Genomic DNA, 56900 nt, shown 5'->3' with positions numbered 1-56900 from the left:
CTCCAGGCCGGCCTCGCGGAAGAAGCCGAACGGCAGCAGGGACAGCGACCAGGGCGCCAGCACCAGCAGGGGCGTGCCCAGCTGGGCCAGGAAGCGCAGCCCGTAGGCGGCGATGTCGCCGCGGTGCACGGCGAGCAGCCCGACACCGAGGATCAGCGCCACGGGCCATACGATCGGCGTGAACGCGGTGGTGACCGTCAGCAGCAGGGCGTAGGCCCAGGTGGCGCGCCAACTGCCGCGCGCACCGGAGGTGTTCGCGAGGCCGCTCGCCGCGACGGCCGCGCGCGCGAGCAGCGGCAGCAGCACGGCGAGGACGGCGGTGCCGAGCCGGCCACCGGCGAGGGCGCCGGTGGCGGCGGGCAGGAAGGCGTACGCGACGGCGGCCCAGGCGCGCAGCAGCCGGGACTCGACGAGCGGGCGGGAGGCGAAGTACGCGGTGAGTCCGGCCAGCGGCACCGAGCAGACCAGCAGCACCGTGACCGCGAGGCCCGTGGAGCCGAAGAGCGTGGAGGCCAGCATCGCGACCAGCGCGAGGTACGGCGGCGCGGAGCCGTCACCGCCGGCGCCCACCGGGTGCCAGGAGTCGAGGTAGCGCGACCACAGCTCGCCGGAGTCGGCGGGGGCGGGAAGCAGGGCGCCGCCCGCGAGGGAGCCGCCGCCGAAAAGTTCGCGGCAGGCGGCCAGCGAGACGAGCAGCAGGACCAGGAAGAGCATCGGTGCGGGGTTGCGGGCGATGCGCTTGAGGCGGGCGAACTGCTCGATCTCCAGGAAGTCCGCGTCGTCGCCGCCGGGCCCGGAGTCGACCGCGCCGCCGTGCCGTCCGGCACCGGAGGTGACCTCCGGGTCGGAGCTGCCGAGGACGCTGCTCGCCACCTGTTCGACGGTGGCCCGCACCGTCGCGCCGGGCGGCGGGAAGAGGGGGCGCAGCTCGCCCTTGTCGACCATCGGCCGGCCGCGTCCACGGCGGCCCGCGATGATCCGCTCGGGCCGCAGGAGTACGCCCATCAGGCCGCGGATCTCGTCGACCGCCTGCCCGGGCACCTTGCCGACGAGGTAGGCGACGGTGCGCAGCAGGGTGCCGAGGACCAGGCGGAGCAGCACCCAGGGCAGCGTGGCCGAGCGGGCGTTGACGAGGAGGGTGTAGACGGCGCCGGCCTTGTCGACCTTGTGCGGGGAGGCGGTGGTGCGGCCCGCGCAGTCGACGGCGCGGCGCTCCCGGGAGGCCGCCTCGGCGTGGCGTACGACCGCCTCGGGGGCGATGAGGACGCGGTGCCCGGCGGCCTGGGCGCGCCAGCACAGGTCGACGTCGTCACGCATCAGCGGCAGCCGGCGGTCGAATCCGCCGAGCTCGTCGAAGACATCACGCCGGATCAGCATCCCGGCGGTGGACACCGACAGCACGGTCCGTACGTGGTCGTGCTGGCCCTGGTCCTGCTCGCGGCGGTCCAGGCCGGTCCAGCGGCGGCCGGAGTTGGCGATGCTGACGCCGACTTCGAGGAGCTGCCTGCGGTCGTACCAGCCGCGCAGCTTCGGGCCCACGACGGCCACGTCGTCGCGGCCGAGTTCGAGTTCGTTCTCCACCACCCGCAGCAGCTCGGCCAGCGCGTCGGGTTCGGGTGCGCAGTCGTCGTGCAGCAGCCACAGCCACTGCACGGGCTCGCCGTGCGGCAGCTCGGGCATGTCGTAGGCGTCGTCGCGCCAGGTGCGCGTGACGGGGTCCCAGCCGCTCGGCCGCTTCAGGTACGGCAGCTCCTCCGGGGTGAGGAACGGCGCCGTGCGGTTGACCTCCTCGACGGCCTGGCCGAAGCCGGTGCGCCGGGCGAGGTGCAGGACGCGGTCGGGGCCGAGCGCGTCGGTGACCTGCTGCGCGGAGTCGTCGGCGCTGCCGGTGTCGGCGCCCATGGCGAACTGAACCGGCCGCTCCTGGCCGAGCAGCCCGGCGAGCGCGTCGGGCAGCCAGCGGGCGCCGTCGTGGGAGACGAGGACCGCGGTCACCACATGACGCGGGAACTCTGGTGTGGCAGCGGCATCGTGATGGGCTGCCGTGTGGCTGTGCACGGACATCGAGGTACGGGCCCCGGTTCGGTGGACTGCGGTGGACACCTGTGCCGTATGGGGGCGGCGGGGTGTCTCGGACGAGCGCCCACACTATCGGCTGCCCATGACGACGGCCCGCCGCCTGTGGACAACCCACCCGCGACGGGCCGTTCGCCCCGTATGTACGAGGACGACGCATGCCGTTGGGTCAGACCGCCGCCTTCTTCAGGCGGCGGCGCTCACGTTCGGACAGACCGCCCCAGATGCCGAATCTCTCGTCGTTGGCCAGGGCGTACTCAAGGCATTCGGAGCGGACCTCGCAGGCGAGACAGACCTTCTTGGCCTCGCGGGTCGAGCCGCCCTTCTCGGGGAAGAAGGACTCGGGGTCGGTCTGGGCGCACAGCGCGCGCTCCTGCCAGCCGAGTTCCTCGTCCGCGTCGTCGACCAGCAGTTGCTGCACCAGCTCGGTCATGTGCGCCCCTCGTCTGTCTTTCGCGTCCCCGTGATGTAGCCGTTACCGATTTCCGGCTGAACGACACGAGTGAAATTACAAGTGTGCTGCTCCGGGCGAGTCAAGCCGAGATCTGCTATTGAGCCCCTTATTCACTCTGCGGAACCAAGGCCGTGCGGAAAGTGTTCAAATCGCCATAAACCTTGACACGCTGTTGGGGCCCGGGAGGCCATCGGCCCCACGCAAGCCCTGTACGGAGAAGGACGCCCAGTGGCTCAATCTCGTTCCGACGCGCGCATCGAAGCGAACCGGATCACATTCGGATCACGAGATCACCACGAGGCTTACGCGCCGGTTGTGCGCCATGTGTCCCGGTCAACGCATGAGCAAACCTTTCAGCTGAGTGATGAACCGGAACAGGTGAAAACATGTCCCACATATCGGGCGTCGAGTTGACAGTGAAGGTGTGAGCCGCTCTCCTAGTGGGCATGCTCGCGAACTTGGCGCCCACCTCGACCCGCTCCGCCGGGTCCCTCGGTGCTGCCCACGCTCGCCGTAGCTGTTGTTGCTGTTCCAGCTGTTGAGCCCAACGCGCTCCGGCTGCCCCTGAGTCCACCGCGACTCGGCTGCTGTTCCCCACGCCCGCACCCGGGCGCCCCTCACGCCCGTGACCCGGGCGGACGGTCGTGACATCCAGCCCCACCTCTTCCCGCCGAGGAACCACCGCATCCCATGAACAGCGACAGCGACCTCCAGATCGCCGGCGACATCCTCGAAGTCCCGCACCTGCTCCAGGCCCCGCGCGAGCACCCGGCCACCGTCGCCGAATTCGTCGGCCTGGCCCGCTCCATCGCCGCCGACCGCGCCCAGTGGGAGCACCTCGTCCGGTACGACGCCACCAGCCGCTGGTACCACCGGCTGCGCACCGGCCCGGGTTACGAGGTCTGGCTGCTGTCCTGGGTGCCGGGCCAGGGCAGCGGACTGCACGACCACGGCTCCTCCTCCGGCGTCCTCACCGTCCTGGAGGGCACCCTCACCGAGCGGACGGAGCGGGGCACGCGCGTGTGGGAGCCGAGTGGGCAGCTGGTGTTCGCGCCGGGCTATGTGCACGAGGTGCTGAACGACACCCTCGAACCGGCGGTCAGCCTGCACGTCTACTACCCGGGCCTCACGGAGATGCCGATGCACACCCCGCAGTGCACGGCCCTCGCGGAGCTCCCGTAACCGCGTGCCACGTTGTCGTACCCGCCTGCAACACTTGCTCCATGCGGATTGTGGTTCTGGCAGGCGGCATCGGCGGTGCCCGGTTCCTGCGCGGTCTCAAGCGGGCCGTGCCGGACGCGGACATCACCGTCATCGGCAACACCGGTGACGACATCCACCTCTTCGGGCTGAAGGTCTGCCCGGACCTCGACACGGTGATGTACACGCTCGGCGGCGGCATAAACGAGGAGCAGGGCTGGGGGCGGGCCGACGAGACCTTCCATCTGAAGGAGGAGCTCGCGGCGTACGGCGTGGGGCCGGAGTGGTTCGGCCTCGGTGACCGGGACTTCGCCACGCACATCGTGCGGACGCAGATGCTCGGCGCCGGATACCCGCTCAGCGCGGTGACAGAGGCCCTCTGCGACCGCTGGCAGCCCGGCGTACGGCTCATCCCGATGACGGACGACCGCGTCGAGACGCACGTGGCCGTGACCCTGCCCCCCAGCGGCTCCGGCGCGGGCGAAGGCGAGCGCAAGGCGATCCACTTCCAGGAGTACTGGGTCCGGCTGCGGGCCTCGGTCCCCGCCCACGCGGTCGTGCCGGTCGGCGCCGAGCAGTCCAAGCCGGCGCCGGGCGTGCTGGAGGCGATCGCCCAGGCGGACGTCATCCTCTTCCCGCCGTCCAACCCGGTCGTCTCGGTCGGCACGATCCTGGCCGTGCCGGGTATCCGCGAGGCGATCGCCGACGCCGGGGTGCCGGTGGTCGGCCTCTCCCCCATCGTCGGGGACGCGCCGGTGCGCGGGATGGCCGACAAGGTGCTCGCCGCGGTCGGCGTGGAGGCCACGGCGGCGGCGGTCGCCGAGCACTACGGCTCCGGGCTGCTCGACGGATGGCTCGTGGACACCGTGGACGCGGGCGTGGTGGAGCGGGTCGAGACGGCGGGCATCCGCTGCCGGGCCGTACCGCTGATGATGACCGAAGAGGAGGCGGCCGCGCAGATGGCGCGTGACGCCCTGGCGCTGGCGGAGGAGGTGCGGGCGTCATGACCGGTTACCGGGTCTGGGCGGTGCCCGGCCTGCCGGAGGTGGCGCCGGGCGACGACCTCGCCAAGCTGATCGCCGCCGCCGAACCGGGTCTGGCCGACGGGGACGTGCTCCTCGTCACGTCGAAGATCGTCTCCAAGGCGGAGGGCCGGTTCGTCCAGGCGGACGACCGGGAGGCCGCGATCGACGCGGAGACGGTGCGGGTGGTGGCCCGGCGCGGGCCGCTGCGCATCGTCGAGAACCGGCAGGGCCTGATCATGGCGGCCGCCGGTGTGGACGCGTCGAACACGCCCGGCGGGACGGTGCTGCTGCTCCCGGAGGACCCGGACGCCTCGGCGCGGGCGATCCGCGAGGGCCTCCGCGACGCGCTCGGCGTCGACGTCGGAGTGGTCGTCACCGACACCTTCGGGCGGCCCTGGCGCGCGGGGCTCACGGACGTGGCGATCGGCGCCGCCGGTGTGCGGGTGCTCGACGACCTGCGCGGCGGCGTGGACGCGCACGGCAACCCGCTCAGCGCCACCGTCGTCGCCACCGCGGACGAGCTCGCCGCCGCGGGCGACCTGGTCAAGGGCAAGGTGGCCGGGCTGCCGGTCGCCGTCGTGCGCGGCCTGGCGCACACGGTGGCCGGGGGCGACGGGGAAGGGGCGCGGGCACTGGTACGGAGCGCACGTGACGACATGTTCCGGCTGGGCACGTCGGAGGCGGTGCGCGAGGCGGTGACCCAGCGGCGTACGGTCCGGTCCTTCACGGACGAGCCCGTTGACCCCGGCGCGGTACGCCGCGCGGTCGCCGCGGCCGTGACGGCACCGGCGCCGCACCACACGACGCCGTGGCGTTTCGTCCTGCTGGAGTCGCCCGGGTCGCGGGCCGAACTGCTGGACGCGATGCGGGACGCCTGGATCGCGGACCTGCGGCGGGACGGCAAGACCGAGGAGTCCATCGCCAAGCGCGTCAAGCGCGGGGACGTCCTGCGCCACGCGCCGTACCTCGTGGTCCCCTGTCTGGTCATGGACGGCTCGCACACCTACGGGGACGTGCGGCGTGACGGGGCCGAGCGGGAGATGTTCGTGGTCGCCGCCGGGGCGGGCGTGCAGAACTTCCTGGTGGCGCTGGCCGGGGAGCGGCTGGGTTCGGCCTGGGTGTCGTCGACGATGTTCTGCCGGGACGTGGTCCGGGAGGTGCTGGGGCTGCCCGGCGACTGGGACCCGATGGGGGCGGTGGCGGTCGGTCATCCGGCGGAGGAACCCCGGCCGCGTCCGGACCGGGACGCGGGCACGTTCATCGAGGTGCGGTGACCATGCCCCTCGGACGCCTACCCTCATAGGGCACCTTGTCCTCTCTCCCCTGGGGGATCACCTTCGTGGCCGGCCGTTTCGCTCCGCGCCCCACGCGTACGACAGTGCGCGGCGGGGAGGTCGCCGTGCCCGCGGGCGTGCCACGGCAGGCGGCGCGGGCGGCGGCACGGGTGCGGACCTGGGCGCCCGACGGCCCGCTGGAGCTTGGGCTGGCCCTGGGACCACTGCGGCGGGGCCCCGGCGACCCGACGTTCCGCACGACGCCCGACGGATCGGTGTGGCGGGCCTGCCTCACCCCGGCCGGGCCGGGGACCCTGCGCGTGTCGGCGCACGACGGTCAGGTGCGCGGCGAGGCGTGGGGTCCCGGTGCGGACTGGCTCCTCGACCAGCTCCCCGACCTCCTCGGCGCCTCGGACGACCCGTCCCGCTTCGCCCCACGGCACCGGATCGTCGCCACCGCCCGCCATCGGCGGCCCGGGCTGCGGCTGGGACGGAGCGGCCTCGTACTGGAGTCCTTGATTCCGTCGATCCTTGAGCAGAAGGTCACGACCGACGAGGCGTACCGGGCGTGGCGGTTGCTCGTCCGTAAGTTCGGCGAGCCGGCGCCGGGGCCGGCGCCCGGGGGCATGCATGTGATGCCGGGGCCGCGGACCTGGGCGCTGATCCCCTCCTGGGAGTGGCACCGGGCCGGCGTCGACGACAAGCGGGCGTCCACGATCCTGCGGTCGGTACGGGTCGCTGCGCGGCTTGAGCAGGCGATGGGCATGGAACCCGCGGCCGCGCGGGCCCGCCTGGAGGTCGTGCCCGGGGTGGGGCCATGGACGTCGGCGGAGACCGTCCAACGCAGCCATGGCGCACCGGACGAGGTGACCGTCGGGGATCTGCATCTGCCGGGGATCGTCGGCTGGGCGCTGGCCGGGGACCGGGACGCGGACGACTCCGTGATGCTGTCCCTGCTGGAGCCCTACGCCGGACAACGGCATCGCGCGGCCCGACTCATCCTCCTCAGCGGCAGGGTCCCCCCGAGACGAGCCCCCCGAATGCCTCGCGGCGACATCGGCCGCCTGTAGCCTCGCCGGCACGGCCCTGCGGGTGCTGAGGCCGGGGCGATGCGCAACCCGGCGCGACGGGGGTGCCGCCCGCGCCCACCCGTGCCGCCCCAGGCGGCACGCATGCCCGCGGCGTGCGCGGCCCGAATGCCCGCGGCGTGCGCGGACCGGCTGCCCGCGGCGTGCGCGGACCGGCTGCCCGCAGCCAGGCGGATGGCGCAGCCGGACACACGAAGCCGCACCCGCCTCCGGCGAGAAGACCAGCGCACCGGGGGGACCCGCCCACGGCGGCAAGCCCGGACCACGAGGGGCACCCGCCCACGGCGACAAATCCAACACACCAGGGCAGCACCCGCCCCCGGCGACAAGCCCGCCCCACGAGAGCCGCACCCGCCCCCGGCGAGAAAGGACCCTGCCCACAGAGCCACACCCGCCCCCGGCGAGAAGGGGCCGTGTCCACGGAGCCGCAGTCGCGAACGGCGGGAAGGGGGCGTGTCGGGGGGTGTCCGCCCGCAGCGGTTGGCGTCGACACGGGTGCGTCGGTAAGGGACCGATTCCGCGCCGTTCGAGGACGGACCCCCCGGCACGGCCCCGACCCACCCCCCGGACAGGAGGCGCCGCAGCGACCCGGCACGCTCTCAGCCTGACTACTGGTCCGACGAGAACCGCACCGCACCCCCCGGAATCCGCACGTCGCACCACACCCGCGCGCCCTCGCGCAGTTCGTTGTCGGGCCCCACCACCGCGCCGTCGCCGATGACCGTGCCGGTGAGGACGGAGCGTCGGCCGACGCGGGCGTGGTTGCCGATGAGGGAGTCGGTGATGACGGCACCCGGCTCGATCACGGCGCCAGGCAGGATCGTGCTGCCGAAGACGCGCGCGCCCTCCGCGACGAACGCCCCCTCACCCACCACCGTGCCGCCGGCCAGCTTCGCGTCCGGCGCCACCCTCGCCGTGGGCAGGACGAGACGGTCACCGCAGCGCCCGGGCACCGCCGGGGAGGGCGCCCGGCCCAGCACCAGGTCCGCCGAGCCCCGCACGAACGCCGCCGGCGTCCCCAGGTCGAGCCAGTACGTGGAGTCGACCATCCCCTGCAGGTGCGCGCCCGCCGACAACAGCCCGGGGAACGTCTCCCGTTCCACCGACACCGGCCGGCCCGCCGGGATCGTGTCGATGACCGACCGGCGGAAGACATAGGCTCCCGCGTTGATCTGGTCGGTGACGATCTCCTCCGGCGTCTGCGGCTTCTCCAGGAACGCCGTCACCCGCCCCGTCTCGTCCGTCGGCACCAGCCCGTACGCCCGCGGGTCCGTCACCTGCGTCAGGTGCAGGGACACATCCGCGCCGGTCGTCTCGTGCGTGCGCACCAGCGCCCTGATGTTCAGTCCGGTCAGGATGTCGCCGTTGAAGACGAGGACCGGATCGTCAGGGCCGGAGTGCAGCCGCGACGCCACGTTCCGGATCGCGCCACCCGTACCGAGCGGCTCGTCCTCCGTGACGTACTCGAGGTGCAGCCCCAGCGACGAGCCGTCCCCGAAGTGCGGTTCGAAGACCTCCGCCAGATAGGACGTGGCGAGCACGATGTGCTCCACGCCCGCCGCCCTCGCCCGCGCCAGCTGATGCGTGAGGAACGGCACCCCCGCCGCCCTGACCATGGGCTTGGGCGTGTGCACCGTGAGCGGGCGCAACCGGGTGCCCTTGCCGCCGACCAGGAGGATCGCTTCTGTCACCTGTCGTCTCTGCTTCCTGCCGGGACCGGCCGAACTGTCTTTCGGCCGGCCAGTGTATGCAGACCGATGTCCGGTGCCTTCGACGGCCGTACGCCCTCACCGAAAGCCCCCCTCTGAACACGTCCGCCCCGTATCTCCACCTAGTGGATCCGCCGAGCCCGCGACACGCCTCCCGGCCCTCACGGCCGCCCCTGGAGACGTGACGCCTGCTCACGGATGGATCCGAGCTTGCCGTACAGAACCCGTCCTGGGCAGTCCGTCGCGAAACCGTCCCGGTGCCCCGAGACGACATTCAGTCGTACGTTCGTACCTTTTTTGTAGAGGTTGCCACCCCCGGACTTCAGGTATGTCTTGCCTCCCGGATTGCTTCCGAAGAGCCCCAGCTTCCAGGCCGCCAACTGCCCCACGGCCTTCACCGTCGTCGCGGACGGTGAAGCGGTGTTGAACGTGCCGATAACGGCGATGCCCGTGCTGTCGTTGTTGAACCCGAGGGTGTGAGCCCCCATGACCGCCTTCGCCACGCCCCCGGCGCGTCCCTCGTAGAGGTTTCCGCACTTGTCGACGAGGAAGTTGTAGCCGATGTCCCGCCAGCCCATGCTCAGGACGTGGTAGCGGTAGATACCGCGAATGACGGACGGGGCCTGTGCGCAGGTGTAGTTGTTCCCGGTGGCGGTGTGGTGCACGAAGGCCGCCTTGACCGTCTTGGTGTAGAGGAACCCCTTCTCACGCACCTTCTCGTCCGCGCCCCAGCCGTGCCGGGTGGTGATGCGCGGACGCGGGCCGATGTACGGCTGGGCCAGCTGCTCCTGCGTCATCTCGCCGGCGCGCAGCACGAACAGCTCGTCCTCGGTGTCCGCCCGGCCCAGCGCGGGGATCTCGGTGGCGCCGAGCGGGGCGAGCAGGGCGTTGGGCTCCGCGGAGGCGGCGGTCTCCGCGCTGAGGGGACCGGTGAGCGGGGGGTCGTCGTCGGCACCGGCGCGCCGGGCGGTGCCGGCTGTGGCGCCTGCGGTGACGTCCGCGGTCTCCGCCCGTCCGGGGTCGACGAGTTCGAGGCGGAGGCCGGCGGGAAGCGGGGCGGCCGTCCGCCCGGCCGGGCTCTCGGGTCGGACCCGCACCTCCACGCCGTCGGAGTCCCCGACCCACAGCGGTGCGGTGGCGCCGCGGAGGCGGCCGGAGGTGGCCTCGGGGCTGCCCGGGTCGGGGGCGTGCTCGGCGGTGTGGGTCTCGACGTCCTGCCAGCCGGACCAGGCGCCGGTCCCGGCAGCCCGGGTACGGACCTGGACGCGGCCGTGCAGCGCGGTGTCCGGGTCGTCCCAGACGACACCGACGAGAGAGAACCGCCGTACGTCCTGGCGGGGCAAACCTTGTGCGGCGGGCGCGCCGGGGGCACGCTCACCGGCCAGGGGGACGAGGGGAATGGACTGGGTGCTGCCCGGCACTGCGGGCTGCACGGACCGGCCGGCGGCTTTGCCGGCCTCGGTGCCCGGTGCTGCCAAGGCGTTCGCGGGCAGGGTCAGGGGTAGGGAGAGGGCGGCGGCACACGTCACGCCGATGGAGGAAGCAAGGAGTCCACGCATGCTCCTGATCCTGGACATAGCCCTACAAATCTGTCCATCGGGGAATTGACACGCCGTCGGAACGGATTCGTCCGAACCGGTGGCCCCGCCACTCGATGCACGCCCGGCCGCGCGCGTACGCTTGCGCGGGTGAACGCCACCGATCGCACCCCTGCCGACCTGCTGCGTTCCGCGCTCGCCGCGGACCCCGCGCGCCCCCTGGTCACCTTCTACGACGACGCCACCGGAGAACGGGTCGAATTGTCCGTGGCCACCTTCGCCAATTGGGTGGCCAAGACGGCGAACCTCATCCAGGACGGACTGTCGGCCGAGCCCGGCGACCGGATCGCGCTGCTGCTGCCCGCGCACTGGCAGACGGCCGTATGGCTGCTGGCGTGTTCGTCGGTGGGCGCGCTCGCGGACATGGACGGCGATCCGTCGCGGGCGGACTTCGTGGTGGCCGGCCCGGGCCGGTTCGAGGACGGCCTCGCCTGCCGCGGCGAGCGGTACGCGCTGTCGCTGGCACCGCTGGGCCGGCGCTTCCCGTCGCCGCCGGAGGGATACGCCGACTACGCCGTGGACGTACCCACTCACGGCGACCGGTTCGCGCCGTACGCGCCGGTCGACCCGGAGGCGCCCGCGCTGATCGTGGCCGGGGCGGAGTACACCGGGGCCGAGGTCGTGGAGCGGGCGGCGGCCGACGCCCCCGGGCTGGATCTGACGGGTCCCGGATCACGGATCCTGTCCGCACTGCCGTACGACACCTGGGAGGGCCTGAGCGCCGGCCTGTACGCCCCGCTCTCGATCGGCGGGTCCGTGGTGCTGTGCCGGAACCTGGACCAGCTGGACGACGAGCCCCTGGCCAAGCGCATCGAGGCCGAACGCGTCACGGCGACCGCCCGCTAGAGCCTGTCCGCACCCGTTGCGGCACCTGGGGAGGGGCCCGTCCAACGCCCCCTCACGGGCGTCCCCTTGAGGAGCCCGGCGTCACCCGATCGGCCCACCACCACCCGCGCCCCCACCCCGTCCGGGTCATGGTCGTAGGAGCAGTAAGGGCGGCACGACACGCTCGGACCGTTCGTACACGCTCGTACTCCATGAGGGGTGGATTCCGTCGTGAGGGACACCGCAGGCATGCCATCCGGGGGCCCGGACGACAAGACGCCGGCGGTGGCTCTGGGGCCGGGCGCCGGGGCGTCGGCCTCCGGCGACGGGCTCATACGCCGGCGCCGGCGGCGCTGGACCTGCGGGGGGACGGTGGGGATGGTGGGGGTCCTGGCCGGCGCGCTGGTAGCCGGATGGGTCGTCTACACGAAGCTCGACGGGAACATCACGCCCGACGAGGCCGCGGCCGCCGAGCTCGCGCGCTATGAGCGGGAGCGGCCCACCGCGCTGGTGCGGGGCGCGCAGAACATCCTGCTCATCGGATCGGACTCGCGGGCCGGCGAGGGCAACGGCGAGTACGGGCGGGACACCGGGACCGAGCGCTCGGACACCACCATCCTGCTGCACCTGTCCGCCGGGCGGGGCAGCGCCACCGCGGTCTCCATCCCCCGCGACCTGATGGTGGACGTGCCGGGCTGCCGGCGCCCGGACGGCAAACGCAGCACCCCGATGTTCGCGATGTTCAACTACGCCTTCGAGACGGGCGGTTCGGCCTGCACCATCCGCACCGTCGAGCAGATGACGGACATCCGGATCGATCACCACGTGGTCGTCGACTTCAGCGGGTTCAAGAAGCTGGTCGACGCCGTCGGCGGCGTACGGATCTGTGTGGCCGAGCCGATCGTCGACAAGGAGGCCAAGCTGCGGCTGCCGGCCGGCCTCGTGACGCTCGACGGCGAGCAGGCGCTCGGTTACGTCCGCGTCCGCAAGTCCCTCGGCAACGGCAGCGACACCGACCGGATGGAGCGCCAGCAGCAGTTCCTCGCGGCCTTGGTGCAGAAGCTGCGCGGCAACGACGTCCTGCTGAACCCCGTGAAGCTGTATCCCGTCCTGGACGCGGCCACCTCGGCGCTCACCACGGACCCGGGCCTGGCAAGTCTGCGTGGTTTGTACGACCTTGTCCGTGGTCTGCGTGACATCCCCACGGAACGTGTGCAGTTCCTGACGGTGCCGCGGGAGTCGTACGCGGGCAATGCCAATCGCGACCAGTTGATGGAGCCCGCGGCGGAGCGGCTCTTCGAGCGGCTGCGTTCCGACGCGCCGGTACAGGTCTCCGGAAAGACCGTCCTGGATTTCGCCGGAAGCGCGTACGAAGGGAACGGCGGCACGGTTTCGGAGTCGAACGGTTACGGGGAGTACGCCGATTCCGTCCTCTCTCCCGCGTCTCCGGCACCCACGTTCAGCGGGAAGACCGCCGTCGAGGACGACTGCCGGTAAAGCGCGCACCAAGTCGTCGGACATTCGTTCCGGGAAATGGGCGGATTGCCCGGTTGTAGGGACGTGGAATTTGTCACCGTCGTCGCTCGACGTCGAACTGGGCGGATAGTGTGAGCGCTTCGGTGCACCCGGCCCCCGGCCACGCAGTCCATTTCCGGGGTCGCGCACTGTACGAGGTTTGTACGAGACCGAGCGCCTCAAGGGGGAAGGCGCCGCGTGGCCCCGACGGAGGATTCAGGCAACCGTGGACGCGCAAGGCCGTGGGCGGGCGGAGAACATCGATCCCGCAGACCAGTGGGTACTCAATCCGAACACCGGCGAATACGAACTGCGACTGAGCCCTTCCGCACCGCAGTCAACGGTTCCCGGCCCGCGCAGAGCAGGCACCCGCGGTTCCGGCGGAGCACCCCGCGCCCGGACCTCGCCCGCAGGGCGGGATAAGACCGGGCGGGAGCAGGCCGGAGGGGAGAAGCAGAGCGCGCCGGAGCGCGGTGAGGTGCCGGGTCAGCGCAGACGCCGTGGCGCGCCCGCCGAGCCCGCGGCCGGGCGACGCGGACGCCGGCCGGCGAAGAAGCCCAAGGCGCGCAAGGCCGTGCTGTGGACCGGCGGCGTCCTGGCCTTCCTGCTCGTCGCGGGGGCCGGTGCCGGATACCTCTACATCGAGCACCTCAACGGCAACATCACCTCCGTCGCCGACGACGGTGCCAGCACCGGTGGCTTCCAGAAGGACAAGGCCATCAACATTTTGCTGATCGGCACCGACAAGCGCACCGGCGCGGGCAACGAGGCCTACGGCGACTCGGGCAGCCCGGGCCACGCGGACACCACGATCCTGCTGCACGTCTCCAAGGACCGTTCCAACGCCACCGCGCTGAGCATCCCCCGTGACCTGATCGTGGACGTCCCCGACTGCCCGACCACACAGGAGGACGGCACCAGCGAGGTGATCCCGGGAACACCGGGCGTCCGCTTCAACACGAGCCTCGGCCAGAGCGGTCGTACGCCGTCCTGCACCATGCGCACGGTCACCGAGCTGACCGGTATCACGCCGGACAACTTCATGGTCGCCGACTTCAACGCGGTCAAGACGCTGACGACGGCGGTCGACGGCGTCGAGGTGTGTCTGGCCAAGGACATCAACGACACGGACTCCAAGCTCAATCTGCCGAAGGGCACCCACACGATCCAGGGTGAGCAGGCCCTCGCCTTCGTCCGCACCCGATACGCCGTCGGCAACGGCGGCGACCTGAGCCGGATCGGACTCCAGCAGCAGTTCCTCAGCGCACTGATGCGCAAGCTGAAGTCCAACGACACGCTCACCGACCCGTCGAAGATGCTGAAGCTGGCCGAGGCGGGCACCAAGGCGCTGACCGTCGACTCCCAGCTGGACAGCATCGGCAAGCTCAAGGACCTCGGTCTGGAACTGGGCAAGCTCGACACCAAGAACCTGACGTTCACCACCGTGCCGGTCATCGACAACCCGGCCGAGACGGTGAAGGCCACGGTCGTGCCCCACCCGACGACGGCGCCCCAGGTCTTCCAGATGATCAAGGAGGACGTCTCCTTCACCGAGGTCAAGCAGCAGAAGGCCAAGGAGAAGGCCGCGGTGGCCGCCCGGCTCAAGGGCAGCAAGGCCGATCCGGCCGAGGTGCGGGTGCGCGTCCTCAACGGCGGTGCCCCCTCGGGCAGCGCCCAGGAGACCCTCAACTGGCTGCAGAACGACGAGGGCGTCACGAAGTCCGAGAACGCGGGCAACGCCGACTCGGCGCTGAGCAGGACCACCCTGGAGTACGCGCCGGACCAGGCGGACCAGGCGCGCAGGCTGGCGGCCATCATGGGCCTGTCCGGGTCGGCGATGAAGCCCGGCGAGAGCGTCGACAACTCCCAGGGACTGCCCACGATGACACTGACGCTGGGCAAGGACTTCAAGGGCGCGGGAGTGTCGCTCACCGCTCCCGCCAAGGCGCCGGAGGGCGTCGAGAAGTCCACGGCGGACAAGGTCGTGTGCGCCGAATAGAAAATTGAGGGGTAACCCAACGGGTCCGTCGCGCGTCTGACTTGGCGCGGGGCGGACCCGTTCTCGATGGTGCAGGGTGGGAGGGCAGGCAGGTGGCGCAGAGCAGTGTGCACAAAGACGTGCCCGCGGTGGAGGGCACGGACCCGGGGTCCGTCGCCACGCGGGACGAGAAGCCGACGGCCACGCCCGGGGCGGACCGCCGCGGGCGGGGTGGCGGGGGCGGGCGGCGCGGGGGGCGCCGTGGCACCCCACGGCGGCCTCGCAGACGGCGCGTGCTGCGCTGGTCGGCGACGGTGCTGTCGGTGGTCATACTCGGGACCGCGGGCGCGGGTTATCTCTACTACCGGCATCTCAACGACAACCTGGAGACCGGCCGGCGCAGCGGCGGCGACTCCAAGGCCGAGAAGCCGCAGCCGAACGCGGCCGGGCAGACGCCGCTGAACATCCTGCTGATCGGCTCCGACAGCCGGAACTCGGCGGAGAACCTGAAGCTCGGCGGTTCCAGGAGCAGCGTCGGCGGCAAGCCGCTCGCGGACGTGCAGATGCTGGTGCACCTCTCGGCCGACCGCAAGAACGCGTCGGTCGTGAGCATCCCGCGTGACACCCGGGTCGACATACCCGCGTGCAAGGACCCGGAGACCGGCGAGACCTATCCGGCGACCAACCGGATCATCAACGAGTCCCTCGCCCGCGGCGGCCCGGGCTGCACGCTGACCACCTGGGAGAACCTCACCGGCGTTTACATCGACCACTGGATGACGATCGACTTCGCCGGTGTGGTGGACATGGCCGACGCGGTCGGCGGCGTCGAGGTCTGCGTGGAGCAGAACGTGTGGGACCGCCCGCTGCCGAGCGTGCCCGGCGGCTCCGGACTGAAACTGGCGGCCGGCACCCGGAAGGTGCAGGGCAAGCAGGCCCTGCAGTGGCTGCGCACCCGGCACGCCTTCTACAGCGACGTGGGCCGGGCCAAGGCCCAGCACATGTACATGAACTCGATGATCCGCACCCTGAAGCAGCAGAACGTCTTCACGGACACCGGCCGGCTGATGACCCTGGCCGAGACGGCCACGAAGGCGCTGAAGGTCTCGGAGGAGATCGGCACGGTCACAGCCCTGTACGACCTCGCCATGCAGCTGAAGACGGTGCCGACGAACCGCATCACCATGACGACCATGCCCACCGCCACCGATCCGCAGGACGCCAACCATCTGGTGCCGGCCGGGGCGGACGCCGAGCAGATCTGGTCGATGGTCCGCGACGACGTGCCCTTCGACAAGAACGGCAAGCCGTCCTCGAAGAAGCCGCGGGACCGGGACGAGAGCACCGGCAAGCCGTCCGGCGACCCGGCCGCCGACGACGCCGAGATCGGCGTGCTGGTGCAGAACGCCACCCGGTCCACCTCCGAGGGCGCGGTCGACGGGCGGGCGAGCGCGCTCGCCGGGGCGCTGGTGGCGAAGGGCTTCACACGGGCGGCGGCGGACACGACGGGCGGGCTGTCCATGGAGAAGACCGTCGTCCGTTACCCGAGCGCCGAGTTGGAGGGCGACGCCCGGCGGGTCGCCGAGTCCCTCGGGATCCCGACGAGTTCGGTGCAGAAGTCGACCGATGTCACCGGGGTCACGCTCGTCGTGGGCGCCGACTGGCGCGAGGGCACGACGTATCCGAAGCAGAAGGCGCCGAAGGCCGGCGACGTGCCCGAGTCGGCGGGCGCGATCAACGGGTCGGACCGCAGCCAGTGCATGGACGTGTACGCGCCCTACCGCTGGTAGTCGTGCCGGGGGGCGCGCCGGCAGGCACGCCCCCTGACGGTCACGCGGTGGCGGAGTCCCGCACGGCCGGGCGGCGGGACGCGATGACCCGCTTCGCCAGGGACTTGGGGCTGGTCAGGAAGCCGTACCCCCACGACATGTGCATCGTGGCGAGGGCCACGGGGATCTGGAGCCGTGCCTTCAGGGGCAGGCCCTTGCCCGCCGGTACGGAACCCAGGGCGATCGCCGCCAGATAGCCGCCGGGGACCAGGAGCCCCCAGGGCGTGAGAGCGGCGCCCACGACCAGACCGGCGGCGATCGCGCAGACGGCGGTCGGCGGGGCGAGGTAGCGCAGGTTGATGGAGCCGGAGTGGTAGCGGGCGACGACGTGCCGCCAGCGGCCGTAGTCCTTGTACTGCTTGGCCAGCGCCCGCACGCTGGGCCGCGGCCGGTACGAGACCCTGAGCTCGGGCGAGAACCAGATCAGCCCGCCGGCCTCGCGTATGCGGAAGTTGAGCTCCCAGTCCTGGGCGCGGATGAACTCCTCGTTGTACCCGCCCTGCTGTTCGAGGGCCGCGCGGCGGAAGACGCCCAGGTACACGGTCTCGGCGGGGCCCGCCTGTCCGCCGGTGTGGAACGCGGCGTTGCCGACGCCGATTTTGGAAGTCATCGCGGCGGCGACGGCGTGCTCCCAGTCGTTCTCGCCCTCGGCGTGCATGATGCCGCCGACGTTCTGCGCGCCGGTCTCCTCCAGGAGCCGCACGGCGGTCGCGATGTAGTTCGGGGAGAGGATGCCGTGGCCGTCGACGCGGACCACGACCGGGTGCCGGGAGGCCTTGATCGCGGCGTTCAGCGCGGCGGGTGTCCGGCCGGTCGGGTTCGGGACCGTGTGGACGCGGGGGTCCTCGGCGACCAGCTCGGCGGCGATCTCGTCCGTGCGGTCCGCGGAGGGACCGAGGGCGATCACGACCTCCATCTCGCCGGCGTACTCCTGGGCGAGGATCGCGTGGACGGCGCCGCGCAGATGCCGCTCCTCGTTGAGGACGGGCATGATCACGGACACGGCGGGGAGCTGCACGTCGGGCTTCGCGTTCATAGGGGGCTCACGTTACCGCGAACGGGGGACAGGGAGCCGCCCCGCCCGTGGCGGTGCACCGGTCCACAGATCGTATGGGCCTACGGTGCTGATGATCCCACGTACGGCCGTAGCGCCCGCTCCAGCGGAGGTCTTCCCATGCCCGCCTCGCCGCCTCGGTCCCCTGCCCGCCCGCAGCACCGCCCGCAGCCGCGTCGTGCGATGCGTCCGCCCGTACGGCGCAGGAAGCCGCGTTGGGCCATGCGGGCGGTCACCACGCTCTCCGTGGTGATCCTCGCCTCGGCCGGGATCGGGCACGCGGTGGTCAGCAGCCTGGACGCGGGCATCGCCCGGGTCGATCCGTTCAAGGACATGAAGAACCGGCCGCGCGCCGGGCACGGGATGAACGTACTGCTGGTCGGCACCGACGGACGGGACAAGATCTCCGAGGCCGAGCGGCGCAGATACCGGCTCGGCGGGGCGCCCTGCCACTGCACCGACACGATCATGATCGTGCACATCTCGGAGGACCGGGAGCGGGCCAGCGTGGTGAGCCTGCCGCGCGACTCCTACGCCGAACTGCCCCCGCACACCGACCGCAACAGCGGAAAACCGCACGCGGCGCATCCGGTGAAGCTGAACGCGGCCTACGCGGAGGGCGGGCCGCAGCTGACCGTGCGGACGGTCGAGCACATGACACGGCTGAAGATCGACCACTATCTGGAGATCGACTTCACCACCTTCATGCGGACCGTGGACGTCCTGGGCGGAGTGAAGGTCTGCACCGCCCGCCCGCTGAAGGACTCCCACACCGGCCTGAACCTCCCCGCCGGCACGCACCGGCTCTCGGGCGGCGAAGCCCTGCAGTACGTCCGCGCCCGCTACGTCGACGGCGCCTCCGACCTCGGCAGGATGCAGCGCCAGCAGCACTTCCTGGCCGGACTGATCGACCAGTCGACGTCCTCCGGGGTGCTGCTGAACCCGATGAAGTTCCGGGACGTGACCCGGGCCGTGCTGGGATCGGTGCGCGCGGACAAGGGCTTCGGCACGGACGAACTGGTGGACCTGGGCCGGGCGATGCGCAACTTCTCCCCGTCCTCCTCGGAGTTCACGACGGTCCCCATCGGCCGGATGGGATACGCCGTGAAGGGCATCGGCTCGACGTTGAAATGGGACCCGGTGAAGTCCGGCCGCCTCTTCACGGCCCTGCGCGACGACAAGCCGCTGGCCGCGGACCGGCCCAAGGACACCTCGGTCCGCGTGGACGTGGCACCTCAGCAGATCCGGGTCCAGGTGGAGAACGGCACGAGCACCCCGGGCCTCGGCCGCCGCGCGGACGCCGCGCTCGCGGCGACGGGCTTCGGCACCACCCGCCGGCCGACGAACTCCGCGACGCAGTCGGTGCGCCGGACGATCGTCGCCTACGACCCCCGCTGGGACCGCTCCGCGAAGTCGCTCGCGGCCGCCCTGCCGGGCAGCGAACTGCGGGCGGTCACGGGACAGGGGGCCACGCTCAAGGTGATCGTCGGGTCGGACTACCGGCAGGTGCGGAAGGTGAAGGCGGCGGATGTCCGCGAGGGGGAGTTCGGGGTGGTGCGGGGCGACGAGGTGAAGTGCTCCTAGCGCTCCGCCGGTTCTCGCACCCCGTGGGCCCTGCGGCCCGTCAGTCCTCGATGCCGTCCGCCGCGCGCTTCGCACGCAGCTCCATGATGGCCCGGCGGCGGGCCAGACGGTGGGTGCGGCGGATCTGGGCCTCCTGGCAGCGGCGCTTGTCCCGCTCCGTCTCCGGCAGGACCGGCGGCACCCGGCGGGGCTTGCCGTCGGCGTCGACGGCGGCGAAGACGAGGTAGGCGGAGCCGACCTGGGTGGGCGGGGCGGACTCGTTCCAGCGCTCGGCGAGGACGCGGACGCCGACCTCCATCGAGGTCCGGCCGGTCCAGTTGACCTGGGCCTTGACGTGGACGAGGTCGCCCACGCGGACCGGCTCCAGGAAGGCCATCTCGTCCATGGAGGCGGTGACGGCGGGACCGCCGCTGTGCCGGCCGGCCACCGCGCCCGCCGCGTCGTCCACCAGTTTCATGATCACACCGCCGTGCACCGTACCCAGCAGGTTGGTGTCGCTGTTGGTCATGATGTGGCTGAGAGTGGTCCGGGAGGCGGAGGTGGGCTTACCCGGAATGTCCGGAGTGTCCGGGGTCTCCGGCTCCGGGGCGCTGGCCTGGTCTGTCATGGCCTCCACCTTATGCCGAGGTCGAGGGCGCGGATTTTGTGTCAGCTTGGCAACAGCACCGCTGTGATTTTCCGCCGAACCTTGTAAGGCACATGTCCCTGCCCTGCACACTGGGGCGCATGAATGACTGGCCCCAGGGATGGTCCGACGACAACCGCGACAACCGGTACGGACGCGGCAGTGCAGGCGCGCAGCCTGAGAGCGCCCGCGTGATGCGCCAGGTTCGGCGCGGCCCGGCGGCATCGCCCGGCGGCGGCCGGCCCGCACCGCCGTACGGAGTCCCGCAGCAGCCGTCGTACGTCGACGGCCAGGGACACGACGGTTACGACAGCTACGACAGCGGTTACAACACCGGCCAGGTCTACGGCAGTCCGGCCGGCCGGGGCCCGGGTGGACCCGGCGGGCCCGGCGACGGTTACGGCGGCGGTGCGCCGCGGCCCGCGCCGAACTGGCGGCGCCGCATCAAGGTGACATCCATCACGCTGGTCACGGTGCTGGTCGTCACACTGGTCGGCACGTACTTCTGGGCCGACTCCAAGCTCAACCGTGAGGTCGACCTCTCCAAGGTGATCGACCGGCCGGAGGCGGGCGAGGGCACGAACTACCTCATCGTCGGCTCCGACAGCCGTGAGGGCATGACCGACGAGCAGAAGAAGAACCTGCACACCGGGTCCGCCGAGGGCAAGCGCACGGACTCGATGATGCTCCTGCACACCGGCGGCGGCGCCCCGACGCTGATCTCGCTGCCGCGTGACTCGGACGTGGAGATCCCGACGTTCGTCGGCTCCGAGTCCGGCAAGACCTACCAGGGCACCGGCTGGCACGTGAAGCTGAACGCGGCGTACGCGGAGGACGGGCCCGAACTGCTGGTCCGTACCGTCGAGTTCAACACCGGACTGCACATCGACCACTACGTCGAGATCGGTTTCGCCGGTTTCGCGAACATCGTGGACGCGGTCGGCGGCGTCGAGATGGACATCCCGCAGGACATCAAGGACACCAAGTCCGGCGCTGACCTGAAGAAGGGCAAGCAGGTCCTCGACGGCCAGCAGGCCCTCGCCTTCGTCCGGACCCGCTACGCGCTGGCCGGTTCCGACCTGGACCGCACGAAGAACCAGCAGAAGTTCCTCTCCGCGCTCGCCGGCCAGGTGGCCACGCCGAGCACGGTCCTCAACCCCTTCAAGCTGTACCCGACCATGGGCGCCGGTCTGGACTCCCTCATCGTCGACAAGGACATGAGCCTGTTCGGCCTGGCCGACATGTTCTGGGCGATGAAGGGCGTCAGCGGCGGCGACGGCAAGTCGATGAACATGCCCCTCGCGGGCAGCTCCGGCGGCAACCTCCTGTGGGACAAGGACAAGGTCAAGACGCTGGTCGAGCAGCTGAAGAACGACGAGAAGGTCACGGTCTCGGGTGACTGACACCCGGGGCCCGCGGCCCTTCGACGCGGTGCTCTGCGATGTCGACAACGTGATCCGGTTCTACGACGCCTCCCGGGTGACCGCGCTGGAGCGCGCCGCCGGACTGGCCGAGGGCATCACGATGAAGGTGGCGTTCGCGCCGGAGACCGACCTGCCGCTGATGCTGGGCCGGATCGACATGCGGGAGTGGGTCGAGCAGATCGCGGCCGGCTTCGCAGGGCTCGCGCCGCAGCCGGTGGCCCACGACCTCGCCCGGGCGCTCGCCGAGGCGCCCTTCCACGCCGACGCGACGGTGGTGTCGCTGCTGCGCCGGGCCCGGGCCCAGGTGCCGCTGGTCCTGGTCAGCAACGCCTCGGTGACCCTGGAGGCGGACCTCGACACGCTCGGGCTGTCCGATCTCGCCGACCACGTCGTCAGCAGCGCCCGCGTCCGGCTGGTCAAGCCGGACCCGCGGATCTACCGCATCGCCGCCGATCTGGCGGGCGTACCGCTCGACCGGTGCCTGTTCGTGGACGACAGCCTGGAGAACACGGAGGCGGCGGCCGCGCTCGGCATGACGCCCGTGCACTTCCGTGAACCGGCCGACCTCGAACGGGCCCTGGCGCCGCTGCTCTGAGCGGCGCCGGGGCCCGCCGTCGGGGCCTACGCCATCGCGCGGCACATGTCGGCGCAGCGGCGACAGGACTCGGCGCAGCGCATCATCTGCGGGTCCTCGGGCATGGACATACACGCCTCGGCGCACATGTCACAGGCTTTGGCGCACATCGCGCACATCTCGGCCGCCAGCGGTGAGCGGCGCATCATCATGTCGGCGCACATGCGGGTCATCTCGGAGCAGTCGATCAGCGCCCGCATGATCTGCATCTGGGCCTGACCGCCCTTCTGCATGCAGGAGCTCATGGTCTCCTCGCACACCGAGTGGCAGGACATGCACGCGTCGACGCAGTCCTGCATCGCCTTGCTCATCGTGGTCATGGTTCCGGGCTGAGTCATGGCTCCTCCTGGGATGGGTGGGGGCGGAGGGATCCGTGGCGGACCCCGTGCCCTTCCGTCGTACGCCTCCCGGCCACCGCGCGCCATCGGGCGGACGCCGACAATCCGCCACGAATGCGACGCCCGCAAAAAAACGGTGAAAGGGCCGCAAAGCCACAAAAGACCCCGGATTCACTCCGGGGGCTCGTGTGCCGATACGCCGAACGACTGGCGTCGTGGCGGACCTGGGACTACGGCAGGTTGCGTGCCATGACGATTCGCTGGACCTGGTTCGTGCCCTCGTAGATCTGGGTGCTTTACAGCTGTACGGACGTGACCCATAAACACCCCCTTCAGAGGGGGTCTCCCCAGGATTTCCCCATGATCACTGGGCAACGGAAGCCCCCGCCATGCGCCACGGGGGAAGCACACGACGGGGGCCGTCGAAGAACCGCTCAGGCGGTCAGGCCGGGGTCGAAGTACCCCGGCGTTCGGAACAGGCCCGTGAAGGTGCCGGGGCCGTGCCGTTCGTCCAGCCACGCTCCCAGCGCCGTCACGTCACCGCTGATGATGGCTGCGAGAAGACGCGTGTGGCACTCGACCTCTTCCCCAGGGGCGAACTCCTCAAGGAAGTGCGCGTACCGGCGATTGACGCCCTTCTCGTAACCGCTCAGGGCCGCCGCGTACCGGGTCTGCTCTTCGCTCCCCACCACCCCCGCCGCGCGCCCGGCGTCCTCCTCCGTCAGCGTCCCGGTCACGTCCCGGAACGCAAGCGCGCCAAGAAGATCTGAAGGCTCGGCCACGCTGAAGCGTTCTGCCGTCTGTCGGGTGATGGAGCGCGCCTCTTTGTCGCACGCGCCTTCCATGACGATTCCGAGGTTCCGCGTGTGGTGGCTCCCACGCTGGTCGACAGCCGAGTACGGCTGTCCGGTCGTGCGGCGGTAGTTGATTCCGTACTGAGTGCGGACGGGTATCCCAGCCACTTCCACGTACCGCCGACGCGACCCGTAGTGGAGGCAGTCATGCGCGTACGCGCGCAGCAGATCGAGCAGGGCCAGGGCGGGGCACTCGGGATTTCGGCGTTCCATGGGTCCGTACATGGTGATGACGGCCACCATCTGAAGATGCCGGTATCCCTGGTCCGGGTGGTGGAATCCACCGAAGGCACCGACCCGGGAGGATTCACAGCCGACCAACACACGGTCAAGCGGCAGCATCTTCACCAGGCCGTACCCGGCGTACCGGCGTTTGGCGTTTTCGACGCCCGCATGGAAAAGCGTGGTGTCGATGCCGTCTGCCGCCCACCGGCTGAGCATTTCCGACAGGGGCCGGAATACGTGGGCGGGGTGCTTTCCCGTGAGGGGGGATGCGTCGACGCGCATGGCCGCCAGTGCCGCCATTGCCTTAGCGCCGGTTACGGACTCATTCGGGGCGAGTTCCGTTAACTCGCCGTGCTCGCCTTGATGAGCTGAATGTGGGACTCTTGCATCCCCTCCGGGAGTGCGTCCGGGCTGAACCATTTCGCCTCCAGAATCTCGAAGCCGTCGAGCTTGAGAGTCCCACCCACGTGAAGCGCTTCGTAGGCGATTTCAACGCGGAGTTTGTAGCCGCTGGTTACTTGAACCAGTCGTCCCGGAACGACTTCAAGGCCAGTTTCTTCCCGAACCTCTCGAACAATGGTCTTCGGGAACTCCTCGCTCTTGATGGCGTAGCCGGTCGGAAGTCCCCATGGCCGGTCTGCGGGCCACATTCGGTGCTTGAGGAGCAGGACTTCCCCCGCCTCGTTCCGCACTACACCCGTCACGCCGATCATGAATTTGGCGTGCGCGAACCATAGGACACGCCATTGCAGAGGGCCGCGAATTAGTTTCCAAACTCGGGCAATAATTCGCTTCATGCGCACCCTTTCGATAGGGCAAGCGCGTTGGACGCTTGCGGTGCCTGACTCAACCTATGCCGTGGGGTGCGGGTCACGCCCAGGCTTTGCCTGCTCCGTCTCTAGGCGGCGATTCCTCGCGCAACTATCAGCGCGACAGTCACTACCCACGCAAGCCAGGCCACAGCGGCCAGCGAGCCGCGTAACGCCCTCATGCCGACAAGCACGCGGCACACGAAACGGTGCGCTGCCACTCCGTCAGCTCGCCCACAGCACCACAGACCGGCTTGCCGTCGTCGTCCAGGGCGTGAACGGTCTTCACGTCTTCCCCGACTGTTGCCGTGATCGGCCGGACGGGTGCCAACAGTTCTCGGTCAGTGCTCACCGCCACGCTCCGGGCTCGAATCGGTACGACCGCTCAATGTGCTCTTGGTAGTCCAGATGGCCAGGGTTTGCTGTGAGGTGGTCGGCCGCCCATCGCGTGCCGTCCGAGGGGTCCGTGCTGTCACTGCTCGCCTGTCCGCACGCCTGGCACTCCATGGTGTGCAAGGTCGGCTTGCCCGTGTCCGGTGTCAGCGTGTGCTCACGGAACCGGTAGGTCGAGCGGGCCATCACGCTCCCCTTCGCCGGGCGCACTGCTCACATGGGAACGGGCAACTGGGCAGGGAGTTGGGCGGGAACGCGATCACTCCAGATGCCGGGTCACGGGTGCCGCCGTACTCCCTCCACCAGCCGTCATCTGCGGGCCGTTCCGAGTCATCAACCAGGGTCACTAGCTCAGGCTCGGGCAGAGCGCTCACACGGGCGCTGGTGCGCTTCGCGGGGGCCGTCACGCCTCACCCCCGGTCGGGCACTGGGTGCGGGCGTTCGGCCGGCCGTTGGGTTCCGCTTCGGGCACTGTCGTCAACCCCTTGGCTGGTTGGTAGCCATGCCCCGGACGTTCGCGCGTCGCGGGGCCTCTGTTCCGCTTGCCTACTCAACCGATTCCGCGCATATGAGGGGCAGTTGACGAGCGTTGACTACGATGGCAGTCAACAGTCAACGGGAGCTGCACCATGATCGACTTCGGGTCTGAGGTAAAGACGGCACTCAAGGCGCAGGGAAAGAGCCTGAGAGGTGCGGCCAAGGAACTCCATTACGACGTTGCCTATCTGAGCCGGGTGCTCAACGGGAAACAGGCTCCTTCTCCTGAACTGACGCAAGCCTTAAACGAATACCTCGGTCTATCCCTGGAAGTAGAAGACAGCAGTTCTCATGACGATGAAATGGACGCTTGGGAATTGGCCCGTCGTGTAAAGGCTAGCGACGTAGGCAATGCAACCCTTGAGCGTCTAGAGCGCGCCTTTGATGGGCTGGCCATGGCCTACCCTAAAGCCAAGCCGGAAGACTTGCTGAGGCAGGTACGAAAGCACTCAGCCTACGTCGGAAAGTTGCTAGACGGCCGAAAAACTCTGTCAGAACATCGGCGATTGCTGGTCGTCGGGGGTTGGCTATCTCTGCTCGTCGCCACGGTCCATATTGACCTTATGCAAGACGACGCCGCTACGGCTCGATTGGAGACAGCAGCAACCCTAGCCAAGGAAGCTGGACACCGTGAGATTGAAGCATGGTGCTATGAGACTGAGGCTTGGCGACTTCTCACCGACGGCGATTACATGCAAGCCGTTGACCTCTCCCGGGCCGCACAGGAAATAGCTCCCGCTGATGGCTCCGCAATCATTCAGGCGACAGCGCAAGAAGGTCGATCGAGTGCACGGCTAGGAAACGGGAAGGAGACCTATTCGGCCATTAAACGGGTACAGGCGCTCTCTTCCGCCATTGGCGCCCCCGATGCACCAGAGCACCATTACCGATATGACCCAGGAAAGGTTCTGTCCTATACAGCTACGACACTCGCATGGCTCGGAGATTCAGCGGCAGAGCCGTACGCCAGGGAGGTAATCAGGAGGCTGAGCCCGAGCGACGACGTAAGCCAGTGGCCACGACGTGTAGCTTCCGCAAATATCGATCTAGCTTTGGTTCTCCTCAAGGACAACCGACTGGACGAAGCATGCGACTCGGCTCAGAAAGCCATTCTGTCTGGGAGGGTAGTTCCCTCTAATCATTGGCGCGCACTGGAAGTCGTCAAGGCGGTTGAGGCTCGACAACTCCCCGAGAGTGCCGACCTGCGGGAGGCATACCAGAGTCTCAAGGCGATTGAGAAGGGAAACACATAACCCCGACCGAGAAGGCCGGGGCAGTTCCATTGGTTGATTAGAGCAGGGCGAGGAAGGGATTCGTGTCCCCGAGCGATCCCGACCGCTTCGGTTCGGGACCAGGAGCCGGGGCCTGCTTCGGAGCCGGGCGGTAAGCGTCCAGACGGACAACCCGTGCCCGGTTCTGCTCACACTCCGCGCTTGCGGCCGCACCTCTGCGTGACGGGAAGTGTCCCCGTTCCGATCACCCTCTGCGCTGGCCGGCTGCGGCACAGAGTCACCAGAACTGTCACCGCGGAGCGTGAAAACGGTGGCCGGTCGGCCGGTCTTCCCCGACCGCTCCACAGTGACGACGATTCCAGGCAGATTCTTGACCTCTGCTGCGGTCGCTCACCCACGTACGGCAGCACCTGAGTGGAAGTGGCACGACCGCCGTGCATCTTGATCCGGGCCCGCACCTTGTCCTCAAGACTGAGCGGCTGCCGCTTCACCTTCGGAGAGGTCGCCCCCTTGGTGATGCGCACTGCATCCTGCACCGACCGGCGGACCAAGCTGAATGCTGCCGACAGGATCTCTTCCGTGATCGCCTCCGAGCACTCGGACGCTGCCAGGCAGGCCGCAACTCGGAGCGTCTGTTCTGCCGTCCGCTCGATGAACACTGCCTGCCCTTCGGGCAGGGTCTCCCCCAGGATGCGGGCGTACCGGCGAACCACCCGCCACAGCGGCCGGGCATCTTCTGCAAGCGTGATCACACGCGGCCGGGCAGTGGCCCAACCGTAGGCGTCGGACAGGTCCCGCCCGTCCACGTCGGGCAGGCTCACCCGGTCGTCATCCAGCAGGGGCACCGACCCCAGCAGGAAAGGAAGGATGCGGTTGTAAGAGCCTCCGGCCGCTTCGGACTCGCCTACGTACTTCGACCAGTCAGAGGGCGTGACGTGACAGTGCAAGACCATTGCGGGGTCGCGCACTTCCTGCGCCGCATCCTTGGGCGTGTTGCGGAGCGTCGCCCCATCCCATGCGGCCCGCAGCTTGGTCGTGAACGAGACATCCCGCTACACCCTGCGGAGCACTTCCGACCACTCTTCTTCGATCACCAGGGCCCGCACGTCCCGACCGTGCTCGGTCTCGGCCGTCGCTTCCTGCTGCTCCCACAGGTGGTTCACCATGCTCGCCCCGGACGTGATGCCAAACGTGGTGTGCGTGGCCAGGAAGCGGCCCAGAGCCTTGTACGGTCCCCCTCCCGCCGAACGTTGCCTTCGAGCTTCGGCGGCACATCAAGAACCACGGCGTATGGGGGCCTGAGCGGCTTCTCTTCCCCAACGTGACACGGACTGGCTACCTCTACGCGTCGTACTTCTACCCGAAGATCTGGATGGAGGCTCTGAGCAAGGGACAGGTGGAGTACCGCAAGGCTCACTCACTCCGGCACTACTACGGCTCACGGCTGCTGTACGCCGGAGTCCCCGAGAACGATGTGGCCGACTGGATGGGCCACAGCAGTACGGACGTGCTGAGGGAGCACGACCACTACATCTTCGAAGGGGCCGAGCAGCGCGGCCGGGCCGCCATCGCAACGATGTTGACGCCCGGCGCTGACGATCCCACGGAGGCATCAGAGGTCGCCTGATCCCTAAGACAACAGCCCCCGGCCACGCGCCGGGGGCTGTGCTGTTTACGCAGGTCAGAGGCTGTTTCCAGTCAGGCGTCTACCCAGGATTTCCCCAGCATGACGCCCAGGAACGGGCCTGATCGGGCCGCAACGGGCAGGAGGCCGTGACCGACTCGCCGGGCCGTCGAAACAGCGCCTGACCTGCGAAAACCCTGCTAGGGAAGGTTCCTTGCCATCACGATCCGCTGAACCTGATTCGTGCCCTCATAAATCTGGGTGATCTTGGCGTCGCGCATCATGCGCTCCACCGGGTAGTCACGGGTGTAGCCGTAGCCGCCGAGGAGTTGGACGGCGTCCGTGGTGACCTCCATGGCCACGTCGGAGGCGAAGCACTTGGCGGCGGCGCCCTGGTAGGTGAGGTCCGCGTCGCCACGCTCGGAGGCGGCGGCGGCCTGGTAGGTGAGGGCGCGGGCGGCCGAGATCTTCATGGCCATGTCGGCGAGCATGAACTGGATGCCCTGGAAGTCGGCGATCGGCTTGCCGAACTGCTTGCGCTCCTTGACGTAGCCCTTGGCGTAGTCGAGGGCGCCCTGGGCGATGCCGAGAGCCTGCGCGGCGATGGTGATACGGGTGTGGTCCAGGGTCTTCATCGCCGTCGCGAACCCGGTGCCCTCGTCGCCGATCATGCGGTCGGCCGGGATCCGGACGTTGTCGAGGTAGACCTCGCGGGTCGGGGAGCCCTTGATGCCGAGCTTCTTCTCGGGGGCGCCGAAGGAGACGCCCTCGTCCGACTTCTCGACGACGAAGGCCGAGATGCCCTTGGAGCGCTTCTCGGGGTCCGTCACGGCCATCACCGTGTAGTACTCGGAGACGCCGGCGTTGGTGATCCAGCGCTTCACGCCGTTCAGCACGTAGTGGTCGCCGTCGCGGACCGCGCGCGTCTTCATGCCGGCCGCGTCCGAGCCCGCGTCGGGCTCGGAGAGGCAGTACGAGAACATCCCGTCCCCCTTGGCGAGCGGCGTCATGTACTTCTTCTTCAGCGCCTCGGAGCCGGACAGGATCACCGGCATGGAGCCCAGCTTGTTCACCGCGGGGATGAGGGAGGACGAGGCACAGACCCGCGCCACCTCCTCGATGACGATCACGGTGGCGAGCGCGTCCGCGCCGGCGCCGCCGTACGACTCGGGTACGTGGACGGCGTGCAGGTCGCCGGCCACCAGCGCGTCCAGCGCCTCCTGCGGGAAGCGGGCGTCCTCGTCCACCGCCGCGGCGTACGGCGCGATCTTCGCCTCGGCCAGCGCGCGAACGGAGTCGCGGAGCATCTCGTGCTCCTCGGACGGGCGGTACAGGTCGAAGTCAGCCGATCCGGCCAAGGTCTCTCACGCTCCAAGGAAGACGCTGTGATGCTGCTGGCGCTAATTACCGTTAAGTAACCCAAATTTTAGGGGTCCGCCCACGCCAGGGGTACGTGAGCTTGACGACAGCGGGAAAGCTGCCCGTCGACACCGACAGCTATGCTCGGCCCCGCACTACCGACGCTACCCAGTGGAGTCCCCCATGGCCCTCAATATCACCGTGATCGGTACGGGTTACCTCGGCGCCACCCACGCCGCGGCGATGGCCGAGCTCGGGTTCGAGGTGCTGGGGCTCGACGTGGTCCCCGAGAAGATCGAGATGCTCCGCCGGGGCGAGGTCCCGATGTACGAGCCCGGCCTGGAGGAGCTGCTGCGCAAGCACGTCGCCGGGCTCGAGGGGTCCAGCGGACGGCTGCGGTTCACCACGGACTACGCCGAGGTGGCGGCCTTCGGCGACGTCCACTTCGTCTGCGTGAACACCCCGCAGAAGCACGGCGAGTACGCCTGCGACATGAGCTACGTCGACTCCGCCTTCGCCTCCCTCGCGCCGCATCTGACCGGTCCCGCCCTGGTCGTGGGCAAGTCGACCGTGCCCGTGGGCTCCGCCGACCGCCTCGCCGCCTACCTCGCCGAGCACGCGCCGGCCGGCGCGGACGCCGAGCTGGCCTGGAACCCGGAGTTCCTGCGCGAGGGCTTCGCCGTCGAGGACACCCTGCACCCGGACCGGATCGTGGTCGGCGTGCGCAGCGACCGGGCCGAGAAGCTGCTGCGCGAGGTGTACACGACGCCGGTCGCCGGGGGTTCGCCGTTCGTGGTGACCGACTTCCCGACCGCCGAGCTGGTGAAGACCTCCGCGAACTCCTTCCTCGCCACCAAGATCTCCTTCATCAACGCGATGGCGGAGGTGTGCGAGGCCGCGGGCGGCGACGTGCTGAAGCTGGCCGAGGCGATCGGACACGACGACCGGATCGGAAGGAAGTTCCTGCGGGCCGGGATCGGATTCGGCGGCGGCTGTCTGCCGAAGGACATCCGGGCGTTCATGGCGCGCGCCGGTGAGCTGGGCGCCGACCAGGCGCTGACCTTCCTGCGCGAGATCGACTCCATCAACATGCGCCGGCGCGGGCAGATGGTCGAGATGGCGCGGGAGGCGCTCGGCGGCGGCTCCTTCCTGGGCAAGCGGGTGGCCGTGCTCGGCGCCGCGTTCAAGCCCGACTCCGACGACGTCCGTGACTCGCCCGCGCTGAACGTCGCCGGGCAGATCCACCTCCAGGGCGGCCAGGTCACGGTGTACGACCCGAAGGGCATGGCCAACGCCCGGCGGCTCTTCCCGACGCTGGGGTACGCCGACTCGGCGCAGGCGGCGGTGCAGGGTGCCGACGTGGTGCTGCACCTGACAGAGTGGCGCGAGTTCCGCGAGCTGGACCCGGCCGTTCTGGGCGAGTCCGTGAAGTCCCGCGTCATCCTGGACGGCCGCAACGCCCTCGACCCGGAGCTGTGGCGGCGGGCGGGCTGGACGTACCGCGCGATGGGCCGGCCGACGGCCTGAGCGCTCCGCGCGAGCCTGGACCGAACGGCGACGCCGGTTCGGCCGAGGCTCAGTCGGCCGAACCGGCGTCTTCACGCATTCTGCACCACGGGCCCGTCGGTCAGGCGCCCTTCGCCCGGTACCGCCGCATCTTCGCGCGCGCCCCGCACACCGACATGGAACACCAGCGACCCCGGCCGGCCGGGCTGCGGTCGTAGTACGCCCAGTGGCAGTCGGGCAGCTCACAGGCCTTCAGCCGCTGCCAGGTGCCCTCGGTCAGCGCCTGTGCCACGGCCGCCGCCACCCGCGAGAGCAGCGTTTCCCCGTCGACCGGCGCGAGGCGCGCCGAGCCGTCCCGCTCGTCGACCGCGACGTACAGCGGCGCCCGCGCCAGCAGTGCGCCCAGTGGCGTCACCGCGCGGTGCGGCGGGTGCCCGGCGTGCGCGAGGCAGGCGGCGCGCAGCGACTCGCGCAGCTCGCGTGCGTCGGGCAGGTCCCGCTCGCCGATCCCGAACGGGGCCCGGCCCTCGGCCGAGTCGAGGGCGTCGCCGCCCGATTCCAGGTCGACGGTGTTGACCAGGGCCTCCACCAGGGCGAGGCCGCCGGGCGCGGGCAATCTCGCAGTCATGCTTGCGACGTTACCGCCATTGCGGGAGCATGAGGTAACCGTTACCGGTTGAACGCATCTGCAGGTAACCCGAGGAGTGGACATGGCTCTCGCACAGCTCGGCGTCGTCGTCCTGGACTGTCCCGACCCCCGCGCACTGGCCGGCTTCTACGCCGAACTGCTCGGCGGCACCGTCGAGGGCGACGCGGAGTGGACGGACCTGAAGGTGCCGGGAGGGCAGCACCTGGCCTTCCAGGCCGCGCCCGGATTCACGGCTCCGAAGTGGCCGTCCGCCGCGGACTCCCAGCAGTTCCATCTCGACCTCACGGTCGAGGACCTGGACGCGGCCGAGGCGGGCGTGCTGGCGCTGGGCGCCCGGGTGCTGGACGCCGAGGACCGCTCACGCACGTGGCGTGTGTACGCGGACCCGGCGGGGCACCCGTTCTGTCTCTGTGCCTGCTGAGCCGGAAGGCAACCCCATGGAATCCGGGATCCGTTTCCGTTTCGTCGTCCTCGACTGTCCCGACCCGCGCGCGCTCGCCCGCTTCTACGCCGGGGTCCTGGGCGGCACCCCGCAGGAGGTGGACGACGAGTGGGTCGTCCTGCGTGTCCCCGGCGGCCCCGGGCTGGCCTTCCAGCGCGTGGACGGCTACACGCCGCCGGAGTGGCCGCGCGCGGACCGCAATCCGCAGCAGTTCCACATCGACTTCGACGCCGGGTCGACCTGGGAAGAGGTGGACGCGGCCGAGAAGCGGGTGCTGGAGCTGGGCGCACGGGTGCTGGACGCGGAGGACTACGAGACCAAGGACTTCCGGGTCTACGCCGACCCGGCGGGGCACCCGTTCTGCCTCTGCCGGATCGAGCACACCTGACACCCGGAGCCTGTCCATGGCGAGCGCCCCTGACATCGGCAGTCCTTTCTCGTGCACGCTCAGGCGTCCAGATCCGCGATCCGTGCGGTCGACGGCGCGCGTCTCTCCTGGGCCGCGCGGGCGGTGAAGTCGGCCGTGCGCAGCACCCTCTGGAGATTTCCCCAGGTCAGCAGGGCCAGGTCGGTCTCCGGCCAACCGCGTCGCAGCAGCTCGGCGACAAGGTGCGGGTAGCAGGAGGCGTCGGTCAGCTCCTGCGGATGGGCGCACCCGGCGTCGTAGGTGCCGGACAGGCCCACGCTGCCGGGCCCGGCGACGGCGCGGACATGGTCGAGGTGGTCGGCGACGTCCCGGATGGTCGGCCCGGTCTGCTCCGCCGTCAGCGGCACGAGGCACAGGCCCTTCGCCCTGCCCAGCGCGGTGAGCAGTTCGTCGGGGAGATTGGCGGGGTGGGGGCGCAGGGCGCGGGCGCCGGAGCGGGTGCACAGGACGGGCGACTTGGAGGCGGCGAGGACGCGTCCCATGGTCCGCTCGGAGGCGCCGGAGAGGTCGGCGAGCACACCGAGCCGGTTCATCTCGCGCACGACTTCCTCGCCGAACCGGGTCAGCCCCGCCTCGCTCGCCCAGGAGGTGCCGGTGAGGGTGACGATGCGCAGGCCGAGGGCGTGCAGGACGCGCAGCAGACTCACGGAGTCGTCCAGCGCGGCGGCGGTGGCCGGGCCGAGCAGCACGGCGGTGCGCCCGCAGTTGCGGGCGTCGATGACCTGCCCGGCGGTGCGCGCCAGGCGCAGCCCCTCGGGGTGGTTGCCGATCACCGTGCGGACCAGGTCCAGCTGCTCCAGCGTCGCGGCGACGGCCCGGTCGGCGGCGAGGCCCTCGGGCAGGTGCAGTGAGCAGAGCAGCGCGCCGACATGGCCCTGCCGCATCCGCGGGACGTCGGTGTCGACGGCGATCTCGCCGAGCTCCAGGTCGTACCAGGGCAGATGGCGCAGCGCCCACGGCAGCCCGCTGTAGCCGTCGGCGACGGGGTGGGCGGCGAGCAGGGCGTGCGCCCGGCCCAGCAGGTCGGCGTCCGGCTCGTCCATGGCGGGGTACGGATCCGCCGGGAACGGGGGGTCCAGGGACAGGGCGTCGAGCTCGCCGACCTCAGCTGTGGTGTGCAGGTCGTTCTGGAGATCGGCCATGGCTGGCTCCGTACGTGCGCGGGCGATCGCTGTACGGCCACCGTCGCACGGGCCTCCGAAGGGCTCCTGGTGGGCGCGGCGTTCGGGCTAGCCGCGGCGGGGTCCCGGTGAGACCGACTCCGGCCCCGCCGGGACCGGGCGTCGGCCCCGGCCGCGCACCACCGCTCCCCGCCCTCGCGTTCAGCCGTCCAGCGCTTCGATCGTCGCGTTGGACGGGCCGCGGGTGGACTGGAGGTCGCGGGCCACGTCCTCCGCCGCGCCCAGTACCCGTACCGCGTTCCGCCAGGTCAGCTTGGCCAGGTCGGACCTGGACCAGCCGCGGTCCAGGAGTTCCGCGACGAGGTTCGGATAGCCGGAGACGTCGTCCAGGCCCTGGGGAGTGAAAGCGGTGCCGTCGTAGTCGCCGCCGATGCCCAGGTGGTCGACGCCGGCCACCTCCCGCATGTGGTCCAGGTGGTCGGCGACGGTCGCCACGGTCGCGACCGGGCGCGGATTGCGCTCCTCGAAGGCCCGGTGCACCCGCATCGCCTCGGCGGTGGTGTCGAGGTGGTGGAAACCGTGCGCGCGCATGTTCTCGTCCGCCTCGGCCGTCCAGTCGACGGCCGCCTGGAGCACGAACTTCGGCACGAACGTCACCATCGCGACGCCCCCGTTGGCGGGCAGCCGTTCCAGGACGTCGTCGGGGATGTTGCGCGGGTGGTCGCAGACGGCACGGGCGGAGGAGTGCGAGAAGATCACCGGCGCGGCGGTGGTCTCCAACGCGTCCCGCATGGTCGTCGCGGCCACGTGCGAGAGGTCCACCAGCATGCCCTCGCGGTTCATCTCCCGCACCACCTCGCGGCCGAAGGCCGACAGGCCGCCGACGCCGGGCTCGTCGGTCGCGGAGTCCGCCCAGGCCACGTTGTCGTTGTGGGTGAGGGTCAGATAGCGGACGCCGAGCGCGTACAACGACCGCAGTGTCGCGAGGGAGTTGGCGATGGAGTGACCGCCCTCGGCACCCATGAGGGAGGCGATACGGCCCTCCGCGCGCGCCGCCTCCATGTCACCGGCCGTCAGGGCGGGCGCGAGCACCTTCGGGTACCGGACGAGCAACTGCCGTACGCAGTCGATCTGTTCCAGCGTCGCGGGCACCGCGTCGGGCAGGTCCGAGCGGACGTACACGGACCAGAACTGCGCCCCGACCCCGCCCTCGCGCAGCCGCGGCAGGTCGGTGTGGAGGTGGGCGCCCTGGGGAGCGGCGATGTCCCGGGCGTCGAGGTCGTAGCGGACCTGCTCACGCAGCGCCCAGGGCAGGTCGTTGTGCCCGTCGGCCACCGGGAACTCGCGCAGAAGTTCCCGTGCCTGGTCCAGTGCGGTCATGGCCGCCCCCCTGTCTGTCGCCATCAGTTGCCGAAACGTCCTTCGCCCTCGGTCGCCGAGCATCGATCGCCGAAGCGTCAGTTGCCGAATCCGAAGCCGCCGCCCGCGCCGTCGACCTTGGCGCGCAGCCGCTTGCCCTTCTCGGTGGCCTGGACGTTCAGCTCCTGCTGGAAGTCCTTCATCCGGCCGAGGAGGTCCTCGTCGTGGGCGGCGAGGATCCGGGCCGCGAGCAGTCCGGCGTTGCGGGCACCGGCGACCGAGACCGTGGCGACCGGCACACCGGCCGGCATCTGCACGATGGACAGGAGGCTGTCCATGCCGTCCAGGTACTTCAGCGGCACCGGGACACCGATCACCGGCAGCGGGGTCACGGACGCGAGCATGCCGGGCAGATGGGCGGCGCCGCCCGCACCGGCGATGATCACCTTGAGTCCCCGGTCCGCGGCCTGCTCGCCGTACGTGACCATCTCGCGCGGCATCCGGTGCGCGGAGACGACGTCGACCTCGTAGGCGATCTCGAACTCGTCGAGCGCCTTGGCGGCGGCCTCCATGACGGGCCAGTCGGAGTCCGACCCCATGACGATGCCAACAACGGGGCTCATTCGGTGATCGTGCCTCTCAGGTAGCCGGCAGCGTGACGGGCGCGCTCCAGCACGTCGTCGAGGTCGTCGCCGTAGGTGTTGACGTGACCGACCTTGCGGCCGGGCTTCACGTCCTTGCCGTACATGTGGATCTTCAGTTTGGGGTCGCGGGCCATGCAGTGCAGGTACGCGGAGTACATGTCGGGGTAGTCGCCGCCGAGGACGTTGACCATGACCGTCCACTTCGCGCGCGGGCGCGGGTCGCCGAGCGGGAGGTCGAGCACGGCCCGGAGGTGGTTGGCGAACTGGGAGGTGATGGCGCCGTCCATCGACCAGTGGCCGGAGTTGTGCGGTCGCATCGCCAGTTCGTTGACGAGGATCCGCCCGTCGCGGGTCTGGAACAGCTCGACGGCGAGGTGGCCGACGACTCCGAGCTCCTTGGCGATGGTCAGCGCCATCTCCTCGGCGCGCAGGGCGAGGGCCTCGTCGAGGTCGGGGGCGGGCGCGATCACCGTGTCGCAGACCCCGCCCACCTGCTGGGATTCGACCACCGGGTAGGCGACGGCCTGGCCGTGCGGGGAGCGGACGACGTTCGCCGCGAGTTCCCGTACGAAGTCGACCTTCTCCTCGGCGAGGACGGGGACGCCGGCACGGAACGGTTCGGCGGCCTCCTCGACGGAGCCCACGACCCACACGCCCTTGCCGTCGTAGCCGCCGCGGACGGTCTTGAGGACGACGGGGAAGCCCTCGCCCTCGGCCGCGAACGCGGCCACGTCCTGCGGGTCGCTCACGAGGCGGTGCCGTGGGCACGGCACGCCGAGCGCGTCGAGCCTCGCCCGCATCACGCCCTTGTCCTGGGCGTGCTGGAGCGCCTCGGGGCCGGGGCGCACGGGGATGCCGTCCGCCTCCAGGGCCCGTAGGTGCTCGGTGGGCACGTGCTCATGATCGAACGTGATCACGTCGCACCCGCGCGCGAAGGCGCGCAGCGTGTCGAGGTCGCGATAGTCGCCGACCACGACATCGCCGACCACCTGCGCCGCGGAATCCTGCGGGGTGTCACTGAGGAGCTTGAACCTGATGCCCAACGGGATGCCCGCTTCGTGCGTCATACGCGCGAGCTGGCCCCCGCCGACCATGCCGACTACCGGGAACGTCACGCCCCCAGGGTATCCGCCACGCCAGGTCGGCCGGTTTCCGCCTCTTCTGCGGGCGTGAGGACATACACAGGCGATCACGGGAAGGCGGTGGTTAGCATGGCGGAGTTGACGAAACCGACCGACTGGGGGCCTGTACGACCATGGGACGTGGTTCCGCAGGGCTACGCAGGCTCGTACGGGAGGTCGCGAGGTTCGGGGCGGTGGGTGGCGCGGGTCTCCTCGTCAACCTTCTCGTGTTCAACCTGGTACGGCATGTGACCGACCTCCAGGTGGTGCGCGCCAGTGTGATCGCGACGGTGGTGGCGATCGCCTTCAACTACCTGGGCTTTCGCTATTTCACCTACCGCGACCGCGACAAGAGCGGCCGTACGAAGGAACTGACGCTGTTCCTGCTCTTCAGCGGGGTCGGCCTGGTGATCGAGAACGGTCTGCTGTACGCGGCGACGTACGGCTTCGGCTGGGACAGCCCGCTGCAGAGCAACATCTTCAAGTTCGTCGGCATCGGCGTCGCGACGCTCTTCCGGTTCTGGTCCTACCGCTCCTGGGTGTTCCGGGCGCTGCCCGCCCAGGAGGCCGTGCCCGACGCGGAATCGTTCCTGGAGACCGCCGAGCCGGTACGGCCGACGCAGCGGGCCCGGGTGTGACCCCCGGGCCGCAGGCCCCGGCGCCCGCCTCAGCGAACCGTCCGCTCCTCGTCCGACGCCTTCGTCACCGGCGTACGCGACAGGAACAGCCCGAAGACCGGCGGCTGGGCCTGGAGCATCTCCAGGCGGCCTCCGTCGGCCTCCGCGAGGTCACGGGCGACGGCCAGGCCGATACCGGTGGAGTTGCGGCCGCTGATCGCGCGCTCGAAGATGCGGGCGCCCAGGTCGGCCGGGACGCCGGTGCCCTCGTCGGTGACCTCGATGACCGCCTGGTTGCCGGTGACGCGGGTGCGCAGGGCGACCGTGCCGCCACCGTGCATCAGCGAGTTCTCGATCAGGGCCGCCAGCACCTGCGCGACCGCGCCCGGCGTGCCCACCGCCTCCAGGTGCCGCTTGCCGGAGCTGACGATCGCGCGGCCCACGTTGCGGTAGGCCGGGCGCCACTCGGCGAGCTGCTGCTGGATCACCTCGTCGAGGTCGAAGGTGACCGCCGAGCCGGTGCGCGGGTCGCGGCTGTTGGTGAGCAACCGCTCGACGACGTCCGTGAGGCGCTCCACCTGCGTGAGCGCGATGGTCGCCTCCTCCTTCACGGTGGCCGGGTCGTCGGTGAGGGTGATCTCCTCCAGCCGCATGGACAGCGCGGTGAGCGGGGTGCGCAGCTGGTGGGAGGCGTCGGCGGCGAGGCGGCGCTCGGCGGTGAGCATCCGGGCGATGCGTTCGGCGGAGGCGTCCAGGACGTCGGCGACGCGGTCCAGCTCCGGGACGCCGTACCGCTTGCGGCGGGGGCGGGGGTCGCCGGAGCCGAGGCGCTCGGCGGTCTCCGCGAGGTCGGTGAGCGGTGAGGCGAGTCGGTTGGCCTGCCGCAGGGCGAGCAGCACCGCGGCGATGACGGCCAGCAACGCCACCGCGCCGATCATCAGCAGCGTACGGCCGACCTCCTGGGTCACCGCGGAGCGCGGCTCCTGGACGGTGACCGTCTCGCCCTCCTCGCCCTGCCGGGTCGACTCGATGACGTCACCGGACGGCTTCTGGCCGATCTCGATCGGCGGCTGGCCGGGGATGTGCACCACGGCGTACCGGTCGTCGCCGACCTGGTCGACGAGGATCTCGGAGGTGATCTGCTCGTGGCCGAGGATCCGGCTGTCGACGATGCCGGTCAGCCGCACCGCCTCGGACTCGACCCGCTCCTGGGCGCTGGTGCTGATCGTGCGGGTCTCCACCACGACGAGGGAGACGCCGAAGACGGCGATCACGACGAGCACCACGGCGAGCGTGGACTGGATCAGTCGGCGGCGCATGTCCCTCTTACCCGTGTGTTACCCGCGGCTTACCCGGGGAGCCCGGCGCGGGGCTAGCTCTTCTCGAAGCGGAAGCCCACGCCGCGTACGGTCGCGATGTAGCGGGGGTTCGCCGCGTCGTCGCCCAGCTTCTTGCGCAGCCAGGAGATGTGCATGTCGAGGGTCTTGGTGGACGACCACCAGGTGGTGTCCCACACCTCGCGCATCAGCTGATCGCGGGTGACGACCCGGCCGGCGTCCCGCACCAGGACCCGCAGCAGGTCGAACTCCTTGGCGGTGAGCTGGAGCTCCTCGTCGCCCATCCAGGCGCGGTGGGACTCGACGTCGATCCGCACCCCGTGCGTGGCGGGCGGCTGCTGGGGCTCGGCGGCACCGCGCCGCAGCAGGGCCCGGACCCGGGCGAGCAGCTCGGCGAGGCGAAAGGGCTTGGTGACGTAGTCGTCGGCGCCTGCGTCGAGACCGACGACCGTGTCCACCTCGTCGGCGCGCGCCGTGAGGATCAGGATGGGCACGGTGTGGCCTTCGGCACGCAGTCGGCGGGCCACCTCCAGGCCGTCCATGCCGGGCAGCCCGAGGTCCAGCACGACCAGGTCGACGCCGCCCTGGATGCCCGCGTCGAGCGCGGTGGGTCCGTCCTCACGCACCTCGACCTCGTAACCCTCCCGGCGCAGTGCGCGCGCCAGCGGCTCCGAGATGGACGCGTCGTCCTCGGCGAGCAGTACACGGGTCATGAGCTGATGGTAGTCCGCCCGTGGCCTGGGCCGGGGCGCGATGACGAGGCCGGGATTCTTACCCGGCCGTGCTTTGGTACGAACCTGCATCTGTAGCGTGGGATCAGGCCGAGACCTTGGAAAGGGTGGGTGCGGTTCCCGCGACACCTGTGATCCGCGTCTCAAGTCCTTCCATTTCCGGCAGTGTCCTGTCGTATGGTGATTGGACGCCTGTAGCACCGCGGGGACCTTTGGCGGACGTCATGTCGCCAAGGGTCACTTTTGTGTGCGGGCCGGCCGGTGGCCGGCCAGGAATGACCTGTGGCCGGGCCGCGCGCGCAGAGAGGCACGCGAGGCGTGGATCCCGGTGGGCGTCGTCCACCGCTCCATGATCCGGGGCGGACTCCCCGTGGGCGTGGGGTGGACGACCGATCCGCCGGTGCCGGCCGTCCCCCCACCGGGCGCGCATCGCTCTAGGAGCGCGTCCCGACCAGCAAGGATCGACCATGGCGTCCAGCCTGACGAAGGACTCGGCCTCCCCGGGCACCCCCGGCACCGAGAAGACCTTCTTCGGCCACCCCCGCGGTATGGCCACGCTTTTCATGACGGAGATGTGGGAGCGCTTCTCCTGGTACGGAATGCGCGGCATCCTCGTTCTCTACCTGATCGCGGGCGTCCTCGACGGCCCCCTGGCGGGCCGGGAAGCCCTCGCCGCCTCGATCTACGGCGTGTACAACGCGGTCGTGTACATGGCCGCCATGCCCGGTGGCTGGGTCGCGGACCGGCTCTGGGGTGCCCGTAAGGCCGTACTGGTGGGCGGCATCGTCATCGCCCTCGGCCACTTCACGCTGGCGATCCCCGCGGACGCCGCCTTCTTCTGCGGTCTGGGTCTGATCGCGATCGGCACCGGGCTGCTCAAGCCGAACATCTCCGCGATGGTCGGTGGCCTCTACGAGGGCCAGCCCAGCGCCCGCCGCGACGCCGGTTTCACGCTCTTCTACATGGCGATCAACATCGGCGGCATGGCCGCCCCGCTGGTCGTCGGCTACCTCGGCGAGAACGTCAACTGGCACCTCGGCTTCGGTGTCGCCGGTGTCGGCATGACCCTCGCCGTCATCCAGTACGTCCTCGGCGGCCGCCACCTGGGTGACATCGGCAAGCACCCCGGCACCCCGGCCTCGCCGGAGGAGAAGCGGTCCGCGCTGCGCAAGGTCGCACTGTGGAGCGGTGTCGCCGTCGCCGCACTGGTCCTGGACATCGCGCTGGGGACGTACGACATAGAGCACATCGTCAACGTGCTCGCGGTCCTCGGCATCGTGATCCCGATCATCTACTTCGTGACGATCTACCGGAACCCCGCCCTGACCAGCCAGGACAAGCCCAAGATCCAGGCCTTCGCCTGGTTCTTCGCCACCGCCGTGCTGTTCTGGATGATCTACGACCAGTCCGGTTCGCTGCTGACGATCTTCGCGGACGGCAAGACGGACCGCACGATCGGCGGCTGGGAGTTCCCGGCGTCCTGGTACCAGTCCGTGAACCCGGCCATGGTCATCGTGCTCGCCCCGATCTTCGCCGCCCTCTGGGTGAAGCTGGCCAAGCGCGACCGTGAGCCCAGCACGCCCATGAAGTTCGCCCTGGCGATGCTGCTCATCGGTGGCTCGTTCGGCATCATGGGCCTGGCCGGCGCCGCTGCCGCGAACAGCGACACGGGCAAGGTCACCGTCTTCTGGCTGCTGAGCGTCTACCTGGTGCAGACCCTCGGCGAGATGTGCCTGTCGCCGGTGGGCCTGTCCCTGTCGACGAAGCTGGCGCCGAAGCAGTTCGTGGGCCAGATCATGGGTTTGTGGTTCCTGGCGACCGCGACGGGCAACGCCCTCAACGGCTGGACCACCAAGCTCAACGCGCCGCTGGGCGACGCGGTCTACTACACGATGTGGGCGATCATCGCCGTCGCGGCCGGACTGGCCTTCATGACGGCCGGCCGCAAGATCCGCGCCCTGATGGGCGACGTGAAGTAGCCGTACGTGCCCCTTGGGCCACCGCATCCTCCTCGGACGTGGTGGCCCTTGGCGTTTCTCAGGGCTTGCGGGCCAGGAACGTGAACACCGCGCCGCCCAGCAGGACCGCCGTGCCGGCGACCAGGGCGAGGGCCTTGAGGACGGCGTTGTCGCCGGCGCCCGTTTCGGCGAGGCCGCCGCCGGAGGACGAACCCCCCGCGGAGGAACCGCCCGACGACGAGCCGCCCGAGGACGAGCCGCCCGCGGCGCCGCCCGGCTGCTGGGTGGTGTCCAGGGTGAGCGAGACCTCGGTCTTCGACGGGGTGCACGTCGTGGTCGTGCCCAGGGCCTCGACCGTCAGCACACCCGGCGACAGCGTCGACTCACCGCTCGCCCCCGGCTTGTAGGTCCCGGTCAGATCGGGGATCTCGATCGGGTCGCCCGCCTTGATCGCCTCGGTGTTGGTGGGCCCCTCGACATGGACCGTGCCCGTGTCGGCACCGCCGAGCACCACCTCCATCGACGGCTTGACCGAGTCCTTCGGGATCTCGGCCGGGCTGTCCATCACCGACTCCTTGAACTGCACGGTGAGATCGAAGCTCCCGCCGTTCCTGCGGGCGTCGATCTGCACGGGCGAGGTGGCCTCCTTGTCACCGATGGGCGTCTTGCACTCGTAGGGGACCTGGACCTCCTTGCCGGTGAAGTCGGTCTGCCCGCTCGACGTGGGAGCGGGACTGCCGGAGGGCGCGGGGCTTCCGGAGGGCGCGGCGCTGCCCGTCGGCGAGGGTGGCGCCGATCCGCTGTCCGTGGGGCTCGGCGTCGGGCTGCCCGTCCCCGAGCCGCCGTCGGCCGGCGTCACATCGATGGTGGCCGCCGCCTGCACGGCCTCCTGCGGGGCGCACTTCGTGTCCGTCGACATGGCGTTGATGGCGTACGCGCCGGGCGTGAGCGTCACCGCGCCGGGCGCCGCCAGCTTCAGCGTGCCCTTCATGGCGGACAGCACCATGGCGCCGCCCTTGGGAATCGGCGGGTTCTCCCGCGGCCCCCGCATCGCGATGTCCGCGACCTGGGCACCGGCCGCCTTCAGGGTGCCGCTCGGCTGCACCGAGTTCGCGGGCAGGTCGACGAGGTCGGGGTTCTCGGAGGCCGCCCGCACGAACGTCCAGACCACCTCCACCTCGTCCCCCACCTTCGCCGTCGCCGGAGCGGCGACCGCCACCGTCGTGGTGCCCTGCACGGGCGGCAGTCCGGAGATGGGCGGCGGGACGCACTCGGTCCGGTACGACACCTCGGCGGCCTGAGCGGGCACCGCTGCCACGCCGAGCAGCACCCCGGCACCGCCCACCAGCATCGCCAGGGCGGCCGGTGTGACTCTCCTTCGCGTTCTCACGTGGGTCCCTTTCTGAGCGGAGTCGTACGACTCGGCGGGCTGTCGTCGTGCGGTGCGGAGAGCCGACCGGCCGTGCCCGGATCCGCGTCCGGGGTGAACCACGGCAGGGTCGAGTTCGAGGGGGGCTGCGGTCGCCGACGGGCACTCGGACACGGCAGCCGCATGGGGAGCCGACGGTGCCGTACACCGCCCGGCCGGCGCGGCCGTACCCGGTCCACCACGGCCATCCCGGCGCGGAACACCGCCGCCGGCACCACAAGGCAGACCAGGACCCAGAAGAGCGTCACGCCCCAGGGCCGGCCCACGGCCCAGGGCTGCTCGGCGAGGACCTTCCCGCCGTACTTCAGGGAGACGGTGTAGTCGCCGTGCGCCCCGGCCGCCAGTTCGGCCGGCAGCCGGATCTGCGCCTTCCGGCCCGGTGCGATCGTGCCGCGCCACTGCCGTTCCTCCCATGCGGGCGCGAACACGCCGTGCGAGGTGCCGACCTGGAAGACGGGGTCGGTGACGGCCGAGGTGCCGACGTTGCCGACGGTGAGGACGAGGGTGCGGGCGGGCGGTGCGCCGAACCAGGTCAGCAGGCCGCTGGAGCCGTCGAGCCGGGTGTCGTCGAGCACCGAAAGGCGCCCGCCCGCCGGTTCCGCGGGCAGCGGTTCGACGGTGTGCCCGGCCACCTGGAAGATCGCGTCGGCCTGCGCCTCGGGGCCGGTGACGGTGGCGACGTGCACGACACACGGGCACGGCACGGGCGGCTCGGCGACCGGCAGTTCCTTGCGGAACCGGCCCTCGGCGTCGGTGGTGACGGCCCGTCCGTCCGCGTTGGCGCAGGAGTTGGTGCCCCCGATGACGCCCCGGGACGGCACGGACTGCCCGCAGATCAGGATCATCAGCAGCGTCCGCTTTCGCCACCCGCCGCCGGTCACGGTGACCGAACCCCCGGTCCCCGCCTGCGACGTGGACAGCTTCACCTCCGGCCCGTCGGCGGCGACGGCGACGGCAGGCGGGGGCACGAGCAGCAGCAGCGCCGCGAACGCCGGGACCAGGAACCGCGTCCTCACCTGACCACTCCCGTCAACTCGGCCGGTTCACACACTCGTTCGCGCACGGGCGGTGGCTCAGGGGCCGTACGGCGCCTTCGCCGCAGAACGACCCTCAGCGCCACCGTGCCGAGGGCCAGGGCGACGCCGCCCGCCGCCACCCCGCCCCACGGCACGAACCTCGCCGAGGTCCGCGCGGTGTCCCGCGCCCCTCCCGCCGCGGTCACGGTCAGCCGTACGTCGACCGCGTCCAGCACGGGCCTGCCGTGCCAGGGTTCGCCGAGGTGCAGACGGCGGCCCGGGGCGAGCTCGACGGGCAGGGTGCGCGGGGCGCGGTCGAGGAGCGTGCCGAAGACGCCGTCGGCGTGCACGGAGAGGGTGGGTACGAGGTCGGTGGTGCCGCGGTTGACGAGGTCGTACGTGATGCGGTCACCGCGTACGGCGACCCGCTCGACGGTGAGCGCGGACAGCGCGGGCCCGCCGATCCGCAGCAGCAGGGGGACGGACCCCGCCCCGCCGTCGCCGCCCCGGACGGCGATCGTCCCCGTGCGGTCACCGGGCGCCGCCCCCTCGGGCACGGTCACGGTGAACGGGACGTCGGCGCGGGTGCGGGCGGGCACGCGTATCTCGGCGTCGGCGAAGGTGACCGGCACGCCGGTTCCAGTCAGCCGGACGGTGACCGGACGCCGTGTGCCGTTGGTCACGGAGACCGTGTCCCGCAGCGCCGCGCCGGGCGCGCCCTCCGCGTAGAAGGCGGGACGGCCGCCACCGGCGGGCGCTACGGACCAGCCCTCGCCCGCCGCGGTCGCCGCCGGGGCGGCACACAGCAGGGCGAGGAGGGAGAGGCAGACGGCGTGCACGGCACGGGTGGGACACGACATCGGCGGCTCCAGAGGTCGTACTCCGGGATGGTCGGCGGTGTACCGCCCGGTTCCGGTGACTCGGCGCGGCGTACGCCTACCGACGGGTTCCGGCGGCTCAACGGCGTACGCGTGCCGCCTGGTTCCGTCGGGTCAGCCAGAGCGCGCCCGCCGCGCCCGCCAGCAGGACCGTTCCGCCGAGCGTGCCGAGGGCGATCGCGGAGTCCTCGGGGCCGGTCCGCGGGAGTTGCGCGCCTGAGTCGCCGCCGCCCTGCTGGGGCGCTCCCCCGCCGGCCGACGCGGTGACGTCGAGCGTGAGGGACGGCCCGGGGTCGTTGCTCGGGATGCAGGTGGTCGTCGTGCCCAGGGCCTTGATGGTGAGGATCCCCGCAGTGAAGGTGACCTTGCCGGTCTTCTTCGGGGTGTAGGTGCCCGACAGGTCGCTGATCGTGATGGGGGTATCGGCGGGGATCGCGGCCTGATTGGGGGGGCCGGTCACGGTCAGCGTGCCGCTGTCGGCGCCGCCCAGCGCGACGGTGGCGCTCGGGTTCATCGCGCCCTTGCCGAGTTCGACGGGGCTGGAGGAGACGCCCTTCTGCCAGGACATGGTGATCCGGTAGCCGGCCCCGCTCCTGACGCCCTTGATGTCGATGGGCGAGACCGCGCTCTTGTCACCGATCGGCGTCTTGCACTGGTAGTTGACGTCGACGACCTCGGCCTGGGCCGCGGGGGCGGCGAGCAGTACCGCCGAGCCGGCCAGGGCGGTGGCGGACGCGAGCGCCGCGGTTCGTTTCCGGTACGACACGGTGGACATCGTCGCCCCCTCATTTCCTGACGGCACATCAGATCGGGCCGTCAAGGTACGCCCGGGGAGATGAGGAGGGAAGACGTGAGGCGTGTCGGAAGTGTGGGGATGCGAAACGCCCTACGCGGGCGCTCCCAGCTCCGCCCACACTCTCTTGCCGGCGACACCGGGGGCCCGTACGACACCCCAGTCCAGACAGAGGCGCTGCACGATGAACATCCCGTGCCCGCCCGGCCGTCCGGCCCGGTGCGGCGTCCGCGGCGCGGGCTGCCCCGTCCCGCGGTCGGAGACCTCGATCCGGATCACCTTGTTGTCGCAGGTGATGAACATCTCGTCCGGCCCCTCCGCGTGCAGGCACGCGTTGGTGACCAGCTCGGAGACGACGAGCAACACGTCCTCCGCGGCCGCCCGCTGATCCGCGGTCGCGGCCGGCAGCCAGCCCCACGCGTACAGCGCCTGACGGGCGAAATCACGGGCCAGCGGCACGACGCCGCTCTCGCCGTCGAACCTCAGCCTGCGTACCTGACCTGCCCCCGGCGACACGGTCGCGCCCCCTGCGGACGCCCCGGTCCCTGGCACGCCCCCCTCGGACACCCCGGAAGCGCCGCTGGGCTCCGGGCCGCGGTCGCCCGGCGGGTAGGGCCGGGTGGTGCTCATCAGCGCTTCACCTCACCGATTCACCAGTTCACGATTCAAGAGTTCAGTTACGAATAGGTCGGTGCTCAGTACTCACTGTCCGCACGCTCGATCACGATTGCCGCCGACATGTTCAGGATGTCTCCTGCCCGACCGATCCGGGGGAACACCCCCTACTTCGGGACGACCCAGGACGCTCAGTCGGCATCGCCCTCGCCGGACAGGGCCGCCTCGACCGTGTCGTGCACGGTGAAGACCGCATCCGCTCCCGTGATCTCGAACACACGAGCCACCACGGGCTGCATGCCCGCCAGGTGCACTCCGCCCCCGGCGTCCTCCGCCTTCAGACGGGCACCGAGCAGTACGTTCAACCCCGTGGAGTCGCAGAACTCCAGCCGCGAACAGTCGACGACCAGACGACTGAAACCCTTGGCGAGGCATGCGTCCAGTGGTTCCCGCAACAGATCGGCGGTGTGGTGATCGAGCTCACCCGCCGGCGTCACGACGGCACTGGAGCCCTCCTCCCGCACCTCCACCAGAAGCCGGCCCGACTGCGCACTGCCGACCGTCCCGTGGTCCATGCCGTCTCTCTCTCCCGAGGTCGTGGCTGCTGACTGTCGCCCTCGAACACTACGCCTTCCCTACGTGCTTCGACAGCCGAACATCCGCCCAGAAACGGACATATGCCCACAGAACGCACTTGCGAAGGGTTCGGGAAAGCGGGTAGGGCTAGTAGAGACACGTAAACCAACACGGCCGGCTTTGGAGGCGCCGCACACCGCAGTGCACGTAATGGCTTCGGCAGCCTTATGCCGAGAACGATGGAGGACATCATGTCACCCCGGCTCGACGCATCGCATACCCGGACGGCGACGTCGACACCCACTTCGGAACATCTGGATCCCATCGCGCAGGACAGCGAGACGTTCGCCGTCCATGAGGACGCCCCCGGCGTCCAGGACGACGTACTGGCCGGACTTCCGGAGATCCCCCCGTACGACGAGGTCGGTCCCGTCGATGCGCGGGCCCTGTCCAAGACCCTCTTCGAGCGGCTGGAATCGCTCGAGGAAGGCACGCACGAGTACTCCTACGTGCGCAACACGCTCGTCGAACTCAACCTCGCGCTGGTCAAGTTCGCCGCCTCCCGGTTCCGCTCCCGCAGCGAGCCGATGGAGGACATCATCCAGGTCGGCACCATCGGCCTGATCAAGGCGATCGACCGCTTCGAACTCAGCCGTGGCGTCGAGTTCCCCACCTTCGCCATGCCAACCATCATCGGCGAGATCAAGCGCTTCTTCCGTGACACCTCGTGGTCCGTGCGCGTTCCGCGCCGGCTGCAGGAGCTCCGGCTCGACCTGGCCAAGGCCGGCGACGAGCTGGCCCAGCAGCTCGACCGCGCGCCCACGGTGGCCGAACTGGCGGAGCGGCTCGGGCTGTCCCACGACGAGGTCGTCGAGGGCATGGCCGCCTCGAACGCCTACACCGCCTCCTCGCTGGACGCGCAGCCCGAGGAGGACGACAGCGAGGGCGCCCTCGCGGACCGCATCGGGTACGAGGACCACGGGATCGAGGGCATCGAGTACGTCGAGTCCCTGAGGCCGCTGATCGCGGAACTCCCGCACCGGGACCGGAAGATCCTGTCCCTCCGCTTCGTCGCCAACATGACCCAGTCCGAGATCGGTGAGGAACTGGGCATCTCACAGATGCACGTGTCGCGGCTGCTGTCCCGGACGCTGGGACGGCTGCGCAAGGGGCTGACGGTCGAGGAGTGACACCGGCCCACCCACAGGCTTCCCGTCCGGCGCCCTCGGGCGCCGGACGCGCCGCTTCGGCCCCGCCGGGCCGACCGCTTCATTACCCTCGGTAACCTCTTTCCCCGCAAGCCTCCCTCCACCACTATGGTCAGCCACCAAACTGGCCGGTACGTCAGCGACTTGGCTGGGCTGCGGCGGGGACGCGAGGAGGTGGGTGGATGGCTCGGCCCGAGGGGACCGACAACGACGCGGCGGACGGCGGGCATTCCGGCGCGTCCGACGCACGGCTGACCGAACTGCTGCGCGCCGACAGCGCCGACGCCTACCCGGCGCTCCAGGAACTGCGCGCCCGTCACCAGGCGTCGGTCCTCACCTATGCCCGGCTGTGCACGACCGGGGACTCGACGGCCCGTCAGCTCGCGGCGCAGGCGTTCACGCTGGCGGCCCGCAAGACGGCACGCGGCACCGACCCGGCCGCCCCGTGGCGGCACCAGCTCCTGCTGCTGACCGGCCGGGTGGCCGCGACCTGGGCCGAGGGCGACCGCTCGGCGGCGCTCGACGCGGGCCTGCTGCTGGTCCTCAACACGGCCGGACCGAACGGGCCCCTCCCGCCCATGCTCGCCGCCTACCGGACGCTGCCCGACCGCTCCCGCGGCCTGATCTGGTACGGCCTCGTGGAGCAGGAGAGCGCCGAGCGGACCGCCGTACTGCTGGGCATCACCCCCGAGGACGTGACGTACGGCATCGAAGCCGCGCTGGGCGCGCTCGGCCGGTCCCTGCTGCGATCCCGGCTGGCCGCCTCCGACGACCCGGACTGCCAGGACTTCCGGCGGCTGATCGAGGAGTCGGTGCGGCCGCAGTCGCCCCGGCACAGTCCCGACCTGGCCACCCACATGGCGCACTGCCCGCACTGCACCACCGCCTACGAGGAGCTGACCGCCCTGCGCGACGCGCCGCGCACCGCGCTGGCGGAGGGGCTGATGCCGTGGGCCGGCGCGGCCTACGCGGCGCGGATCGGCGGCGAACCGGGCGCCGGGTACGCGGCGCGGACCACCGGCGCGTCGGGCACGGGCGGCCGTGGCGCGCGGGAGCGGGCCTGGCCGCCGTCCCGCCGGGTGGCGCTCACCTCCGCGGGGCTGGGTGTGGCCCTCGCGCCGCTGCTGTTCCTCCTGCTGTCCCCGGGCGACTCCCCCACCGGGAACGCCTCGAACCGGATCGGCGTCACGCCGCCGCCCGCGGTGACGGTGACCGCGACCGTGCCGGCGCCCCCCGCCTCCCCCTCGGCCTCGGCCTCGAAGCCCGCCAAGCCGCCCTCCCCGACGGCGAGTCCGTCCCCGTCGCGCACGACCCACCCACCCAAGCCGTCCACGACCCCGCCACCGCCTCCACCGGCGTACCCGCCGGGCAGCGCCTACGCGCAGGTCGTGAACGTCGCCTCGGGGCTGTGCCTGGACATCCGGGACGGCGACCTGGACAAGGGCGTGGACGTGATCACGGCTCCCTGTGCGCAGGCCGCCACCCAGCGCTGGCGGGTCGACAGCGGGCGCGGTGTGCTCCAGTCGGCCGCCGACCCGGACTTCTGCCTGGACAGCCGGGGCTCGACGGACCGGGGCGTGGGCATCTGGACCTGCTCCTCCGTGGAAGGCAGGAACGCGCGCAACCTCACGTTCGTGGTGGACGACGCCGGACTGGTCCGGCCCGCCGTCGACGAGGGGACGGCGATGACGCCGGACGGCGAGGGCGGGCTGGAGTTCCGGTCGCTGGACGACGCGAACGGGGACCCGGACCAGCGGTGGCGGGCGGGAGCGGCCTGACCGGACGTCAGCCGACGCGCAGACCGCGCCGCCACACCTCGGTCACCAGGGGAACCCCCGGCCGGTAGGCCAGGTGCACATGGCTCGGGGCGTCGAGGAACGCCAGGTCGGCGTAGGCGCCGGGGCTCAGCCGGCCGATGTCGTCGCGGCGCAGGGCGCGGGCCCCGCCCGCCGTGGCGGACCAGAGCGCCTCGTCCGGGGTCATACGCATGTCCCGTACGGCGAGCGCGATGCAGAACGGCACGGACGAGGTGAACGACGAGCCCGGGTTGCAGTCCGTCGACAGCGCCACGGTGACGCCAGCGTCGAGGAGCCGGCGGGCGTCGGGCCACTCGGCGCGCGTGGAGAACTCGGCGCCGGGGAGCAGGGTGGCGACGGTGGAGCCACCGGCGAGCGCGTCGACGTCCGCGTCGGTGAGGTGGGTGCAGTGGTCGGCGCTGGCGGCGTCCAGTTCGACGGCGAGCTGGACGCCGGGGCCGTGGGTCAGCTGGTTGGCGTGGACGCGCGGGTGCAGGCCCTTGGCCTTGCCCGCGAGGAGGATCGCGCGGGCCTGGTCGCCGTCGAAGGCGCCTTTCTCGCAGAAGACGTCGATCCACCGGGCGTGCGGGGCGCAGGCGTCGAGCATCTCGCCGGTGACCAGGGCGACGTACGCCGCCGGGTCCTCGGCGTAGTCGGGGGGGACGATGTGGGCGCCGAGGTAGGTGACCTCGTCGGTGTGGGCGGCGGCGATGCGCAGGGCCCGGGACTCGTCCTCGACGGTCAGGCCGTAGCCCGACTTGGTCTCGAAGGTGGTGGTGCCCTGGCGGAGGGCCTCGGCCAGGTGACGGGTGAGGTTGGCCTCCAGCTGGGCGTCCGTGGCGGCACGCGTGGCGGCGACCGTGGTCCGGATGCCGCCCGCGCTGTACGCGCGGCCCGACATACGGGCGTTGAACTCCTCGGTGCGGTCGCCCGCGAAGACCAGGTGCGAGTGGGAGTCCACGAAGCCCGGGATCACCGCCCGGCCACCGGCGTCGACCCGGTTGTCGGTGGCGGGTGCTTTGCTTGATTCACCGGTCCACGCGACGCGGTCGCCGTCGATGACGACGGCCGCGTCCCGGATCAGGCCCAGGGGGGAACCGTCACCGAGGGAGGGGTCGTTGGTGACCAGTGCGGCGATGTCGGTGATGACGGTGGTCGTGCCGGGGGCGGCGCTGGTGGTGCTGCTCATGGCGTCCTCGTGGGGGCTCGGGTCGGCCTCGTTCGGGCCCGGGTCGGCGGTCGTCAGGCGCGCAGGGCGTCGACGGCTTGCGCCAGTGCCTGCGGCACATCGGGTACGAGGGTGTGCGCCCCGTCGCGTACGACGTGCCGCCCGCCCACGACCGTATGGCGCACATCCGCTGCCGTCGCGGCGAATACGGCCGTCTCGGCGCCGAGCCGGGGCAGCGGACCCGCGGTTCTGACCGAGTCGAGCGCGACCGTCGTGAAGTCGGCGAGCGCTCCGGGCTCCAGGGTGCCAGCGTCCGCCCAGCCGAGCGCGGCATGCCCGTCCGCCGAGGCGGCCCGCAGCAGGGCGGCTGCCGTCCAGTGGCCGCGGGTGCGGGTGCGCAGCCGCTCGTTCAGCTCCATCGCGCGCGCCTCTTCGAGCAGGTCGACGACGGCGTGGCTGTCGGAGCCGAGGCTGAGGGGGGAGCCCGCCTTCTGGAGGGCCACGGCCGGGCCGATGCCGTCGGCGAGGTCGCGCTCGGTGGTGGGGCACATGCAGGTGCCGGTGCCGCTGCCACCGATCAGCGCGATGTCCCCGCCGGTGAGATGCGTGTTGTGGACGCCGGTGGTGCGGGGGCCGAGCACGCCGTGGTCGGCGAGGAGCTGGGTGGGGGTGCGGCCGTGCGCGTTCAGGCAGGCCTCGTTCTCGGCGGTCTGCTCGGACAGGTGCACATGCAGCGGGGCCCGCCGCTCCTCGGCCCACCGGGCCACGGTCGCCAACTGGTCGGCGGGCACGGCCCGTACGGAGTGGATCGCCGCGCCGATCCGTGCGTGATCCCGTTCCTTGAGAACTGAACAGCGTTCGGCCCACTCCTGCGCCGTCCGGTCGGAGAAGCGGCGCTGGTGCGCGTCGGGCGGCTGCCCGAAGCCGGAGGAGAGGTAGCAGGTGTCGAGGAGGGTGATGCGGATCCCGGCCTCGGCGGCCGCCGCGACGAGCGCCTCGCCCATGGCGTTGGGGTCGGCGTAGGGCGTGCCGCCGTGGGCGTGGTGGACGTAGTGGAACTCGCCGACGGCCGTGATCCCGGCGAGGGCCATCTCGGCGTAGACCGCCCTGGCCAACGCGTGGTACGTGTCCGGGGTGAGCCGGTCGGCGGTGGCGTACATCACCTCGCGCCAGGTCCAGAAGGTGCCCGAGCCGACCTGCACGGTGCCGCGCAGGGCGCGGTGGAAGGCGTGGCTGTGGGCGTTGGCGAGGCCGGGGAGGGTGAGACCGCGCAGGACCTCGGCACCGGGGGGCGGCGCCCCGGTGTCCTGGTGGACGGCGGTGATCCGGCCGCCCTCGGTGTCGACGGCGACTCCCGGCTCGACATGGGTGCCGAGCCAGGCGTGCTCCAGCCAGTACGTCCGTGTCACGCGCGGGTCAGCCCTTCCAGTACGTCGGCGAGTGCCCCCACCGCGGCCACGCAGTCGTCCTCGGCGGCGAACTCGGCCGGGGAGTGCGAGACGCCGGTGGGGTTGCGCACGAACAGCATGGCGGTCGGGATCGTCCCGGACAGGATTCCGGCGTCGTGTCCGGCGCCGGTGCCCAGGACGGGGACCTTGAGGTCGGTGTCCTTGCCGAGGATGCGGGCGAGTTCGTCGCGCAGGGCGTGGTCGAACTCGACGACCGGTGTGAACGACTCGCGTACCACGTCCAGGTCGACACCATGCGCGTCGGCGTATTCGCGGGCCGCCCGCTGGATCCCGGTGACGACGGTGTCGAGGGCCTGCTGGTCGGCGGCGCGGGAGTCGAGCCAGCCACGCACCAGGGAGGGAATGGCGTTGACCCCGTTGGGCTCGACGGCGATCTTGCCGAAGGTGGCGACGGCCTGCGCGAGGTGGGCCTCGCGGCGGGCGGCGAGGACGGTTTCGGCGTACGGCAGCATCGGGTCGCGCCGGTCCACGAGCCGGGTGGTGCCGGCGTGGTTGGCCTCGCCCCGGAAGTCGAACCGCCAGCGGCCGTGCGGCCAGATGGCGCTGGCGATGCCCACCCGGTCGCCTGACAGGTCCAGGGCGCGCCCCTGTTCGACGTGCAGCTCGACGAAGGCACCGATGCGGGCGAGTCGCTCCGGGTCGGGTCCGATGGCGTCGGGGTCGTACCCGGCGGCCTCCATGGCCTGCGGCAGCGTGGTCCCGTCGCCGTCGGTCAGGCGGTGCGCCTGTTCGACGGTGAGCTGCCCGGCGGCGAGCCGGGACCCGACGCAGGCAAGCCCGAAGCGGGCGCCCTCCTCGTCGCCGAAGTTGACGACGGCGAGTGGCTTGCCGAAGCGCACGCCGCGACCGCGGAGTTCGTCCAGCGCGGCGAACGACGAGACCACCCCGAGGGGCCCGTCGAAGGCCCCGCCGTCGGGCACGGAGTCGAGATGCGACCCGGTGACGACGGCGTCCCCCTGCGCGGGGTCCCCCAGCCAGGCCCACTGGTTGCCGTTGCGGTCCAGCTCGTAGACCAGTCCCCGCGCCTCGGCCTGCGCCCGGAACCAGTCCCGGCACTCGGCGTCGGCCCCGGTCCAGGCGAAGCGGCGGTAGCCACGGGTGCCGGGGTGTCGTCCGACGGGGAGCAGCTCGCGCCACATCTCCTGGAAGGAGGCGCCGTGGGGGACGGCGGCTGCCGGGGCCGCGTCCGGCGCGGCCCCGCCCGTGGCCGTGCCGTCGGCCCGGCCGTCCTCGGTGCGCGTCACGCCTGGTCACCCTCACGCATCGGTACCCGCACGCCGCGGTCCGACGCCACCGACTCGGCGATGTCGTAGCCCGCGTCGACGTGCCGGATGACGCCCATCCCGGGGTCGTTGGTGAGGACCCGCCGGATCTTCTCGCCGGCCAGCGCCGTACCGTCGGCCACCGTCACCTGGCCGGCGTGGATCGAGCGGCCCATGCCGACGCCGCCACCGTGGTGGAGGGAGACCCAGGACGCGCCCGACGCCACGTTCACCATCGCGTTCAGCAGCGGCCAGTCGGCGATCGCGTCGGAGCCGTCGAGCATGGCCTCGGTCTCGCGGTAAGGGGAGGCCACGGAGCCGCAGTCGAGGTGGTCGCGCCCGATGACGATCGGCGCGGCCAGCTCCCCGCTCGCGACCATGTCGTTGAACCGCTCGCCGGCCTTGTCCCGCTCGCCGTACCCGAGCCAGCAGATCCGGGCGGGCAGGCCCTGGAAGTGGACGCGTTCGCCGGCCATCTTGATCCAGCGGGCCAGGGACTCGTTCTCGGGGAAGAGGTCGAGGATCGCCTTGTCGGTCTTGGCGATGTCGGCCGGGTCGCCGGACAGGGCCGCCCAGCGGAAGGGGCCCTTGCCCTCGCAGAACAGCGGGCGGATGTAGGCGGGGACGAAGCCGGGGAAGGCGAAGGCCCGGTCGTACCCGGCCAGTCGGGCCTCGCCGCGGATGGAGTTGCCGTAGTCGAACACCTCGGCGCCGGCGTCCATGAAGCCCACCATCGCCTCGACGTGCCGGGCCATGGACTCACGGGCCCGCGTCGTGAAGCCCGCCGGGTCCTTCGCCGCGTAGGCCGCCATCTCGTCGAAGCCGACGCCGAGCGGCAGGTACGCCAACGGGTCGTGCGCCGAGGTCTGGTCGGTGACGATGTCGATGGGGGCGCCCATGGCGAGAAGCTGCGGGACGAGCTCGGCGGCGTTGCCGAGGACGCCGATGGACAGCGGGCGCCGGGCGTCGCGGGCCTCGGTGGCGAGCTGGAGGGCGTGATCGAGGGAGTCGGCCTTGACGTCGAGGTAGCGGTGCTCGATGCGCCTCTCGATGGCCCGCGGGTCGCAGTCGATGCAGATCGCGACGCCGTCGTTCATGGTCACGGCGAGCGGCTGGGCGCCACCCATGCCGCCGAGTCCGGCGGTGAGGGTGATCGTCCCGGCGAGCGTGCCGTCGAACTTCTTCGCGGCGACCGCGGCGAAGGTCTCGTAGGTGCCCTGGAGGATGCCCTGGGTGCCGATGTAGATCCAGGAACCGGCGGTCATCTGCCCGTACATGGTCAGGCCGAGGGCCTCCAGGCGGCGGAACTCCTCCCAGTTGGCCCAGTCGCCGACGAGGTTGGAGTTGGCGATGAGGACCCGCGGCGCCCACTCGTGGGTCTGCATGACGCCGACGGGGCGGCCGGACTGGACGAGCATCGTCTCGTCCTGCTTCAGCCCCTGGAGCGTGCGCACCATCGCGTCGAAGGACCGCCAGTCCCGCGCCGCCTTGCCCGTGCCGCCGTAGACGACGAGCTTGTCGGGGTGTTCGGCGACCTCGGGGTCGAGGTTGTTCTGCAGCATCCGCAGGGCAGCTTCCTGCTGCCAGCCCAGGGCGCTCGGCTGCGTACCGCGCGGCGCTCGTACGGGGCGGGGTCCTGACATGGTCTGCCTCCTGGTGGCTGCTCTCTCGGAGCTCCCTGCGGAATGTTGCTGGCGTTATTCACATCCTGGCGACATGAATAGAGCTAGTCAATAGTGGGGCTGCCCGACACGGCGCCGGCACGGATGTTTGGCTGGATGCATGGAGCATGCGCAGCGAAGCGACAGAACGATCTACACGACGGGGGACCCCATGGACGACGTTCCTGAAGGCGGGGCGGGCGACGCACGCGCGGCGCGACGCGACGAGGCCGTGCGGGCCGCCGTGGAACAGGGGCTGCTGGGGCCCGACGCCCCGCTCGCCGGGCTGCTGGACGTCACCGGCATCCGGGAGTCGGCGGCGGAGCTGCGCGCGGCGTTCGACGCGGTGGTGGCACCCGGCACGCCCGTGCTGCACGCCTTCGCGGTGAAGGCCTCCCCGCTGGTCCCGGTGCTGCGGCTGCTGCGTGACGAGGGCATCGGCGCGGAGGTGGCGAGCCCGGGCGAGCTGGCGCTGTCCCGGGCGGCCGGGGTGGCGCCTCAGCGGACGGTGCTGGACTCGCCCGCGAAGACCCCGGCGGAGCTGCGCGAGGCGCTGGCGCTGGGCATCGCCGTCAACGCGGACAACCCGCAGGAACTGGACCGCCTCGACGCCCTCATGCGCTCCGCACCGAGCCGCTCCCCCCTCGGACTCCGGGTGAATCCGCAGGTCGGCGGCGGTTCCATCGAGGCGCTCTCCACTGCCACGGCGACCTCGAAGTTCGGCGTCGCGCTGCGGGACGAGGGGGCGCGCGAGTGGGTGATACGGGCGTACGCCGAGCGTCCCTGGCTGACCCGGCTGCACGCGCACACCGGCTCTCAGGGCATCCCGCTGTCCCGGATGACCGAGGGCGTGGCGGCGACGTACGCGCTGGCGGAGGAGATCAACCGGCGGATCGGGCGGCCGCAGGTCGACACGCTCGACATCGGTGGCGGGCTGCCGGTGAACTTCGCCTCGGAGGCGACGACACCGACGTACGCGCAGTACGCGCGGATGCTCAAAGAGGCGGTGCCCGGGCTGTTCGACGGGCGGTACGGGCTGGTCACCGAGTTCGGGCGGTCGCTGCTGGCCAAGCATGGGACGGTGGTGGCGCGGGTGGAGTACGCCAAGAGCGCGGGCGGCCGGCCGGTGGCGGTGACGCACGCGGGCGTGCAGGTGGCGGCGCGGACGGTGTACGCGCCGGGGTCGTGGCCGCTGCGAATCGCCGCGTACGACGGCAAGGGGCGGCCGAAGGAGGGGCCGGCCGTGGTACAGGACGTGGCGGGACCGGCGTGCTTCGCGGGTGACCTGCTGGCCGAGGGCCGCGAGCTGCCGCTGCTGGAGCAGGGGGACTACGCGGCGGCGCTGGACACAGGCGCTTACTACTTCGCCCACCACTACGCGTACAACTCCCTGGCCCGGCCGGGCGTCTACGGTTTCGTGCCGGACGGCGCGGGGGGCGTGGCCTTCGCGACCGTACGCACCCCGCAGCCGATCGACGAGATCGTGGCCGAGTCCGGCGGGGCGCACGCGGGCACGCTGAGCGCGCTTCCCGCGCCCGCGAAGGGGTGATCAACTTGCCGGTAAACGACGCCAGTTGACCCACATTAGCCACTCGCCGCATGTTCCACCGGAAAATGCCAGAACGCTCACCCGCCGCACACACGTTGCGTAGTCTCTGGGTCACTCAGCCGAACCCAGGCAGGAGGGGAGTCCACGGTGCCCGGAATCGACGAGTGCTTACTCGAAGCCATGAGGCTGCCCGGCGCCCGGGGGGCCGCGCTGGTCGACTGGACGAGCGGACTGGCACTGGGCACCGTCGGCGAGGCGCCGGGCGGTGACCACGAGGCGGCGGCCGCCGAGGCCGCGGAGCTGGC

The 56900-nt window shown here is 71.0% G+C and carries 47 protein-coding genes and 2 pseudogenes (1 of these 49 running past the window's edge); 21 read left to right on the top strand and 28 right to left on the bottom strand.

Annotation, left to right across the window (positions count from 1 at the left end):
- Both AB0O67_RS07930 and AB0O67_RS07925 read right to left on the bottom strand, forming a co-directional pair.
- Positions 1-2064: the 5' portion of a glycosyltransferase gene (locus AB0O67_RS07930; RefSeq protein ID WP_365447345.1), read on the bottom strand. It extends 1650 nt beyond the left edge of the window; only the first 2064 of its 3714 coding nucleotides appear in the window; it begins with the start codon at positions 2062-2064; the stop codon falls past the left edge of the window.
- Between the two features lie 181 nt (positions 2065-2245).
- Positions 2246-2509: a WhiB family transcriptional regulator gene (locus AB0O67_RS07925; protein ID WP_003975777.1), complete on the bottom strand. Its 264-nt coding sequence runs from the start codon at positions 2507-2509 to the stop codon at positions 2246-2248.
- A 711-nt stretch (positions 2510-3220) separates the two neighbouring features.
- Here AB0O67_RS07925 and AB0O67_RS07920 point away from each other — a divergent pair.
- From AB0O67_RS07920 to AB0O67_RS07905, 4 genes are all read left to right on the top strand, one after another.
- Positions 3221-3712: a cysteine dioxygenase family protein gene (locus AB0O67_RS07920; RefSeq protein WP_365447343.1), complete on the top strand. Its 492-nt coding sequence runs from the start codon at positions 3221-3223 to the stop codon at positions 3710-3712.
- A 41-nt stretch (positions 3713-3753) separates the two neighbouring features.
- On the top strand, positions 3754-4737 hold the full coding sequence (cofD, locus tag AB0O67_RS07915) for a 2-phospho-L-lactate transferase (protein ID WP_365447341.1): 984 nt from the start codon (positions 3754-3756) through the stop codon (positions 4735-4737).
- The gene (locus AB0O67_RS07910; RefSeq protein ID WP_365447339.1) at positions 4734-6029 is read left to right on the top strand and encodes a coenzyme F420-0:L-glutamate ligase; all 1296 of its coding nucleotides are present in this window, start codon (positions 4734-4736) and stop codon (positions 6027-6029) included. Before cofD ends, AB0O67_RS07910 begins: the two co-directional genes overlap by 4 nt.
- A 65-nt stretch (positions 6030-6094) precedes the next feature.
- Complete coding sequence (locus AB0O67_RS07905) at positions 6095-7099, top strand: DNA-3-methyladenine glycosylase 2 family protein (protein ID WP_365447337.1); 1005 nt, start codon at positions 6095-6097, stop codon at positions 7097-7099.
- Between the two features lie 626 nt (positions 7100-7725).
- Here AB0O67_RS07905 and AB0O67_RS07900 read toward each other — a convergent pair.
- Together AB0O67_RS07900 and AB0O67_RS07895 are read right to left on the bottom strand one after the other, a co-directional pair.
- The gene (locus tag AB0O67_RS07900; protein ID WP_365447335.1) at positions 7726-8808 is read right to left on the bottom strand and encodes an NDP-sugar synthase; all 1083 of its coding nucleotides are present in this window, start codon (positions 8806-8808) and stop codon (positions 7726-7728) included.
- A gap of 179 nt (positions 8809-8987) precedes the next feature.
- Positions 8988-10385 (bottom strand): N-acetylmuramoyl-L-alanine amidase, encoded by a 1398-nt coding sequence (locus AB0O67_RS07895; RefSeq protein ID WP_365447333.1) that lies wholly within the window; start codon positions 10383-10385, stop codon positions 8988-8990.
- 129 nt (positions 10386-10514) lie between these two features.
- Between AB0O67_RS07895 and AB0O67_RS07890 the strand changes: the two genes are divergently transcribed.
- The 4 genes from AB0O67_RS07890 to AB0O67_RS07875 all read left to right on the top strand — a co-directional run bounded on the left by AB0O67_RS07890 (position 10515) and on the right by AB0O67_RS07875 (position 16532).
- The gene (locus tag AB0O67_RS07890) at positions 10515-11270 is read left to right on the top strand and encodes a TIGR03089 family protein (RefSeq protein ID WP_365447331.1); all 756 of its coding nucleotides are present in this window, start codon (positions 10515-10517) and stop codon (positions 11268-11270) included.
- A gap of 228 nt (positions 11271-11498) precedes the next feature.
- Complete coding sequence (locus AB0O67_RS07885; RefSeq protein WP_365447329.1) at positions 11499-12746, top strand: LCP family protein; 1248 nt, start codon at positions 11499-11501, stop codon at positions 12744-12746.
- Positions 12747-12990: 244 nt separating this feature from the next.
- The gene (locus AB0O67_RS07880; RefSeq protein WP_365447327.1) at positions 12991-14763 is read left to right on the top strand and encodes an LCP family protein; all 1773 of its coding nucleotides are present in this window, start codon (positions 12991-12993) and stop codon (positions 14761-14763) included.
- Between the two features lie 92 nt (positions 14764-14855).
- Entirely contained in the window at positions 14856-16532 is a 1677-nt protein-coding gene (locus AB0O67_RS07875) for an LCP family protein (protein WP_365447325.1), read from the top strand.
- A 40-nt stretch (positions 16533-16572) separates the two neighbouring features.
- Here the strand turns inward: AB0O67_RS07875 and AB0O67_RS07870 are convergent, their stop codons facing one another.
- On the bottom strand, positions 16573-17607 hold the full coding sequence (locus tag AB0O67_RS07870; RefSeq protein WP_365447323.1) for a glycosyltransferase family 2 protein: 1035 nt from the start codon (positions 17605-17607) through the stop codon (positions 16573-16575).
- A 138-nt stretch (positions 17608-17745) separates the two neighbouring features.
- Here AB0O67_RS07870 and AB0O67_RS07865 point away from each other — a divergent pair, with 138 nt between their 5' ends.
- On the top strand, positions 17746-19209 hold the full coding sequence (locus tag AB0O67_RS07865) for an LCP family protein (RefSeq protein ID WP_365447321.1): 1464 nt from the start codon (positions 17746-17748) through the stop codon (positions 19207-19209).
- A 40-nt stretch (positions 19210-19249) separates the two neighbouring features.
- On the opposite strand, the gene AB0O67_RS07860 is transcribed toward AB0O67_RS07865, so the two are convergent.
- Positions 19250-19816, bottom strand: a complete 567-nt coding sequence (locus AB0O67_RS07860; RefSeq protein ID WP_365447319.1) for an acyl-CoA thioesterase — start codon at positions 19814-19816, stop codon at positions 19250-19252.
- 119 nt (positions 19817-19935) lie between these two features.
- Here AB0O67_RS07860 and AB0O67_RS07855 point away from each other — a divergent pair, with 119 nt between their 5' ends.
- Both AB0O67_RS07855 and AB0O67_RS07850 read left to right on the top strand, forming a co-directional pair.
- Positions 19936-21237, top strand: coding sequence for an LCP family protein (locus AB0O67_RS07855; RefSeq protein ID WP_365447317.1), 1302 nt, complete (start codon positions 19936-19938; stop codon positions 21235-21237).
- Positions 21230-21853: an HAD-IA family hydrolase gene (locus tag AB0O67_RS07850; RefSeq protein WP_365447315.1), complete on the top strand. Its 624-nt coding sequence runs from the start codon at positions 21230-21232 to the stop codon at positions 21851-21853. The genes AB0O67_RS07855 and AB0O67_RS07850 overlap by 8 nt, the downstream gene beginning before the upstream one ends.
- 26 nt (positions 21854-21879) lie before the next feature.
- Here AB0O67_RS07850 and AB0O67_RS07845 read toward each other — a convergent pair whose 3' ends face one another.
- From AB0O67_RS07845 to AB0O67_RS07835, 3 genes are all read right to left on the bottom strand, one after another.
- The gene (locus AB0O67_RS07845) at positions 21880-22230 is read right to left on the bottom strand and encodes a four-helix bundle copper-binding protein (RefSeq protein WP_365447313.1); all 351 of its coding nucleotides are present in this window, start codon (positions 22228-22230) and stop codon (positions 21880-21882) included.
- A 434-nt stretch (positions 22231-22664) separates the two neighbouring features.
- Positions 22665-23591, bottom strand: coding sequence for a hypothetical protein (locus tag AB0O67_RS07840; RefSeq protein ID WP_365447311.1), 927 nt, complete (start codon positions 23589-23591; stop codon positions 22665-22667).
- A gap of 59 nt (positions 23592-23650) precedes the next feature.
- Positions 23651-24106, bottom strand: coding sequence for an NUDIX domain-containing protein (locus tag AB0O67_RS07835; RefSeq protein ID WP_365447309.1), 456 nt, complete (start codon positions 24104-24106; stop codon positions 23651-23653).
- A gap of 1034 nt (positions 24107-25140) precedes the next feature.
- Between AB0O67_RS07835 and AB0O67_RS07830 the strand changes: the two genes are divergently transcribed.
- The gene (locus AB0O67_RS07830) at positions 25141-26301 is read left to right on the top strand and encodes a helix-turn-helix transcriptional regulator (protein ID WP_365447307.1); all 1161 of its coding nucleotides are present in this window, start codon (positions 25141-25143) and stop codon (positions 26299-26301) included.
- Positions 26302-26468: 167 nt separating this feature from the next.
- Here the strand turns inward: AB0O67_RS07830 and AB0O67_RS07825 are convergent, their stop codons facing one another.
- A complete protein-coding gene (locus AB0O67_RS07825; protein WP_365447305.1) occupies positions 26469-27248 on the bottom strand; it encodes a hypothetical protein in 780 nt (259 codons plus the stop codon).
- A 272-nt stretch (positions 27249-27520) separates the two neighbouring features.
- On the opposite strand from AB0O67_RS07825, the pseudogene AB0O67_RS07820 reads away from it, so the two are divergent.
- Positions 27521-27907: pseudogene (locus AB0O67_RS07820) on the top strand (tyrosine-type recombinase/integrase); the annotation flags it as partial.
- A 197-nt stretch (positions 27908-28104) separates the two neighbouring features.
- Here AB0O67_RS07820 and AB0O67_RS07815 read toward each other — a convergent pair.
- Complete coding sequence (locus AB0O67_RS07815) at positions 28105-29262, bottom strand: acyl-CoA dehydrogenase family protein (protein ID WP_365447303.1); 1158 nt, start codon at positions 29260-29262, stop codon at positions 28105-28107.
- A 184-nt stretch (positions 29263-29446) separates the two neighbouring features.
- Here AB0O67_RS07815 and AB0O67_RS07810 point away from each other — a divergent pair, with 184 nt between their 5' ends.
- Positions 29447-30790, top strand: a complete 1344-nt coding sequence (locus tag AB0O67_RS07810; protein WP_365447301.1) for a UDP-glucose/GDP-mannose dehydrogenase family protein — start codon at positions 29447-29449, stop codon at positions 30788-30790.
- A gap of 100 nt (positions 30791-30890) precedes the next feature.
- On the opposite strand, the gene AB0O67_RS07805 is transcribed toward AB0O67_RS07810, so the two are convergent.
- Complete coding sequence (locus AB0O67_RS07805; protein WP_365447299.1) at positions 30891-31397, bottom strand: CGNR zinc finger domain-containing protein; 507 nt, start codon at positions 31395-31397, stop codon at positions 30891-30893.
- Between the two features lie 82 nt (positions 31398-31479).
- Between AB0O67_RS07805 and AB0O67_RS07800 the strand changes: the two genes are divergently transcribed.
- Together AB0O67_RS07800 and AB0O67_RS07795 are read left to right on the top strand one after the other, a co-directional pair.
- A complete protein-coding gene (locus tag AB0O67_RS07800) occupies positions 31480-31839 on the top strand; it encodes a VOC family protein (protein WP_365447297.1) in 360 nt (119 codons plus the stop codon).
- A 16-nt stretch (positions 31840-31855) separates the two neighbouring features.
- The gene (locus AB0O67_RS07795; protein WP_365447295.1) at positions 31856-32248 is read left to right on the top strand and encodes a VOC family protein; all 393 of its coding nucleotides are present in this window, start codon (positions 31856-31858) and stop codon (positions 32246-32248) included.
- Between the two features lie 59 nt (positions 32249-32307).
- On the opposite strand, the gene AB0O67_RS07790 is transcribed toward AB0O67_RS07795, so the two are convergent.
- From AB0O67_RS07790 to AB0O67_RS07775, 4 genes are all read right to left on the bottom strand, one after another.
- Positions 32308-33429 (bottom strand): dipeptidase, encoded by a 1122-nt coding sequence (locus AB0O67_RS07790; protein ID WP_365447293.1) that lies wholly within the window; start codon positions 33427-33429, stop codon positions 32308-32310.
- A gap of 180 nt (positions 33430-33609) precedes the next feature.
- Positions 33610-34788 carry a dipeptidase gene (locus tag AB0O67_RS07785; protein WP_365447291.1) on the bottom strand — a complete coding sequence of 393 codons (1179 nt, stop codon included), beginning with the start codon at positions 34786-34788 and terminating at the stop codon, positions 33610-33612.
- Between the two features lie 77 nt (positions 34789-34865).
- Complete coding sequence (gene purE / locus AB0O67_RS07780; RefSeq protein ID WP_365447289.1) at positions 34866-35390, bottom strand: 5-(carboxyamino)imidazole ribonucleotide mutase; 525 nt, start codon at positions 35388-35390, stop codon at positions 34866-34868.
- Positions 35387-36526, bottom strand: a complete 1140-nt coding sequence (locus AB0O67_RS07775; RefSeq protein ID WP_365447287.1) for a 5-(carboxyamino)imidazole ribonucleotide synthase — start codon at positions 36524-36526, stop codon at positions 35387-35389. Before AB0O67_RS07775 ends, purE begins: the two co-directional genes overlap by 4 nt.
- A 140-nt stretch (positions 36527-36666) precedes the next feature.
- On the opposite strand from AB0O67_RS07775, the gene AB0O67_RS07770 reads away from it, so the two are divergent.
- On the top strand, positions 36667-37170 hold the full coding sequence (locus AB0O67_RS07770) for a GtrA family protein (protein ID WP_365447285.1): 504 nt from the start codon (positions 36667-36669) through the stop codon (positions 37168-37170).
- 29 nt (positions 37171-37199) lie between these two features.
- Here the strand turns inward: AB0O67_RS07770 and AB0O67_RS07765 are convergent, their stop codons facing one another.
- Both AB0O67_RS07765 and AB0O67_RS07760 read right to left on the bottom strand, forming a co-directional pair.
- Positions 37200-38468 carry an ATP-binding protein gene (locus AB0O67_RS07765; RefSeq protein WP_365447283.1) on the bottom strand — a complete coding sequence of 423 codons (1269 nt, stop codon included), beginning with the start codon at positions 38466-38468 and terminating at the stop codon, positions 37200-37202.
- 53 nt (positions 38469-38521) lie between these two features.
- On the bottom strand, positions 38522-39199 hold the full coding sequence (locus AB0O67_RS07760; protein ID WP_141311399.1) for a response regulator transcription factor: 678 nt from the start codon (positions 39197-39199) through the stop codon (positions 38522-38524).
- Positions 39200-39684: 485 nt separating this feature from the next.
- Here AB0O67_RS07760 and AB0O67_RS07755 point away from each other — a divergent pair, with 485 nt between their 5' ends.
- Positions 39685-41196: a peptide MFS transporter gene (locus AB0O67_RS07755; RefSeq protein WP_365447281.1), complete on the top strand. Its 1512-nt coding sequence runs from the start codon at positions 39685-39687 to the stop codon at positions 41194-41196.
- 58 nt (positions 41197-41254) lie between these two features.
- Here AB0O67_RS07755 and AB0O67_RS07750 read toward each other — a convergent pair whose 3' ends face one another.
- The 6 genes from AB0O67_RS07750 to AB0O67_RS07725 form a co-directional block, all read right to left on the bottom strand.
- Positions 41255-42526 (bottom strand): hypothetical protein, encoded by a 1272-nt coding sequence (locus tag AB0O67_RS07750; protein WP_365447371.1) that lies wholly within the window; start codon positions 42524-42526, stop codon positions 41255-41257.
- Between the two features lie 35 nt (positions 42527-42561).
- Positions 42562-43584 (bottom strand): hypothetical protein, encoded by a 1023-nt coding sequence (locus tag AB0O67_RS07745; protein ID WP_365447369.1) that lies wholly within the window; start codon positions 43582-43584, stop codon positions 42562-42564.
- A 32-nt stretch (positions 43585-43616) separates the two neighbouring features.
- Positions 43617-44480 carry a hypothetical protein gene (locus tag AB0O67_RS07740; RefSeq protein ID WP_365447279.1) on the bottom strand — a complete coding sequence of 288 codons (864 nt, stop codon included), beginning with the start codon at positions 44478-44480 and terminating at the stop codon, positions 43617-43619.
- A 97-nt stretch (positions 44481-44577) separates the two neighbouring features.
- Positions 44578-45264 (bottom strand): LPXTG cell wall anchor domain-containing protein, encoded by a 687-nt coding sequence (locus AB0O67_RS07735; protein WP_365447367.1) that lies wholly within the window; start codon positions 45262-45264, stop codon positions 44578-44580.
- A gap of 120 nt (positions 45265-45384) precedes the next feature.
- Positions 45385-45921 (bottom strand): ATP-binding protein, encoded by a 537-nt coding sequence (locus AB0O67_RS07730; protein WP_365447277.1) that lies wholly within the window; start codon positions 45919-45921, stop codon positions 45385-45387.
- 176 nt (positions 45922-46097) lie between these two features.
- The gene (locus tag AB0O67_RS07725; protein WP_365447275.1) at positions 46098-46481 is read right to left on the bottom strand and encodes an STAS domain-containing protein; all 384 of its coding nucleotides are present in this window, start codon (positions 46479-46481) and stop codon (positions 46098-46100) included.
- Positions 46482-46733: 252 nt separating this feature from the next.
- Here AB0O67_RS07725 and AB0O67_RS07720 point away from each other — a divergent pair, with 252 nt between their 5' ends.
- Together AB0O67_RS07720 and AB0O67_RS07715 are read left to right on the top strand one after the other, a co-directional pair.
- Positions 46734-47672, top strand: a complete 939-nt coding sequence (locus tag AB0O67_RS07720; protein ID WP_365447273.1) for an RNA polymerase sigma factor SigF — start codon at positions 46734-46736, stop codon at positions 47670-47672.
- Between the two features lie 200 nt (positions 47673-47872).
- Complete coding sequence (locus AB0O67_RS07715; protein ID WP_365447271.1) at positions 47873-49468, top strand: RICIN domain-containing protein; 1596 nt, start codon at positions 47873-47875, stop codon at positions 49466-49468.
- 7 nt (positions 49469-49475) lie between these two features.
- Here AB0O67_RS07715 and hutI read toward each other — a convergent pair whose 3' ends face one another.
- From hutI to hutU, 4 genes and pseudogenes are all read right to left on the bottom strand, one after another.
- On the bottom strand, positions 49476-50675 hold the full coding sequence (gene hutI, locus AB0O67_RS07710) for an imidazolonepropionase (RefSeq protein WP_365447269.1): 1200 nt from the start codon (positions 50673-50675) through the stop codon (positions 49476-49478).
- A gap of 53 nt (positions 50676-50728) precedes the next feature.
- Positions 50729-52063 (bottom strand): formimidoylglutamate deiminase, encoded by a 1335-nt coding sequence (locus AB0O67_RS07705; protein WP_365447267.1) that lies wholly within the window; start codon positions 52061-52063, stop codon positions 50729-50731.
- Positions 52060-53262 carry an allantoate amidohydrolase gene (locus AB0O67_RS07700; RefSeq protein WP_365447365.1) on the bottom strand — a complete coding sequence of 401 codons (1203 nt, stop codon included), beginning with the start codon at positions 53260-53262 and terminating at the stop codon, positions 52060-52062. The genes AB0O67_RS07705 and AB0O67_RS07700 overlap by 4 nt, the downstream gene beginning before the upstream one ends.
- 104 nt (positions 53263-53366) lie before the next feature.
- Positions 53367-55028: pseudogene (gene hutU / locus AB0O67_RS07695) on the bottom strand (urocanate hydratase); the annotation flags it as partial.
- A 190-nt stretch (positions 55029-55218) separates the two neighbouring features.
- On the opposite strand from hutU, the gene AB0O67_RS07690 reads away from it, so the two are divergent.
- The gene (locus tag AB0O67_RS07690) at positions 55219-56595 is read left to right on the top strand and encodes a diaminopimelate decarboxylase (protein ID WP_365447265.1); all 1377 of its coding nucleotides are present in this window, start codon (positions 55219-55221) and stop codon (positions 56593-56595) included.
- The last annotated feature ends 305 nt before the right edge of the window (positions 56596-56900 follow it).

The organism is Streptomyces sp. NPDC086077 (assembly GCF_040686175.1).
In the GTDB taxonomy this organism is placed as follows: Bacteria; Actinomycetota; Actinomycetes; order Streptomycetales; family Streptomycetaceae; genus Streptomyces.
This window is presented reverse-complemented; position numbering and strand designations above follow the sequence as displayed.

Excerpts from the sequence above, each read along its gene's own strand:
- AB0O67_RS07860 (WP_365447319.1), bottom strand. The coding sequence starts at position 19,816 with ATGACAGACCAGGCCAGCGCCCCGGAGCCGGAGACCCCGGACACTCCG.
- AB0O67_RS07910 (WP_365447339.1), top strand. The coding sequence starts at position 4,734 with ATGACCGGTTACCGGGTCTGGGCGGTGCCCGGCCTGCCGGAGGTGGCG.
- AB0O67_RS07920 (WP_365447343.1), top strand. The coding sequence starts at position 3,221 with ATGAACAGCGACAGCGACCTCCAGATCGCCGGCGACATCCTCGAAGTC.
- AB0O67_RS07785 (WP_365447291.1), bottom strand. The coding sequence starts at position 34,788 with ATGACCGCACTGGACCAGGCACGGGAACTTCTGCGCGAGTTCCCGGTG.
- AB0O67_RS07855 (WP_365447317.1), top strand. The coding sequence starts at position 19,936 with ATGAATGACTGGCCCCAGGGATGGTCCGACGACAACCGCGACAACCGG.
- AB0O67_RS07790 (WP_365447293.1), bottom strand. The coding sequence starts at position 33,429 with ATGGCCGATCTCCAGAACGACCTGCACACCACAGCTGAGGTCGGCGAG.
- AB0O67_RS07845 (WP_365447313.1), bottom strand. The coding sequence starts at position 22,230 with ATGACTCAGCCCGGAACCATGACCACGATGAGCAAGGCGATGCAGGAC.
- AB0O67_RS07690 (WP_365447265.1), top strand. The coding sequence starts at position 55,219 with ATGGACGACGTTCCTGAAGGCGGGGCGGGCGACGCACGCGCGGCGCGA.
- AB0O67_RS07750 (WP_365447371.1), bottom strand. The coding sequence starts at position 42,526 with ATGCTGGTGGGCGGTGCCGGGGTGCTGCTCGGCGTGGCAGCGGTGCCC.
- AB0O67_RS07795 (WP_365447295.1), top strand. The coding sequence starts at position 31,856 with ATGGAATCCGGGATCCGTTTCCGTTTCGTCGTCCTCGACTGTCCCGAC.
- AB0O67_RS07870 (WP_365447323.1), bottom strand. The coding sequence starts at position 17,607 with ATGAACGCGAAGCCCGACGTGCAGCTCCCCGCCGTGTCCGTGATCATG.
- AB0O67_RS07725 (WP_365447275.1), bottom strand. The coding sequence starts at position 46,481 with ATGGACCACGGGACGGTCGGCAGTGCGCAGTCGGGCCGGCTTCTGGTG.
- AB0O67_RS07830 (WP_365447307.1), top strand. The coding sequence starts at position 25,141 with ATGATCGACTTCGGGTCTGAGGTAAAGACGGCACTCAAGGCGCAGGGA.
- AB0O67_RS07765 (WP_365447283.1), bottom strand. The coding sequence starts at position 38,468 with ATGCGCCGCCGACTGATCCAGTCCACGCTCGCCGTGGTGCTCGTCGTG.
- AB0O67_RS07810 (WP_365447301.1), top strand. The coding sequence starts at position 29,447 with ATGGCCCTCAATATCACCGTGATCGGTACGGGTTACCTCGGCGCCACC.
- AB0O67_RS07800 (WP_365447297.1), top strand. The coding sequence starts at position 31,480 with ATGGCTCTCGCACAGCTCGGCGTCGTCGTCCTGGACTGTCCCGACCCC.
- AB0O67_RS07895 (WP_365447333.1), bottom strand. The coding sequence starts at position 10,385 with ATGCGTGGACTCCTTGCTTCCTCCATCGGCGTGACGTGTGCCGCCGCC.
- AB0O67_RS07865 (WP_365447321.1), top strand. The coding sequence starts at position 17,746 with ATGCCCGCCTCGCCGCCTCGGTCCCCTGCCCGCCCGCAGCACCGCCCG.
- cofD (WP_365447341.1), top strand. The coding sequence starts at position 3,754 with ATGCGGATTGTGGTTCTGGCAGGCGGCATCGGCGGTGCCCGGTTCCTG.
- AB0O67_RS07805 (WP_365447299.1), bottom strand. The coding sequence starts at position 31,397 with ATGACTGCGAGATTGCCCGCGCCCGGCGGCCTCGCCCTGGTGGAGGCC.
- AB0O67_RS07740 (WP_365447279.1), bottom strand. The coding sequence starts at position 44,480 with ATGTCGTGTCCCACCCGTGCCGTGCACGCCGTCTGCCTCTCCCTCCTC.
- AB0O67_RS07885 (WP_365447329.1), top strand. The coding sequence starts at position 11,499 with ATGCCATCCGGGGGCCCGGACGACAAGACGCCGGCGGTGGCTCTGGGG.
- AB0O67_RS07755 (WP_365447281.1), top strand. The coding sequence starts at position 39,685 with ATGGCGTCCAGCCTGACGAAGGACTCGGCCTCCCCGGGCACCCCCGGC.
- AB0O67_RS07715 (WP_365447271.1), top strand. The coding sequence starts at position 47,873 with ATGGCTCGGCCCGAGGGGACCGACAACGACGCGGCGGACGGCGGGCAT.
- AB0O67_RS07770 (WP_365447285.1), top strand. The coding sequence starts at position 36,667 with ATGGGACGTGGTTCCGCAGGGCTACGCAGGCTCGTACGGGAGGTCGCG.
- AB0O67_RS07840 (WP_365447311.1), bottom strand. The coding sequence starts at position 23,591 with ATGCGCGTCGACGCATCCCCCCTCACGGGAAAGCACCCCGCCCACGTA.
- AB0O67_RS07700 (WP_365447365.1), bottom strand. The coding sequence starts at position 53,262 with ATGTGGCGCGAGCTGCTCCCCGTCGGACGACACCCCGGCACCCGTGGC.
- AB0O67_RS07720 (WP_365447273.1), top strand. The coding sequence starts at position 46,734 with ATGTCACCCCGGCTCGACGCATCGCATACCCGGACGGCGACGTCGACA.
- purE (WP_365447289.1), bottom strand. The coding sequence starts at position 35,390 with ATGAGCCCCGTTGTTGGCATCGTCATGGGGTCGGACTCCGACTGGCCC.
- hutI (WP_365447269.1), bottom strand. The coding sequence starts at position 50,675 with ATGAGCAGCACCACCAGCGCCGCCCCCGGCACGACCACCGTCATCACC.
- AB0O67_RS07730 (WP_365447277.1), bottom strand. The coding sequence starts at position 45,921 with ATGAGCACCACCCGGCCCTACCCGCCGGGCGACCGCGGCCCGGAGCCC.
- AB0O67_RS07760 (WP_141311399.1), bottom strand. The coding sequence starts at position 39,199 with ATGACCCGTGTACTGCTCGCCGAGGACGACGCGTCCATCTCGGAGCCG.
- AB0O67_RS07835 (WP_365447309.1), bottom strand. The coding sequence starts at position 24,106 with ATGAAGCGAATTATTGCCCGAGTTTGGAAACTAATTCGCGGCCCTCTG.
- AB0O67_RS07925 (WP_003975777.1), bottom strand. The coding sequence starts at position 2,509 with ATGACCGAGCTGGTGCAGCAACTGCTGGTCGACGACGCGGACGAGGAA.